The 56,131-nt window shown below is 69.1% G+C and carries 50 protein-coding genes and 4 tRNA genes (1 of these 54 cut by a window edge); 23 read left to right on the forward strand and 31 right to left on the reverse strand.

The features are described from left to right. The coding region (locus JMV16_RS21165; RefSeq protein WP_201496310.1) for a hypothetical protein at window positions 1-1,170 on the forward strand (1,170 nt) is incomplete at its 5' end. Between the two features lie 136 nt (window positions 1,171-1,306). Here JMV16_RS21165 and JMV16_RS21170 read toward each other — a convergent pair. The 3 genes from JMV16_RS21170 to JMV16_RS21180 all read right to left on the reverse strand — a co-directional run bounded on the left by JMV16_RS21170 (window position 1,307) and on the right by JMV16_RS21180 (window position 3,148). Beyond that, a tRNA-Leu gene (locus JMV16_RS21170) sits at window positions 1,307-1,397 on the reverse strand. Between the two features lie 54 nt (window positions 1,398-1,451). Continuing rightward, the gene (locus JMV16_RS21175; RefSeq protein ID WP_201496311.1) at window positions 1,452-2,726 is read right to left on the reverse strand and encodes an acyl-CoA dehydrogenase family protein; all 1,275 of its coding nucleotides are present in this window, start codon (window positions 2,724-2,726) and stop codon (window positions 1,452-1,454) included. A 59-nt stretch (window positions 2,727-2,785) separates the two neighbouring features. Next, entirely contained in the window at window positions 2,786-3,148 is a 363-nt protein-coding gene (locus tag JMV16_RS21180; protein WP_201496312.1) for a PspC domain-containing protein, read from the reverse strand. 208 nt (window positions 3,149-3,356) lie between these two features. On the opposite strand from JMV16_RS21180, the gene JMV16_RS21185 reads away from it, so the two are divergent. The 10 genes from JMV16_RS21185 (at window position 3,357) to JMV16_RS21230 (ending at window position 11,158) form a co-directional block, all read left to right on the forward strand. Then, window positions 3,357-4,694, forward strand: coding sequence for an NAD(P)H-dependent oxidoreductase (locus tag JMV16_RS21185; protein WP_201496313.1), 1,338 nt, complete (start codon window positions 3,357-3,359; stop codon window positions 4,692-4,694). Window positions 4,695-4,940: 246 nt separating this feature from the next. Further along, complete coding sequence (locus tag JMV16_RS21190; RefSeq protein ID WP_201496314.1) at window positions 4,941-5,654, forward strand: helix-turn-helix domain-containing protein; 714 nt, start codon at window positions 4,941-4,943, stop codon at window positions 5,652-5,654. A 102-nt stretch (window positions 5,655-5,756) separates the two neighbouring features. After that, window positions 5,757-6,485, forward strand: a complete 729-nt coding sequence (locus tag JMV16_RS21195) for a multiprotein-bridging factor 1 family protein (RefSeq protein ID WP_201496315.1) — start codon at window positions 5,757-5,759, stop codon at window positions 6,483-6,485. 360 nt (window positions 6,486-6,845) lie between these two features. After that, window positions 6,846-7,382, forward strand: a complete 537-nt coding sequence (locus JMV16_RS21200; RefSeq protein WP_201496316.1) for a hypothetical protein — start codon at window positions 6,846-6,848, stop codon at window positions 7,380-7,382. Further along, complete coding sequence (locus tag JMV16_RS21205; RefSeq protein WP_201496317.1) at window positions 7,379-8,911, forward strand: replication endonuclease; 1,533 nt, start codon at window positions 7,379-7,381, stop codon at window positions 8,909-8,911. Before JMV16_RS21200 ends, JMV16_RS21205 begins: the two co-directional genes overlap by 4 nt. A gap of 125 nt (window positions 8,912-9,036) precedes the next feature. Next, window positions 9,037-9,243: a hypothetical protein gene (locus JMV16_RS21210; protein WP_201496318.1), complete on the forward strand. Its 207-nt coding sequence runs from the start codon at window positions 9,037-9,039 to the stop codon at window positions 9,241-9,243. Beyond that, entirely contained in the window at window positions 9,237-9,695 is a 459-nt protein-coding gene (locus JMV16_RS21215) for a hypothetical protein (RefSeq protein ID WP_201496319.1), read from the forward strand. Before JMV16_RS21210 ends, JMV16_RS21215 begins: the two co-directional genes overlap by 7 nt. Next, window positions 9,692-9,928 carry a hypothetical protein gene (locus JMV16_RS21220; protein WP_201496320.1) on the forward strand — a complete coding sequence of 79 codons (237 nt, stop codon included), beginning with the start codon at window positions 9,692-9,694 and terminating at the stop codon, window positions 9,926-9,928. The genes JMV16_RS21215 and JMV16_RS21220 overlap by 4 nt, the downstream gene beginning before the upstream one ends. Further along, on the forward strand, window positions 9,925-10,179 hold the full coding sequence (locus JMV16_RS21225) for a DUF4224 domain-containing protein (protein WP_201496321.1): 255 nt from the start codon (window positions 9,925-9,927) through the stop codon (window positions 10,177-10,179). The genes JMV16_RS21220 and JMV16_RS21225 overlap by 4 nt, the downstream gene beginning before the upstream one ends. 1 nt (window position 10,180) lies before the next feature. Continuing rightward, complete coding sequence (locus tag JMV16_RS21230) at window positions 10,181-11,158, forward strand: tyrosine-type recombinase/integrase (protein WP_236580642.1); 978 nt, start codon at window positions 10,181-10,183, stop codon at window positions 11,156-11,158. A gap of 251 nt (window positions 11,159-11,409) precedes the next feature. On the opposite strand, the gene JMV16_RS21235 is transcribed toward JMV16_RS21230, so the two are convergent. From JMV16_RS21235 to JMV16_RS21275, 9 genes are all read right to left on the reverse strand, one after another. Further along, a tRNA-Cys gene (locus JMV16_RS21235) sits at window positions 11,410-11,483 on the reverse strand. A gap of 70 nt (window positions 11,484-11,553) precedes the next feature. Beyond that, window positions 11,554-11,629, reverse strand: a tRNA-Gly gene (locus tag JMV16_RS21240). A gap of 114 nt (window positions 11,630-11,743) precedes the next feature. Further along, a complete protein-coding gene (gene lon, locus JMV16_RS21245; RefSeq protein WP_201496322.1) occupies window positions 11,744-14,176 on the reverse strand; it encodes an endopeptidase La in 2,433 nt (810 codons plus the stop codon). Between the two features lie 93 nt (window positions 14,177-14,269). Further along, a complete protein-coding gene (gene clpX, locus JMV16_RS21250; RefSeq protein WP_201496323.1) occupies window positions 14,270-15,541 on the reverse strand; it encodes an ATP-dependent Clp protease ATP-binding subunit ClpX in 1,272 nt (423 codons plus the stop codon). Between the two features lie 145 nt (window positions 15,542-15,686). After that, window positions 15,687-16,304 (reverse strand): ATP-dependent Clp endopeptidase proteolytic subunit ClpP, encoded by a 618-nt coding sequence (clpP, locus tag JMV16_RS21255; protein ID WP_310737113.1) that lies wholly within the window; start codon window positions 16,302-16,304, stop codon window positions 15,687-15,689. Window positions 16,305-16,321: 17 nt separating this feature from the next. Beyond that, the gene (tig, locus tag JMV16_RS21260; protein ID WP_201496324.1) at window positions 16,322-17,632 is read right to left on the reverse strand and encodes a trigger factor; all 1,311 of its coding nucleotides are present in this window, start codon (window positions 17,630-17,632) and stop codon (window positions 16,322-16,324) included. A gap of 33 nt (window positions 17,633-17,665) precedes the next feature. Beyond that, a tRNA-Leu gene (locus tag JMV16_RS21265) sits at window positions 17,666-17,752 on the reverse strand. A 101-nt stretch (window positions 17,753-17,853) separates the two neighbouring features. Next, window positions 17,854-21,027, reverse strand: coding sequence for an efflux RND transporter permease subunit (locus JMV16_RS21270; protein ID WP_201496325.1), 3,174 nt, complete (start codon window positions 21,025-21,027; stop codon window positions 17,854-17,856). A 13-nt stretch (window positions 21,028-21,040) separates the two neighbouring features. Then, complete coding sequence (locus tag JMV16_RS21275; RefSeq protein WP_201496326.1) at window positions 21,041-22,192, reverse strand: efflux RND transporter periplasmic adaptor subunit; 1,152 nt, start codon at window positions 22,190-22,192, stop codon at window positions 21,041-21,043. A 147-nt stretch (window positions 22,193-22,339) separates the two neighbouring features. Here JMV16_RS21275 and hpnC point away from each other — a divergent pair, with 147 nt between their 5' ends. The 3 genes from hpnC to hpnE are packed head-to-tail and all read left to right on the forward strand — an operon-like array spanning window position 22,340 to window position 25,346. Beyond that, on the forward strand, window positions 22,340-23,173 hold the full coding sequence (gene hpnC, locus JMV16_RS21280) for a squalene synthase HpnC (protein ID WP_201496327.1): 834 nt from the start codon (window positions 22,340-22,342) through the stop codon (window positions 23,171-23,173). Next, the gene (hpnD, locus tag JMV16_RS21285) at window positions 23,170-24,018 is read left to right on the forward strand and encodes a presqualene diphosphate synthase HpnD (protein WP_201496328.1); all 849 of its coding nucleotides are present in this window, start codon (window positions 23,170-23,172) and stop codon (window positions 24,016-24,018) included. The genes hpnC and hpnD overlap by 4 nt, the downstream gene beginning before the upstream one ends. Further along, window positions 23,982-25,346, forward strand: a complete 1,365-nt coding sequence (gene hpnE, locus JMV16_RS21290) for a hydroxysqualene dehydroxylase HpnE (RefSeq protein WP_236580643.1) — start codon at window positions 23,982-23,984, stop codon at window positions 25,344-25,346. Before hpnD ends, hpnE begins: the two co-directional genes overlap by 37 nt. Here the strand turns inward: hpnE and JMV16_RS21295 are convergent. Continuing rightward, the gene (locus tag JMV16_RS21295) at window positions 25,306-26,313 is read right to left on the reverse strand and encodes a TIGR03790 family protein (RefSeq protein WP_201496329.1); all 1,008 of its coding nucleotides are present in this window, start codon (window positions 26,311-26,313) and stop codon (window positions 25,306-25,308) included. The two genes, hpnE and JMV16_RS21295, sit on opposite strands and share 41 nt — an antisense overlap. A 168-nt stretch (window positions 26,314-26,481) precedes the next feature. Here JMV16_RS21295 and JMV16_RS21300 point away from each other — a divergent pair, with 168 nt between their 5' ends. Further along, complete coding sequence (locus JMV16_RS21300) at window positions 26,482-27,243, forward strand: IclR family transcriptional regulator (protein ID WP_201496330.1); 762 nt, start codon at window positions 26,482-26,484, stop codon at window positions 27,241-27,243. A gap of 33 nt (window positions 27,244-27,276) precedes the next feature. Here JMV16_RS21300 and pbpG read toward each other — a convergent pair whose 3' ends face one another. The 6 genes from pbpG to JMV16_RS21330 form a co-directional block, all read right to left on the reverse strand. After that, a complete protein-coding gene (gene pbpG / locus JMV16_RS21305) occupies window positions 27,277-28,317 on the reverse strand; it encodes a D-alanyl-D-alanine endopeptidase (protein ID WP_411565062.1) in 1,041 nt (346 codons plus the stop codon). Window positions 28,318-28,456: 139 nt separating this feature from the next. Then, on the reverse strand, window positions 28,457-29,998 hold the full coding sequence (locus JMV16_RS21310; RefSeq protein WP_201496331.1) for a 2-isopropylmalate synthase: 1,542 nt from the start codon (window positions 29,996-29,998) through the stop codon (window positions 28,457-28,459). Between the two features lie 194 nt (window positions 29,999-30,192). After that, window positions 30,193-31,044, reverse strand: coding sequence for a CDP-diacylglycerol--serine O-phosphatidyltransferase (gene pssA, locus JMV16_RS21315; RefSeq protein ID WP_201496332.1), 852 nt, complete (start codon window positions 31,042-31,044; stop codon window positions 30,193-30,195). 79 nt (window positions 31,045-31,123) lie between these two features. After that, window positions 31,124-32,140, reverse strand: coding sequence for a ketol-acid reductoisomerase (gene ilvC, locus JMV16_RS21320; RefSeq protein ID WP_201496333.1), 1,017 nt, complete (start codon window positions 32,138-32,140; stop codon window positions 31,124-31,126). Between the two features lie 75 nt (window positions 32,141-32,215). Beyond that, window positions 32,216-32,707, reverse strand: coding sequence for an acetolactate synthase small subunit (ilvN, locus tag JMV16_RS21325; RefSeq protein ID WP_201496334.1), 492 nt, complete (start codon window positions 32,705-32,707; stop codon window positions 32,216-32,218). Between the two features lie 167 nt (window positions 32,708-32,874). Then, the gene (locus JMV16_RS21330) at window positions 32,875-34,671 is read right to left on the reverse strand and encodes an acetolactate synthase 3 catalytic subunit (protein WP_201496335.1); all 1,797 of its coding nucleotides are present in this window, start codon (window positions 34,669-34,671) and stop codon (window positions 32,875-32,877) included. A gap of 266 nt (window positions 34,672-34,937) precedes the next feature. Here JMV16_RS21330 and JMV16_RS21335 point away from each other — a divergent pair, with 266 nt between their 5' ends. Genes JMV16_RS21335 through JMV16_RS21355 form a run of 5 tightly spaced genes read left to right on the forward strand, consistent with a single transcriptional unit; the run spans window position 34,938 to window position 37,776 of the window. Continuing rightward, window positions 34,938-35,504, forward strand: coding sequence for an RNA polymerase sigma factor (locus JMV16_RS21335; RefSeq protein WP_201496336.1), 567 nt, complete (start codon window positions 34,938-34,940; stop codon window positions 35,502-35,504). Further along, window positions 35,501-35,947: a DUF3619 family protein gene (locus JMV16_RS21340; RefSeq protein ID WP_201496337.1), complete on the forward strand. Its 447-nt coding sequence runs from the start codon at window positions 35,501-35,503 to the stop codon at window positions 35,945-35,947. Before JMV16_RS21335 ends, JMV16_RS21340 begins: the two co-directional genes overlap by 4 nt. After that, a complete protein-coding gene (locus JMV16_RS21345) occupies window positions 35,944-36,666 on the forward strand; it encodes a DUF3106 domain-containing protein (protein ID WP_236580644.1) in 723 nt (240 codons plus the stop codon). The genes JMV16_RS21340 and JMV16_RS21345 overlap by 4 nt, the downstream gene beginning before the upstream one ends. A gap of 20 nt (window positions 36,667-36,686) precedes the next feature. After that, the gene (locus JMV16_RS21350) at window positions 36,687-37,181 is read left to right on the forward strand and encodes an RDD family protein (protein WP_255511432.1); all 495 of its coding nucleotides are present in this window, start codon (window positions 36,687-36,689) and stop codon (window positions 37,179-37,181) included. Between the two features lies 1 nt (window position 37,182). Further along, entirely contained in the window at window positions 37,183-37,776 is a 594-nt protein-coding gene (locus tag JMV16_RS21355; protein WP_201496339.1) for a TIGR00730 family Rossman fold protein, read from the forward strand. 21 nt (window positions 37,777-37,797) lie between these two features. Here JMV16_RS21355 and glnK read toward each other — a convergent pair whose 3' ends face one another. Next, on the reverse strand, window positions 37,798-38,136 hold the full coding sequence (glnK, locus tag JMV16_RS21360; protein WP_201496340.1) for a P-II family nitrogen regulator: 339 nt from the start codon (window positions 38,134-38,136) through the stop codon (window positions 37,798-37,800). 38 nt (window positions 38,137-38,174) lie between these two features. Then, on the reverse strand, window positions 38,175-39,860 hold the full coding sequence (locus JMV16_RS21365; protein ID WP_201496341.1) for an NAD+ synthase: 1,686 nt from the start codon (window positions 39,858-39,860) through the stop codon (window positions 38,175-38,177). A 21-nt stretch (window positions 39,861-39,881) separates the two neighbouring features. On the opposite strand from JMV16_RS21365, the gene JMV16_RS21370 reads away from it, so the two are divergent. Then, window positions 39,882-41,048, forward strand: a complete 1,167-nt coding sequence (locus JMV16_RS21370) for a GNAT family N-acetyltransferase (RefSeq protein WP_201496342.1) — start codon at window positions 39,882-39,884, stop codon at window positions 41,046-41,048. Window positions 41,049-41,066: 18 nt separating this feature from the next. Here JMV16_RS21370 and ppa read toward each other — a convergent pair whose 3' ends face one another. Next, complete coding sequence (gene ppa / locus JMV16_RS21375; RefSeq protein WP_201496343.1) at window positions 41,067-41,606, reverse strand: inorganic diphosphatase; 540 nt, start codon at window positions 41,604-41,606, stop codon at window positions 41,067-41,069. A gap of 217 nt (window positions 41,607-41,823) precedes the next feature. Between ppa and JMV16_RS21380 the strand changes: the two genes are divergently transcribed. Continuing rightward, on the forward strand, window positions 41,824-44,016 hold the full coding sequence (locus JMV16_RS21380; RefSeq protein WP_201496344.1) for a sodium-translocating pyrophosphatase: 2,193 nt from the start codon (window positions 41,824-41,826) through the stop codon (window positions 44,014-44,016). 103 nt (window positions 44,017-44,119) lie between these two features. On the opposite strand, the gene JMV16_RS21385 is transcribed toward JMV16_RS21380, so the two are convergent. The 7 genes from JMV16_RS21385 to JMV16_RS21415 all read right to left on the reverse strand — a co-directional run bounded on the left by JMV16_RS21385 (window position 44,120) and on the right by JMV16_RS21415 (window position 50,634). After that, entirely contained in the window at window positions 44,120-44,323 is a 204-nt protein-coding gene (locus tag JMV16_RS21385) for a hypothetical protein (protein ID WP_201496345.1), read from the reverse strand. 92 nt (window positions 44,324-44,415) lie between these two features. Further along, window positions 44,416-44,934 (reverse strand): hypothetical protein, encoded by a 519-nt coding sequence (locus JMV16_RS21390; protein ID WP_201496346.1) that lies wholly within the window; start codon window positions 44,932-44,934, stop codon window positions 44,416-44,418. After that, the gene (locus JMV16_RS21395) at window positions 44,915-45,454 is read right to left on the reverse strand and encodes a hypothetical protein (protein WP_201496347.1); all 540 of its coding nucleotides are present in this window, start codon (window positions 45,452-45,454) and stop codon (window positions 44,915-44,917) included. The genes JMV16_RS21390 and JMV16_RS21395 overlap by 20 nt, the downstream gene beginning before the upstream one ends. A 111-nt stretch (window positions 45,455-45,565) precedes the next feature. Then, the gene (locus JMV16_RS21400) at window positions 45,566-46,252 is read right to left on the reverse strand and encodes a hypothetical protein (protein WP_201496348.1); all 687 of its coding nucleotides are present in this window, start codon (window positions 46,250-46,252) and stop codon (window positions 45,566-45,568) included. 134 nt (window positions 46,253-46,386) lie between these two features. Further along, on the reverse strand, window positions 46,387-47,991 hold the full coding sequence (locus tag JMV16_RS21405; protein ID WP_236580646.1) for a sensor domain-containing diguanylate cyclase: 1,605 nt from the start codon (window positions 47,989-47,991) through the stop codon (window positions 46,387-46,389). A gap of 4 nt (window positions 47,992-47,995) precedes the next feature. Beyond that, complete coding sequence (locus JMV16_RS21410) at window positions 47,996-50,242, reverse strand: putative bifunctional diguanylate cyclase/phosphodiesterase (RefSeq protein ID WP_201496349.1); 2,247 nt, start codon at window positions 50,240-50,242, stop codon at window positions 47,996-47,998. Then, window positions 50,239-50,634: an Hpt domain-containing protein gene (locus JMV16_RS21415; RefSeq protein WP_201496350.1), complete on the reverse strand. Its 396-nt coding sequence runs from the start codon at window positions 50,632-50,634 to the stop codon at window positions 50,239-50,241. Before JMV16_RS21415 ends, JMV16_RS21410 begins: the two co-directional genes overlap by 4 nt. A 252-nt stretch (window positions 50,635-50,886) precedes the next feature. Between JMV16_RS21415 and JMV16_RS21420 the strand changes: the two genes are divergently transcribed. Next, window positions 50,887-52,407 (forward strand): sensor histidine kinase, encoded by a 1,521-nt coding sequence (locus tag JMV16_RS21420; protein ID WP_201496351.1) that lies wholly within the window; start codon window positions 50,887-50,889, stop codon window positions 52,405-52,407. A 16-nt stretch (window positions 52,408-52,423) separates the two neighbouring features. Here JMV16_RS21420 and JMV16_RS21425 read toward each other — a convergent pair whose 3' ends face one another. Both JMV16_RS21425 and JMV16_RS21430 read right to left on the reverse strand, forming a co-directional pair. Next, window positions 52,424-53,026 (reverse strand): response regulator, encoded by a 603-nt coding sequence (locus JMV16_RS21425; RefSeq protein ID WP_201496352.1) that lies wholly within the window; start codon window positions 53,024-53,026, stop codon window positions 52,424-52,426. Continuing rightward, window positions 53,023-56,131 carry the 3' portion of a PAS domain S-box protein gene (locus JMV16_RS21430; protein ID WP_201496353.1) on the reverse strand. Its footprint extends 224 nt past the window's final position, so the window shows 3,109 of its 3,333 coding nt (coding positions 225-3,333); its start codon lies beyond the right edge, outside the window — the gene reads right to left on this strand; the stop codon is at window positions 53,023-53,025. The genes JMV16_RS21425 and JMV16_RS21430 overlap by 4 nt, the downstream gene beginning before the upstream one ends.

The raw sequence follows: 56,131 nt of genomic DNA on the forward strand, positions 1-56,131 counted from the left end.
GGCACGGGTGGCACGACCGGCACCGGCTCTGGCGGCACCGACGGTGGCACCCAGTCCTCCGGCGGCGGCTCGGGCACTGGCTCGGGTACCGGCGGCACGACGGGTACCGGCACGGGTGGCACGACCGGCACCGGCTCTGGCGGCACCGACGGTGGCACCCAGTCCTCCGGCGGCGGCTCGGGCACTGGCTCGGGTACCGGCGGCACGACGGGTACCGGCACGGGTGGCACGACCGACACCGGCAATGGCGGCACCGATGGTGGCACCCAGTCCTCCGGCGGCGGCTCGGGCACTGGCTCGGGCACCGGCGGCACGACTGGCACCGGAACGGGTGGCTCGACCGGTGGCGGCTCTGGCGGCACCGACAGTGGCACCCAGTCCTCCGGCGGTGGCTCGGGCACTGGCTCGGGTACCGGCGGCACGACGGGTACCGGCACGGGTGGCACGAGCAGCGGCTCCGGCACAGGTGGCAACATCGGCAGCAACGGCACGGGCAGCACCGGCGGTGTCGATGCTGGCGGCGGTTCGACCACGGCACGGGCCGCAGGACTGCAAGGCGGCTCCGGCGCCGAGGGCAGCGGCTCCGCGGCAAGCGGTTCTGGCTCCAGTTCCGGCAACCTTACCGGCGGCACGGGCACTGGCAACGTGGCCGGCGGCTCAAGCTCTGGCACAGGCGCCGGCACCACTTCCGGCGCCAGTGGCGGTGCGGGCAGCAGCGCCGGCGCAGCGGGCGCCACGGTGTTCGCGATGGCGGGTGCCGAGGCGGCGGCGGCCGGCGGTGGTGGCTCGGGCAGTGCGTCCAGCAGCAGCGACGGCGCCAGTCAGGGCACCCAGCCGGGTGGCGATGGCCTGCGCGTGGAACTGATCCGCACGCCGGGGCGCGATTTGACGGGCCTGGTCTCGGTGACAGTGCCTGCCCAGCGCGACGCCTTCCTGATCCCGGTGCCTCAGGAGCTTTATGCCAACCTGAGCCCCGAGATCCGGCAGAAGGCCGAACTGACGGGCGAGCGTGGCGGCAAGTTGCCGAAGTGGCTGAGCTTCAACGCCGAGAAGATGACGGTGTCCGGCAATGCGGTGCCCGCCAACGGGCTGCCGCGCCGCCTGGCGCTGCGTATCAATGGTGTGCGCGTCGTGATCCTGGTGACGCAGGAGGCAACCAAGAAGGACTGACCTGGCACGCTAGCCCGCCCGGCCGGCCGCCTGCCCTGGCGGCGGCCCTCGGCCCGCAGCCCCGTCACAGGGGCTGGCGGGCCGAATCTTTTCTCGCAGCCGATGAGCAAACCGTATGGCGGCCGCAGCCCTGCCCTGGTGCCCGGAACCGGGTTCGAACCGGTATGCCCCAGTGAAGGGGCGGCGGATTTTAAGTCCGCTGCGTCTGCCTGTTTCGCCATCCGGGCGCAGTGGTGGCGGCGGCGATTATCGGCGCCGCATCTGCCAGACCGCGCCCGTCCTCATTCACCCACAGCCGGCAGCCAGCGCCTCAGATGCATCGCATTCGCCGCGCCGCGCGCCCGGGCGCTGGCCAGTTCGTGGCGGGCGATGCCGCGCAGATGCACTTCGTCGGGGCCATCGAGCAGGCGGAGTGCGCGGCCCCAGGTCCACATGCGGGCCAAGGGCGTATCGGGCGACAGGCCCATGGCACCGAAGACCTGGATGGCGCGGTCGACCACGCGCGATTGCAACTGTGCGGCAACGAGCTTGATGGCCGAGGCGTCGATGCGCGCCGCGGCCGCGCCCTCGCGGTCTAGCTTCCAGGCCGCACGCAGCACCAGCAGCCGCGCCTGGTCGATCTCGAGCCGCGAATGCGCGATCCAGTCCTGCACATTGGCGAAGTCGCCCACGCGGCCGCCGAAGGCGCGGCGCTCGAGCGCGCGCTCGCACATCAGTTCGAGCGCCAGCTCGCACTGGCCAATGCTGCGCATGGCATGGTGTACGCGGCCCGGCCCCAGCCGCGCCTGCGCCATCGCAAAGCCCGCGCCCGCATCGCCCAGCAGGTGGTCGGCCGGCACCTGGACATCGCGCAACACCAGCTCGCAATGGCCTTCGAGCGCGTGGTGGTCGAGCACCGGGATGTTGCGTTCAACGGTGAGCCCCGGCGCATTCATGGGCACCATCACGATGGAGTGGCGGCGGTGGGCATCGCCCGCGCCCGCCGCGTTGCCGCCGCCGCTGTCGCCTATCACCAGCGCGACGCGGCACAGCGGGTGGGCGGCGCCGGTGATGAACCACTTGCGGCCATTGATGCGCCAGCCGTCGCCGCTGCGCTCGATGCGCGTGCGCAGCTGGGTGGGGTCGGAGGAGGCGACATCAGGCTCGCTCATCGCGAAGCAGGAGCGGATCTCGCCGCGCAGCAGCGGATCGAGCCACCGCTCGCGCTGGGCTGGCGTGGCAAACAGCTGCAGCAACTCGATGTTGCCGCTGTCGGGTGCGCTGCAGTTGAAGGCCTCGGCCGACCAGGGCACGCGGCCCATCACCTCGGCCAGCGGCGCGTAGTCCAGGTGGTCGAGCCGGGTGCCGGGCTGGTCGGCACGCAGGCTGGGCAGGAAGAGGTTCCACAGCCCCAGGGCCCGGGCGCTGTCCTTCAGCGGCTGCAGCACGTCGAGCGGGTAGACGCCGGCATCGGCCCAGCGATGCCAGTCGGCCATCGACGGCAGGACGAGGTCGTCCATGAAGCGCTGCAGGCGGGCCTGCAGCGCGGTGCAAAGCGGCGAGGGGGCGAAGTCCATGGGGCTCGCATCGTCGCAGATTGCGCCCCGTGCACATGTCGCGCGGGGGACGACCAGGCTCAGTTCGCCGGGCCGGCCAACGGCAGCCGCGCAGGGCCTTCATCGGGCACGAAGATCCACAGCAGCAGATAGGCCAACAAACCCGTGCCGCCGCAGAACACCAGCAGCACCAGCAGCAGGCGGCAGAGCCAAGATTCGACGCCGGTGGCGCGCGCCAGGCCGCCGCAGACGCCGCCCAGCCAACGGTCATCACGGCTGCGGCGCAGAGCGTTGAAAAAGCTCCTGGCGCCGAAAGTGCCGCTGGCACAGCTTGATGCGCCGCCGTCGATCAGGCGGGCCTTGGCTCGCGCAAATTCCTCGTCACCGAGCAGGCCGCGGGCGTGCAGTTCACCGAGCTTGCCGAGTTCTTCGCTGAGGGACATGAGGGATTCCTTGGGAATGGGCTGCGACGACATGAATATGGCATCGCCAGGCCGAGATACCAGCCCCGCGCGACCGGCCGCAGCGGGGCGCGACAGGCCGACGCAGCACCGGCATGGGCGCCGGCGGATGGGGGCCGCCTCCTCGCAAGGCCCTAGGCCGGCGCCGGCGTGACAGCGCCAGAATGCGCGCTCCACGGCGAGGTGCCCCATGAGCCTGCATCAGAAACTGCGCCAGCGTGCGGCCGAAGGCCGCCCCATCCGCGTCGGCCTCATCGGTGCCGGCAAGTTCGGTTCCATGTACCTGGCCCAGGTGCCGCGCACGCCGGGCGTACACCTGGTGGGCATCGCCGATCTGTCGCCCGAGGCCGCCCGCCGCAACCTGGCCCGTGTCGGCTGGGATCCGGCCCGCGTGCAGGCTGCCAGCCTGGACGCGGCGCTGCGCGATGGCAACACCCACGTCGGCGACGACTGGCAGGCCCTGGTGCGCCACCCGGGCATCGACGTCATCGTCGAATCCACCGGCGCGCCCATCGCCGCGGTGGACCACATCCTCGATGCCTTTGCCAACGGCAAGCACGTCGTCAACGTCACCGTCGAGGCCGATGCCTTCTGCGGCCCGTTGCTGGCCCAGCGCGCGGCGGCTGCCGGCGTGATCTACACGCTGGCCTTCGGCGACCAGCCGGCGCTGATCTGCGACCTGGTGGACTGGGCGCGCACCTGCGGCTTCCCGGTGGTGGCCGCCGGCCGCGGCCACAAGTGGCTGCCGCACTTCAGCGAGTCGACGCCGGAAACGGTGTGGGGCCATTACGGCCTCACGCCCGAGCAGGCGCAGCGCGGCGGCCTCAACCCCAAGATGTTCAACAGCTTCCTCGACGGCAGCAAGCCGTCCATCGAGAGCACGGCGGTGGCCAATGCCACCGGGCTGGACGTGCCGAGCACCGGCCTGCTCTACCCGCCAGCCAGCATTGCCGACATCCCCTTTGTCACGCGGCCGAAGAGCGAGGGCGGCGTGCTCGAGAAGAAGGGCATGGTCGAGGTGATCTCCTCGCTGGAGACTGACGGCCGCGTCATCCCCTACGACATCCGCATGGGCGTGTGGGTGACGGTGGAGGGCGAGACCGACTACGTGCGCCACTGCTTCGAGGAATACAAGGCCCACACCGACCCCAGCGGCCGCTATTTCACGCTCTACAAGCGCTGGCACCTGATAGGGCTGGAGGTTGGCTACTCGGTGGCCAGCGTGGCGCTGCGCGGCGAGGCCACCGGCGTGGCGACCTGCTGGAACGCCGACGTCGTGGCCACCGCCAAGCGCGACCTGGCACCGGGCGAGATGCTCGACGGTGAAGGCGGCTACACGGTGTGGGGCAAGCTGCAACCGGCACGCGCCTCGCTGGCCCTGGGCGGCCTGCCGCTGGGCCTGGCGCACGGCATCAAGGTCTTGCGTCCGGTAGCCAGGGGCCAGTGCCTGAGCTGGGCCGACGTGGCAGCGGACGAGACGACGCGGGCCTACAGGCTGCGGCGCGAGATGGAATCAAGCTTCGGCTGACGCCAGCGCACGAACCCCGCAAACGGCAACGCCCCGCGGCAGCGGGGCGTTGTACTGCCGGGTGAGGCAGAAAATCCTGGAGGCGCGACCGGGAGTCGAACCCGGCTAGACGGATTTGCAATGTCGGCAGAAGGCAGCGGCCAGCCACCACTTGCGGGCGGTGCGTTCTACAGAAGCACGCGAACAAGCCGGAGTGCCGTCAGAGGGAAGGCGACTGCGTCAAAGCACGGATGTAGAGCGTCGCCCGTGTATGCTGACGACAACCGCCGGGGCCGTGAAGTGAGCGAGAACGATCAACCGCAGAAGGTAAGAAGCGAAGAGCGCGAGCCTAATGCAGACGCTGCATTCGGCCGACGCATCCGAGAGACGCGGGAAGCGCGCAACCTAAGCCAACAGGCCGTCAGCACGCGGTCAAAGTGGGTTGATACCGATGGCAAAGGAATCTCGCGAACTGCCCTGATCGGCTACGAGGGTGGAAGCTCAAGGCCAGGCGCGCGGGAACTGCGGCTGTTGTGCGAAACGCTCAACGCGACCCCAAACTACTTGCTGTTTGGAACGGAGACACCCTTTCAGACCAAGCATGTAGCGCTTGAAGGTTTCAGGTCCGGCGCTCGGCAGGACATTCGCCAGGCTGTCGAGTTGGCGTGCGTCTTGACCGCGCTGAAAGACCACGAGCGGGACGCGCTTACGAGCCTTGCTCTGTCTCTCGCCGGAAGACAGCTTGGCGACCTGCGACTTAGCGGGCTGCGCATGGTGGCTGCGATGTTGGTTCCCGACCTTGAGGCGGGCATTCGGAAGTTTGCCGACGTGGAGCCGGGCGAGCCGCTGACGCTTGAGGCGGCGGCTGATGCGCTTTCGCGGCAAGGGACATCAAACATCGGGCATCGCCTCGTTCTAGACGAGGACGGACAGCCGGCCGGCGGCGAGTGGCTGTATCCGGACCCCAAGCCGGACGCATGAGCTAGTCGAGATTCAAGACATCTTTTTGTTCAGAAAGTTGCACACAAACCAGTGAAGGCCGTATAGTTGCGCCGTCGAGATACGCAACTGTTTGGAGTTCACATGTTCGACTTCAGCGCACTACCACTCACGCCCGACAACGCGCGAGCAGCCCGGAACTACCTCGGATTCAGCCAGGCGAAGGCGGCCGAAGAGTCGGGACTTCCGTCCCACAAGATCAAGCGCTTCGAGGCCGGGAATTACATCCCCGACGAGGCCTTTTTGAACGACCTCCGTGGCTTCTTCGAGGCCCGCGGCTACCAGTTCCAGGACACTCAGAAGCCCGGCGCCAAGGCCAAGGGAAGCGGCCAGGTGTTCCCGGCCGGCGTCGTCGGTGAAACCGCGGAAAATCAAGGTGTACCGCGGGTTTCCAGCCCGCAGCGGGCATCCTTCCATCACATGCGCATCGCCATCACCGACGAAGCGGCGATGGGCCGCATCCTCGACCTGATCGACGAGAACGAAGAGAAGGCCCAAGAGCTGCTGTCGCAGCCGGTGGAGAGCGGCCTTTTCGGCGGCCTCACCGACACCTGCCAGGGGCGCCACGGTGAAGCGCTGGCGCTGCTGGCCGAGAACGGCCGGCTCTTCGGGATGCTGTTCGGCCGCAAGGTCGGGGGCGACCCGCGCCCCGGGCTGCTCGACGGCAGCGAGCGGCCGGCCACGCATGCCGACCTGATGCACAAGCGGCAGGCTGACGCAAGCCGCTTCGCGCTGGCCGGCGCCGCGGACGCCAAGGCACGCAAGAAGAGCCGCAAGACCCCCGAGACGCTCTTCGCCGCCATCTTCGGCTGACCATCGGCCGGCATAGCGCCGGCCCTCCCCTACCCCACTCGAAATGCGGCCGCGAGCCGCAGGAGGCGGAGCCATGTCCACGCAAAGCACATCGCGGGCTGCAGCGCCAGCGAGCCCGGCCCGGGAGGCCTTGAGCTTCGGCGAGACGCGCGAAATGCGGGCAACCATCGCGCGCTTGAGCGGCCACCATCGGCGGGCATCGAGCGCCGGCCAGGCAGGCCGAGCCAGGGCCACGGCCGTAGGGATCAGGCTGGCGCGCGAGCTGATCGCCATCGGCGGCCGGGGGCCTGCGTGAGCCCCGCCAAGGGCCGCGGAACGGCCGCCAGCGGCCGGCGCCGGGGCGACTACTACCCGGACACCATGAGCCGCCCCGCGCGGCGCCTGGCCGAGATGCGAGGCATCGCCGACTACTGGCGCACCCGCACCGGGCCGCCGACCGGGTACGCCCTCGACAGCCAGTCCATGCACACCCTCGCCGACAGGGCCTGCCGCGACCTCGCAGCGGGCCTGATTGGCGCCGGCGTCGCCGGGCCGGAGTTGACCGGCGGTGAACCGGGCAACACCAGCGCTCGAACCATCGAAACCACGGTTGCACCTGGGCAACTGGGGCGGTTGAACTGCCCGCCTGCCCCTAGGGAGCCTAGGCCTAGGGAAGCGGCGGCCGTGCAACCGGCCACCGCCACCGCGCACGGCGCCGAAGGGATGGGGCCGCAGGCGCGCGCCCAGCCGGAGGAGCCGGACACGCCAGAGCGAGGCGCTTGGACGTGTGGCGCCTGCGGCTATCGCGGCTTCTGGTCAGGCGGCCCGCATTGCTTGAGCATTGCCGATGCTGACGCCAGCGACGAGCGCGGATGTATCAAGGGCGCCCGCGCTGACCGACAGGGGCGCCAGCAATGACGGCCGCCGACCTGGCCGCGCTGGCGAAGGCCTTCGACCTGTCCGAAGCCGACATCGAAGACGCGGCCGAGAAGATCGCCGGCCAGGTGCAGCAACTGGCGGAGCTTTGGCAAGCCAACGGCCAGCCCGAGGCCGACGCGCTGCGTGGGCTGCGGCGGGTCGCGCGGCGGCATCACGTGGCGCTGCCGCAGAAAGACGCCCTCGGCCAGCTGCTCAACCGCATGACGGCCCCGGCATGGTGGCGCGGCGCCTTGCGCAAGCGCTTTCGCATCGTCGAGCAGCAGGAGATAGCCCGGGGCGCCGTCCATCGCCAGGCCGCGCCCTATGTGTCGGCCAAGGCCCTGCGCCGGCACCAGCGCAACGCGAAGCGCCTGGCCGAGCTGCTGGCCTCGCTCGAAGCGGTCAACCTCGACACCGGCGAGGCCTTGCCGCTTGATGAGCTGATCGCCACCAGCCAGGCCAACCCGGCAATGCGTCGAATGGCGATGATGGCCCGCATCCGGGGCATTGAGACGCACGCCACCGCCAAGGGTGACGCGGCGCTCTTCGTCACGCTGACGGCCCCGAGCCGCATGCACCCACGGCATGAGGCCGGCCACCCGAACGCCAGGCACGACGGCACCACGCCGCGCCAGGCTCAGGCCTACCTGAATGGCGTCTGGAGGGCCGCCATGCGCAGCGCCGCCCGCCAGGGGTTGACCGCCTACGGCCTGCGCACGGTAGAGCCTCACCACGACGCATGCCCGCACTGGCACATGTTGATGTTCACGCGCGCAGGCCACGCGGCGAAGTTGATCCAAACCATTCGTACGTACGGGCTGGCCGACAGTCCAACCGAGCCGGGCGCAGCGGAGCACCGGGTAACCGTCGAGTTCATCGACCAGGCGAAAGGCAGCGCGGCGGCCTACGTGGCGAAGTACGTCGCCAAGAGCATCGACGGCCACGGCGTCGGCGACGACACCGAGAGCGACGACGACGGCGCCACCGCATCGGCCCGCATCGTGGCTTGGTCGCGGCTGTGGGGCATCCGGCAATTCCAGTTCTTCGGCCTGCCGCCCATCACGCCCACGCGCGAGCTGTACCGGCACAGCGGCCAGGGCCTCGCCTGCCAGGCCCTCGACGCTGCGCACCAGGCCTGCAAGGCCAAGGACTACGCGGGATACCTGCACACGCTTGAGGCGCACGCGCTGCGGCTGGGGGTGGACTACGAAGAGCGCCCGAGCAGCCGCTACGCGGGCGAGCTGGCGCACGCGGTGCATGGGCTGTTGGCCAGCGGCGCCGACCTGCAGGCGCCGCGCGCCATCGTCACGCGCAGCGAGCGCTGGTGCATCCAGGCGCGGCCGGCGCAGGCGCTGGCGGCCGGGGTTGCCTCACCTTGGACCCGATTCAATAACTGCGCGCCCCTCGACAAATCAACGACTTGCGAGCGCTCGACAAATGCAGTCCGGGCGGACCACGGCCGCGCCACGAATGAAGGCCGACGACGACGGCCACCGACCACGGCCGGCCCGCTTTTCGCGGCCGTTTGACAACCTCCTGACCCACGAAGGACACCATGCAAACCCCCTCGATTCGACGGGGCCAGGCCGAAGGCTTGCCCCTCACTCACGCAGCGTTCATCGCCGCATCGAAGCCCCGGCAACCTGCGCCGATGGTGCAAGTCCGGAAGCACCACCGCGAAGGCCCCTGCGTGCTCTGCGGCCAGGTGCGCGAGCTGCGGGCCGGCGGCGACGGCCAATGGTTCAAGGTGGACACCGACATAGGCCCGCTGTGGGCCGAAGGCCGAAACGTGCGCCTGTGCTCCGGCGATGGGCGCTGCACCTGCCGGCCGGCAGCGCCAGGCGAGCGCGCGCCATGCTGAACCGCATCCCGCGGCAGGTTCCGCCCCTGTCGACGATGCTCGACGACATCGGCCGGCCGAGCCCGCGCGAGTTGGCCCGCGCCTTCGACGTGAACGAGCGCACCGTGCGGCGATGGCTGGCCGATGACGTGGCACCAATGCCGGTTCTGATCGCCCTCTTCTGGCTCACGCGGTGGGGGCGAAGCCAGATCAACGCCGACGCGCATAACGACGCGGTACTGCACGCCAGCATTGCCAGGTGCCAGCGCGACGAGATAGCGGGGCTCGAGCGCCGCTTGCGTCACCTGGGCCGGCTGGCCGACTTCGGCGCGGCGAATGACCCGGCGCCAGGCGTGCCGATGCTCGCCCAGGTTCTGCCGCCAGGCGAGACAGCCGCAGCCCAGCCGGCGCGGCCCACGCGGGACGATGCCCAGTCGCTGCCCGCGCCAACCATGCCGAGGGTCGGACGATGAAAAGACACATCAGCAGGCGGCCAGCCGGCCACAAGACGCACCCTCGCCTGAGGCGTGACGGTCGATTCCGCATCGTTTGGCTTGAAGGCAAGGCGGGCACCGAAGATCTGATGCTTCGGCAGTTCGTGGCCTATGTGCGCGGCATCGAACGAGCACAGAAGCGCAGCTTGTGGGGTAAGCGCTTGAGGATCAAGAAGCGCTTCGGCACGCGCTGGAGCAAGGGAAGGCCATGACGACAGAAACCTTCCTGAGCGCCGCGGAGCTGGTGGAGCTGACCGGCTTCAAGTCTCGCCACTGCCAAGCCCGTTGGCTTGATCGCCACCGCTGGCGCTACGTGCTCAACCGCCGCAATGAGCCGCGCGTGGCGCGCGAGCACTTCGCCGAACGCATGGGCTACGGTGCCCGCGCCGCCAGCCACGCCGACGCCATCAACCAGGCGGCCGCGATGGCGCTGCCGAACTTCGCCGCGCTGGACCGCCGCTGACATGGGCCGCACACGAACCGCGTTCAAGGGCCTGCCCCGCGGGCTGCATATGAAGGGCGCCCACTACTACCACGTCACCAGCACGGCGCCGCGCAAGTGGACGGCCCTCGGCACCGACCGCGCCCGCGCGCTCTTGGAGTGGGCACGGATAGAAGGCGCGGTGCCTGATCCGAACGTGCGAACCTTTGACGTGATTGCGCAGCGCTACGAACGCGAGGTGATCCCCGGCAAGGCGGCCCGCACGCACAAGGACAACATGCGCGAGCTTGACCGGCTGCGCGCCGTCTTCGGCGCGGTGCTGATCGACGCCATCAAGCCGCATCACGTGCGCGAGTATCTGGACCGTCGCGGCCAGGCCGCCAAGACCCGGGCGAACCGCGAAAAGGCTTTGCTGAGCCATGTCTTCAACAAGGCCCGCGAGTGGGGCTATACCGACGCGCCGAACCCTTGCCAAGGGGTGAAGGGCTTCACCGAGAAGGGCCGGGACCGCTACGTCACAGACGAGGAATTCGCGGCCGTGTGGGAGAAGGCAGACCAGACCCTTCGCGATGCGATGGATGTGGCGCTGCTGACCGGCCAGCGGCCGGCCGACGTGCTCAAGATCGAGCGCGCCCACATCCGCGACGGCGCGCTCTTGATCGTCCAGAACAAGACGAAGGCAAAGCGGGCGATTGAAGTCGTCGGCGAACTGGCCGCCCTGATCGAGCGCATCAACGCCAGGCCGCGCGAGCGGCTGAGCGCCTTCCTGATCCAAGACGACAACGGGCGGCCGTTGTCACCTGGGGCGATGCAGGCTCGATTCGACAAGGCCCGCAAGGCGGCCGGCGTGCATTTCCAGTTCCGCGACATCCGCGCCAAGACGGCCAGCGACCTCCCCGACCTCGGGCACTCACAGCGGCTGCTGGGCCACCAGCACCGGGACATGACCGAGCACTATGTTCGCCAGCGCATAGGGCAGCGGGTGAAGCCGCTGCGCTGAGCGGTGCGCGGTGTTGGGGTATGGGGCGAAGCCCCATGTCTAGCCCTTGTCGGTCAGACCAGCCAGCGGCAGCGATGGAAGGGCGCTGCAAGGCTGGCGCGCGGGCGATCTGTTGGAGGGCTGACCGAGCGGCCCGCGCCATGTCCAGCAAAGAGGCTTCGACCCGCCAAACCGGCCGATTTTGTAGATCGACGCTCGATTTGTAGAAGGTGGACCAGCGGCCGTTACGGGCGATCTACCTATGAAAATCTTGGAGGCGCGACCGGGAGTCGAACCCGGCTAGACGGATTTGCAATCCGTTGCATAACCGCTTTGCTATCGCGCCGTGCGGAACAGGAAAACCTGAGCACTCTAACAAGAAAGGGAAGCCTGGGCTTCCCTTCTTGGACATGTTCTGGAGCGGGAAACGAGACTCGAACTCGCGACCTCAACCTTGGCAAGGTTGCGCTCTACCAACTGAGCTATTCCCGCATTGTCTCGACCAACTTGCCAGTGAAGTTGGTGTCTTCACTGCGTCGAGCCTTGCATTATAGGCTGGAAATTTGCAGCCGCGCAAGCCCTTCGGCCTGCACAGCTGCATCTTTTTCAATGCGGCAAGGCGTCACCTGTGGTGGCCGGGGCCACGACCTCGGTCTTGGTGGCTGCCTCGGCAGCGGCGGCCACCGGCTCTTCGTCGGGCAGCGCCTGCGGCACCCTCTCGAGCGCGATCTCCAGCACCTGGTCGATCCACTTCACCGGCACGATCTCGAGGTTGCTCTTGGCGTTCTCGGGGATGTCGGCCAGATCCTTGACGTTCTCTTCCGGGATCAGGACGATCTTGACGCCACCCCGGTGGGCCGCAAGAAGCTTCTCCTTCAAGCCGCCTATGGCCGTGACCTCGCCGCGCAGCGTGATCTCGCCGGTCATCGCCACGTCGGCGCGCACCGGGATGCCGCACAGCGCCGAGACCAGGGCCGTCGTCATCGCCGCGCCGGCGCTGGGGCCGTCCTTGGGCGTGGCGCCGTCGGGCACATGGATGTGGATGTCGCGCTTCTCGAAGATCTCGTCCTTGAGCCCGAGACGCCGTGCGCGCGAGCGCACGACCGAGCGCGCGGCCTCGACCGATTCCTTCATCACATCGCCCAGCGAGCCGGTGCGGATGATGTTGCCCTTGCCCGGCATCACCGCGGCCTCGATGGTGAGCAGGTCGCCGCCGACCTCGGTCCAGGCCAGGCCCACGACCTGGCCGACCTGGTTCTTCTTCTCGGCGCGGCCGTAGTCGTACTTGCGCACACCCAGGAAGTCGTTGAGGTTCTCTTCGTTGACGACAACCTTGCCGTCGTACTTCTTGAGCTGGTGGCCCTTAACGACCTTGCGGCAGATCTTGGAGATCTCGCGCTCCAGGCTGCGCACGCCGGCTTCGCGCGTGTAGTAGCGGATGATGCCGCGCACCGCACTTTCGGTGAGCTCCATTTCCTCGGGCTTGACGCCGTTGTTCTTGGCCTGCTTGGGCGCCAGGTAGCGCTGCGCGATGTTGAGCTTCTCGTCCTCGGTGTAGCCGGCCAGGCGAATGACTTCCATCCGGTCGAGCAGCGCCGGCGGTATGTTCATGCTGTTGCTGGTGGCGACGAACATCACGTCGCTGAGATCGAAGTCGACCTCGACGTAGTGGTCGCTGAAGGTGTGGTTCTGCTCGGGATCGAGCACTTCGAGCAGCGCGCTCGATGGGTCGCCGCGGAAGTCCATGCCCAGCTTGTCGATCTCGTCGAGCAGGAACAGCGGGTTGCGCACGCCCACCTTGGACAGGCTCTGCAGCACCTTGCCCGGCATGCTGCCGATGTAGGTGCGGCGGTGGCCGCGAATCTCGGCCTCGTCGCGCATGCCGCCCAGGGCCATGCGCACGAACTTGCGCCCGGTGGCACGCGCCACGCTCTGGCCCAGGCTGGTCTTGCCGACGCCCGGGGGGCCCACCAGGCACAGGATGGGCGCCTTGACCTTGTCCACGCGCTGCTGCACCGCAAGGTATTCGAGGATGCGGTCCTTGACTTTCTCAAGGCCGAAATGGTCTTCGTTGAGCACGGTCTCGGCGTTCGCCAGGTCGTGCTTGATCTTGGTCTTCTTCGCCCACGGCAGGTTGACCAGCGTGTCGATGAAGTTGCGCACCACGGTGGCCTCGGCCGACATGGGCGACATCAGCTTGAGCTTCTTGAGCTCGCTCTCGGCCTTCTTGCGCGCTTCCTTGCTCATGCGCGCGGCCTTGATCTTCTTCTCGAGTTCTTCGAGGTCGGCGCCCTCTTCGCCGTCGCCGAGTTCCTTCTGGATCGCCTTGACCTGCTCGTTGAGGTAGTACTCGCGCTGGCTCTTCTCCATCTGGCGCTTGACGCGGCCGCGGATGCGCTTCTCGACCTGCAGGATATCGACCTCGTGCTCCAGCAGTTCGAGCAGCTTCTCGAGCCGCTTGGGCACGCTGAAGAGATCGAGCACGGCCTGCTTGGCCTCGAGCTTGAGCGGCAGGTGGGCGGCGATGGTGTCGGCCAGGCGGCCCGGATCGTCGATCCCAGCGATGCTGGTCAGGATCTCGGGCGGGATCTTCTTGTTGAGCTTGACGTACTGGTCGAACTGCTGCGTCACCGCGCGGCGCAAGGCCTCGATCTCGGGCGAGGCATCGGCCACGGCCTCGACCGGCAGCACGTCGCCGACGAAGTAGTCGCTGGTCTCGCTGATGCGCGTGGTGGTGGCGCGCTGCACGCCCTCGACCAGCACCTTCACGGTGCCGTCGGGCAGCTTGAGCATCTGCAGGATGGAGCTGACGCAGCCGATGGAGAACATGTCGTCGGGCTTGGGTTCGTCCTTGCCCGCTGCCTTCTGCGCCACCAGCATGATCTGGCGGCCCTGCTCCATGGCTGCCTCAAGCGCCTTGATCGACTTGGGCCGTCCCACGAACAGGGGGATGACCATGTGCGGGAACACGACGACATCGCGCAGCGGCAGCAGCGGCAGCGAGATGGGGTCGGGCGGCAGGGTGGGATGTCCGGACATTGAGACCTCTCTTTCTCAGGCCCACTTGGGGCCCGAGATCGGGAATGCAAGAAGCGAGGGGCTGGCTCTGCCGCCGGGCACGCGGGCCCGGGGCTAGGCGCTGGCTTTCTGCTCGCGGTAGACCAGCAGCGGCTTGCTGCCGTCTTCGATGTTGTGCTCGTCGATCACCACCTTGGCCACACCATCGAAGGTGGGCAGGTCGAACATGGTGTCGATGAGCGACTGCTCCAGGATGGACCGCAAGCCGCGCGCACCCGTCTTGCGGGCCAGCGCCTTGCGCCCGATGGCGGTCAGCGCGGTGGGACGAATCTCGAGTTCGACGCCGTCCATTGAGAACAGCTTCTGGTATTGCTTGACGAGCGCGTTCTTGGGCTCGGTGAGGATCTGCACCATCGCATCGATGGTCAGCTCGCCCAGCGTGGCCACCACCGGCAGTCGGCCCACCAGTTCGGGGATGAGGCCGAACTTGATCAGGTCTTCGGGCTCGGCCTCGCGGAAGATGTCGGCGGCACGCTTCTCGGTCTTGCTGTGTACGCTGGCGGCAAAGCCTATGCCCGACTTTTCAGTGCGGTTCTGGATCACCTTTTCCAGGCCGTCGAAAGCACCGCCGCAGATGAACAGGATGTTGGTGGTGTCGATCTGCAGGAAATCCTGGTTCGGGTGCTTGCGCCCGCCCTGGGGCGGGACGCTGGCCATCGTGCCCTCGACCAGCTTGAGCAGCGCCTGCTGCACGCCCTCGCCCGAGACATCGCGCGTGATGCTGGGGTTGTCGGCCTTGCGGCTGATCTTGTCGATCTCGTCGATGTAGACGATCCCGCGCTGGGCGCGTTCAACGTCGTAGTTGCAGTTCTGCAGCAGCTTCTGGATGATGTTCTCGACGTCCTCGCCCACATAACCGGCTTCGGTCAGCGTGGTGGCATCGGCAATCACGAAGGGAACATTGAGCAGCCGGGCCAGAGTCTGGGCCAGCAGGGTCTTGCCGCTGCCGGTGGGGCCGATGAGCAGGATGTTGCTCTTGCTCAGTTCGACCTCTTCCTTGGACGCGTTGGCGCCCATGTGCTTGAGCCGCTTGTAGTGGTTGTAGACCGCCACCGCCAGCGTGCGCTTGGCGACTTCCTGGCCGATCACGTATTGATCAAGGCTGCCCTTGATCTCGGCCGGCACCGGCAGGTCGGACTTGGCGGCCTTGGCGGAGGGGCTCTCGGCCGGCACCTCGTCTCGGATGATGTCGTTGCAGAGTTCGATGCACTCGTCGCAGATGAATACCGACGGCCCGGCAATGAGCTTCTTCACCTCGTGCTGGCTCTTGCCGCAGAACGAGCAGTAGAGAACTTTTTCGCCGGAGGCGCCCTTCTTGTCAGCCATGGATGCGGTGCGTGGGTGCGCGAGCGAGGTTGTGGGCAGGATGCAACGTCATCATAGACCAAGTGCCGGCGGGGCTGCCGGCGCGAAAAACAGCATGTCACCAAGCCGCGCAGAGGGGGAACCCCGGTGCCGCGCGGCGACGGCTTCAGCCGCGCTTGTCGAGCACCTGGTCGATCAGGCCGTAGTCCTTGGCCTCGGCGGGAGACATCCACATGTCGCGCTCCATGTCGGCGGCGATCTTCTCCACCGTCTGGCCGGTGCGTTCGGCGTAGATGCGGTTGAGCTGCTCGCGCGTCTTGATGATCTCGCGCGCCTGGATCTCGATGTCGCTGGCCTGGCCCTGGGCGCCGCCGCTGGGCTGGTGGATCATCACGCGCGAATTGGGCAGCGCCGAGCGCTTGCCCTTGGCGCCGGCCATCAGCAGGAAACTGCCCATGCTGGCGGCCATGCCCATGCATAGCGTGCTCACGTCGGGCTTGATGAAATTCATCGTGTCGTAGATCGACAGCCCCGCGCTGACGCTGCCGCCCGGGCTGTTGATGTAGAGGAAGATGTCCTTGTCGGGGTTCTCGCTCTCGAGGAAGAGCATCTGCGCCACCACCAGGTTGGCAGTGCCGTCGTTGACCGGCCCGACGAGGAAGATGATGCGCTCGCGCAGCAGCCGGCTGTAGATGTCGTAGGCGCGTTCGCCCCGGCCCGATTGCTCGATGACGATGGGCACCATGCCCAGCCCCACCGTCTCTTGCGTCTCGCGTGCGCTCATCCGCATCTCCCTGGCCTTCAGGCCGCAGTCATCAGTTCATCGAACGGTAGCACCTTGTCCACGACCTTCGCCCGCGCCAGGACGAAATCGGTGACGTTGCTCTCGATCACCACCGCCTCGACCTCGGCCATGCGCTGGCGGTCGCCCAGGTACCAGCGCATCACGTCGGCCGGCTTCTCGTAGCTCTGGCTCAACTCCTCGATGTGCTTCTGCAACTGCTCGGGCTTGGCCTGCAGGCTGTTCTGGCGCACCAGTTCGGCAACGACCAGGCCCAGGCGCACGCGACGCTCGGCCTGGGGCGCGAAGATCTCGGCCGGGATGGGCGCGGTCTCGGCGTCCTTGACGCCGCGCTGCTTGAGGTCGGCACGGGCACCCTCGATCAGGCGCTCGGTCTCGGTCGTGACCAGGGCCTTGGGCAGGTCGAGCTCGGCGCTGCGCGCCAGCGCGTCCATCACCGCGGCCTTGTTGCGCGCCATGACGCGGAACTTGACCTCGCGCTCGAGGTTCTTGCGCACGTCGGCGCGCAGGCCGTCGAGCGTGGCGTCCTTGATGCCCAGGGTCTTGGCGAAGCCTTCGTCGACGGTGGGCAGGTTCTGGGCTTCGATCTTTTTCACCGTGACCAGAAAGTCGGCCTCCTTGCCGGCGACTTCGGGGCCCTGGTAGTCGGCCGGAAACTGCAGCGGGAAGGTCTTGCTTTCGCCCACCTTCATGCCGCGCACGGCCTGGTCGAACTGCTCGAGCATCTGGCCTTCGCCGATGATGAACTGGAAGGCCTCGGCCTTGCCGCCGGCGAAGGGCTCGCCGTCGATCTTGCCTTCGAAGTCGATGGTCACACGGTCGGTCTCGACGGCGCCCTGGTCGGCGGCGCGCAGGCCGAAGCTGCGGCGCTGCTTGCGCAGGATCTCGATGGTGCGGTCGATGGCGGCGTCGGTGACCTCGGTGCTGACGCGCTCGATCTCGGCCGCGGCCAAGTCGCCCAGCTTGACCTCGGGGTAGACCTCGAAGGTGGCGTCGAAGGCCAGCTGGCCCTCGGGCGCGGCCTCCTTCTGCGTGATCTTGGGCGCACCGGCCACGCGCAGCTTGGCTTCATTGGTGGCTTCGTTGAAGGCCTGGCCGACGCGGTCGTTGACGACTTCGTACTGCACCGAATAGCCGTAGCGCTGCGACACCACCGACAGCGGCACCTTGCCGGGACGGAAGCCGTCGGCCTTGACCGTGCGGGCCAGGCGCTTGAGGCGCGATTCGACCTCGCCTTGGATGGTGTCGGCAGCCAGCGTCAGCGTGATGCGGCGCTCGAGCTTCTCTAGGGTTTCAACTTGGACGGCCATGTGGATGTCTCTTGTGGGCGATGAATGCAGGGCTGGTGCGCGGGGCGGGACTCGAACCCGCACGCCCGTGAAGGCGTCAGGACCTAAACCTGGTGCGTCTACCAATTTCGCCACCCGCGCAGGTGGGCCCCGGCCAGGGCGAACCGAGAATTTTAACCCGGCCTCGCCGCAGTCCCGCCCGCGGGGCCTGCGGCAGGCGTCACGCCGGGTTCACACAAGCGTCATGCCGGCATCGGTGCTTCGCGCCGCACGCGGAACCAGGCCGCGTACATGGCGGGCAGCGCCAGCAAGGTGAGCGCCGTCGCCACCACCAGGCCGCCCATGATGGCCACCGCCATCGGGCCCCAGAACACGCTGCGCGACAACGGGATCATGGCCAGCACCGCCGCCGCCGCCGTCAGCACGATGGGGCGGAAGCGCCGCACGGCGGCCTCGACGATGGCGTCCCAGGTCGGCACGCCGCGCGAGCGGTCCTGCTCGATCTGGTCGATCAGGATCACCGAGTTGCGCATGATCATGCCCATCAGCGCGATCACGCCCAGCAGCGCAACGAAGCCGAAGGGCCGGCCCAGCAGCAGCAGCGCGCCGGCCACGCCGGCAATGCCCAGCGGCCCGGTGAGGAAGACCAGCATGGCGCGGCTGAAGCTCTGCAACTGCAGCATCAGCAGCGTGAAGATGATGAACAGCATCACCGGCACGCCGGCGGCGATGGAGCCCTGGCCCTTGCTGCTTTGCTCCACCGCGCCGGCCACCTGGATCTCGTAGCCGGGCGGCATCTTCGCCATCAGCTGCTGCAGCTGCGGCCAGACCTGGGCCGTCACCGTGGCGCCCTGCAGGCCTTCGACGACGTCGCCCTGCACCGTGGCAGCGTAGTAGCGCCCCTCGCGCCACAGCACGCCGGGCTCCCAGGCGAAGCCGATCTTGGCGATCTGCGTCAGCGGCACGGCGCGGCCGCTGGCGGTGGGCAGGTAGGCGCTGCCGAGGTCGGTGATGGCGCGGCGCTCGTTCTCGGGCTGGCGCAGCACGATGTCGATCAGGCGGTCGCCCTCGCGGTACTGGCCCACCGTGGTGCCGCTGAGGATGGTGCGCGCGGCCTGGGCGATGGACTGGCTGGTGACGCCCAGGGCGCGCGCCTTGGCCTGGTCAATCTCCAGGCGCAGCACCTTGATGGCCTCGTTCCAGTTGTCGTTGACGCCGCGCATGTTCGGGTTGGCGCGCAGCACCGCCTTGGCCTCGTCGGCCCACAGGCGCACCATGTCGGCGTCGGGACCGACGACGCGGAACTGCACCGGATACGGCACGGGCGGCCCGTTGGGCAGCAGCTTGATGCGACTGCGCACCTCGGGGAATTCGCTGGCCATCAGCTGCGGCAGGCGCACGCGCAGCGCCTCGCGTTCCTTCAAATCCTTGGGCAGCACGATGGCCTGGCTGACATTGCTCTGCGGGAAGACCTGGTCCAGCGGCAGGTAGAAGCGCGGCACGCCGCTGCCTATCCAGGTGCTCACGCTGGCCACGCCGGCCTCCTGCGCCATGCGCGCCTCGAAGCGTCGCGCCACCTCCTCGCTCTGCTGCAGCGTGGCGCCCTCGGGCAGCCAGAGGTCGACCAGGATCTCGGGCCGGCTCGAATCGGGAAAGAACTGCTGCTGCACGCGGCCCATGCCCACGATGCCCAGCGCAAAGGTCGCCAGCGTCAGGCCAATGGTGATCCAGCGGTGCTGCACGCACCAGTTCACGGCACGCCGGAAGCGCGTGTAGAAGGGGGTATCGAAGAGCTCGTGCGGGCCCTCGCCCGCGGCCCCGCCGTCCTCGCTGCGGGCATGGGTATGCAGCAGGCGCGCGCCCAGGTAGGGCACGAAGTAGACCGAGGCCAGCCAGGAGATGACCAGCGCCGCCGAGGTGACGGCGAAAATCGCGAAGGTGTATTCGCCCGTCATGCTCTTGGCCAGGCCTATGGGCAGGAAGCCGGCGGCGGTGATCAGCGTGCCGGTGAGCATGGGCATGGCCGTCACCTCGTAGGCGAAGGTGGCGGCGCGCATCTTGTCGTAGCCTTCTTCGAGCTTGCGCACCATCATCTCGACGGCAATGATGGCGTCGTCGACGAGCAGGCCGAGCGCGATGATGAGGCTGCCCAGGCTGATCTTGTGCAGGCCTACGCCCCAGTAGAACATCGTCACGAAGGTGATCGCCAGCACCAGCGGAATGGTGATGCCCACCACCAGGCCCGGCCAGACGTCGATGCGAAATCCAGGGAAGCCCTTCTTGGTGTGCAGGCCCAGGCTGAGAAAGCTCACCGCCAGCACGATGAGCACAGCCTCGACGAGCACACGCACGAACTCGCCCACCGAGCGGCTCACCGACGCCGGCTGGTCCTGCACCTGCACGATGGCAACGCCCGCCGGCAAGTCGGCCTGAGCGCGCGCCGTGGCCTCGCGCAGCGCGTGGCCAAGGGCGATGATGTCGCCGCCCTTGGCCATGGATACGCCCAGCGCGATGACCTCCTGGCCCTGGTGGCGCACCTTTACCGCCGGAGGGTCGCTGTAGTCGCGCCGGATCTCGGCGATGTCGGCCAGCCTCAGCGTCGCGGCGGCCCCGGTGGCCGCGTTGACGCCGCGAATCGGCAGGCGACGCAACTCGTCCACGCTGTTGAACTGCCCGCCCACGCGCACCTGCAGGTTCTCGCTGCCGGCATTGAGCACGCCAGCGCCTTCGACCGCGTTCTGCGCGGCGATCTGGCCCAGCACCTGGTTCATGTCCAGGCCCAGCTGGGCCAGGCGCTTCTGCGAGATCTCGATGAAGATCTTCTCGGGCTGGGCGCCAAAGATTTCAACCTTGGCCACGTCGGGCACGCGCAGCAGTTGCTGGCGCAGCGCCTCGGCCTGCACGCGCAACTCCTCGCGCGTGAAACCGTCGGCCTGGAGGGCGTAGATGGTGCCGTAGACATCACCGAAATCGTCATTGAAGACCGGCCCTATGACCCCCGCCGGGAGCGTGCTGCGCATGTCGGCTATGCGCTTGCGCACCTGGTACCAGCTGTTGGCAACTTCCTTGGGCGGCGATGAGTCGTGCAGCTCGAGGATGGTGAGCGATTCGCCCGGCTTGGTGTAGGAGCGGATCTTGTCGGCGTGCGGCACCTCCTGCAGCGTGCGCTCGATCTTGTCGGTCACCTGCTCGGCCATCTGGTGGGCGCTGGCACCGGGCCAGAAGGCCTGCACCACCATGGCGCGGAAGGTGAAGGGCGGGTCCTCATCCTGACCGAGCTGGAAATAGGCGGCCACGCCCAGCACCATCAGCACCACCAGCAGGTAGCGCGTGAGGGCCGGGTGTTCGAGCGCCCAGCGCGAGATGTTGAAGCCCGGGCTGCCCGTGGCAGCTGGCGCGGCGGTGTCGGCTTGCATGCGGCCCCCGGCTTCAGCGGTTGGTGGACGGCAGGGCCGCCGATGCGGCAGCCGGGAAGACTGCCGAGGCCGCACCCTGCGGCGCGGCCGGTGCCTGGTACAGCCTGACCTTCTGCCCCGGCGTGAGCGTGTGTACGCCGGCCGTCACGACTGTCTGCCCCGGCGTCAGGCCGGCGCTGATGATGATGCTGTTGCCATCGGCACCGCCCACTTCCACTGGCTGCAACTGCACGGTGAGGGCGGCGCGGTCGAGCAGCCAGACGGCGCTGCGCCCCTGCTGCTGCATCACGGCCGCGAGCGGCAGGCGCACAACGCCGTCGCGCCGCGGCAGTTCGACCACCGCGGTCACCGTCTGGCCCAGGTCCAGCGCGGCACGGCCGATGTCGGCCTTGACCTGGAAGGTGCGCGTCACCGGGTCGGCCGCCGCCGCCACCTCGCGCACCGTGGCCGCCACGGCGGCGCCGGCGCCCCAGGGACGCACCTTGATGGCGCCGGTGCGGCCCAGCAGCGCGCGCATCGCCTCGACGCCGCCCTCGGGCACCGCGAACACTGCGTCGCGCGGGCCGTCGTGGGCCAGGCGCAGCACCGGCGTGCCCGCCGCGAGCACGGCGCCGGGTTCAGCCTCGACCGCGGTGACCACACCGGCCGCGGTGGCCGCCAGCACCGCATAGGCGGCCTGGTTGCCCTGCACGCCGGCCTGCGCCCGCGCCTGCTCAAGCTGGGCCGCCTGCGCTTCGAGCGCGGACGCGCGCCGTTCGAGCTCGGCGGCGCTGATGAAGCCCTGGTCGCGCAGGTCATTGAAGCGGCGGAAATCGGCTTTCGCCAGGTCATGGGCCGACTGCGCCGCGCGCACGCCGGCCTGGGCCGATTCCTGGCCCAGCCGCAGATCGGTGGCGTCCAGCCGCGCCAGTTCCTGACCGGCACGCACACGTTGGCCCACCTCGGCGGCGCGGCTCAACATCTTGCCGCCGACGCGAAACCCCAGGCGAGATTCGGTGCGGGCACGGATCTCGGCGGCGTACTCGTGGACACCGCCCGCGCTTTCGCTGCCCAGCGTCATCGTGCGCACCGAGCGCACGGGTTCGCTGGGTGCCGGCGGCGGGTTGCAGGCCGCCAGGGCGATGGCGGCCATGAGCGGGATGGGGAGTCGGAGCAAAGGTTTCATGGGGCGACCTCGCGCAGGGGCGTACAACGGAGGGTTGTTAATGACTGACTGGTCAGTAATATATTGAGGCACCGCAGGCCTGTCAATCGACAACGGCGCAACAGCCGCACACCGCCGGCACGGCCGATATGGTGAGAATCAACGGTTGTGAGCATCGATCATTACGAGAACTTTCCGGTGGCCAGCCTGCTGTGCCCACCGGCCATACGTCCCGCCGTGCTGGCCATCTACCGCTTTGCGCGCACCGGCGACGACCTCGCCGACGAGGGAACGGCCAGCGTCTCGCGCCGGCTCGAGGATCTTTCGGCCTACCGCGGTGAGCTGCAGGCCGCCGTGCGCGGCCATTCCAGCGGCCTGCGCTGGCGTGCGGTGTTCGAGCCGCTGGCGGTGCAGATACGCCAGCGCCGCCTGCCGCCGGCGCTGCTGCACGACTTGCTCGACGCCTTCGAGCAGGACGTGAACAACCCCACCTATCCCGACCGCGCCGCCCTGCTGGATTACTGCCGCCGCTCGGCCAACCCCATAGGCCGCCTGATGCTGCATCTGCACGGCGTACACGATGCGCACTCGTTGGAGCAGTCCGACGCCGTCTGCACCGCGCTGCAGCTGATCAACTTCTGGCAGGACCTGAGCGTGGACGGCCCGCGGGGCCGCCACTACGTGCCGACGGCCGACCTCGGCAACCACGGCGTGGCGCTGGAGGAACTCGCCACCCGCTGCGACAACGCGCGCACGCGCCGCCTGGTGGCCGATCTCTGCGGCTGGGCCGGCGGCCTGATGCGGCAGGGCGCACCGCTGGCGCTGCGCCTGCCCGGCGGCGTGGGCTGGGAGCTGCGCCTGGTGGTGCAGGGCGGCTTGCGCATCCTGGACAAGATCACCGGCATCAACCATGCAGCCGTCACCCGGCGCCCGGTGATCAGAGCCTACGACGCGCCCCTGCTGCTGTGGCGCGCCGCCCGGATGGGCCGCCGGGCGCGATGACGCCCGAACAGTACGTGCAGGACAAGGCCGCTGCCAGCGGCTCTTCGTTCTACTACGCCTTCATGTTCCTGCCGCCGCCGCGGCGCGCGGCCATCACCGCCTTCTACGCCTTCTGCCGCGAGGTCGACGATGTCGTCGACGAGATCGCCGACCCTGCGGTGGCGGCAGCCAAGCTGCAATGGTGGCGCCAGGAGGTGAAGGAAGCCTGGGCCGGCCGGCCCAGCCACCCGGTGACCCAGGCCCTGCTGCCGCTGGCACCAGCCTTCGGCATAGAAGCCGCCCACTTGCAGGCGGTGATCGAAGGCTGCCAGGTCGACCTCGACCAGACCCGCTTTCTCGACTACGCCGGTCTGCAGCGCTACTGCCACCTGGTGGCCGGCATCGTGGGCGAGGTGGCGGCCAATATCTTCGGCCGCAGCCAGGATGCCACGCTGCAATACGCCCACCGCCTGGGGTTGGCGATGCAGCTCACCAACATCATCCGCGACGTCGGCGACGACGCCCGCCGCGGCCGCATCTACCTGCCGATGGCCGAGCTGCAGCGCTTCGACGTCAAGGCGCATGAACTGCTCAAGCGAGAAGCGCCCTGGGGCTACAGCGAGCGCTTCACGGCGCTGATGCGCTTCCAGGCCGAGCGCGCCCACGCCGCCTACGACGAGGCGCTGGCCCTGCTGCCCGACACCGACCGCCAGGCCCAGAAGCCGGGCCTGATGATGGCCAACATCTACCGCACCCTGCTGCGCGAGATCGAGGCGCAAGGCTTTCGCGTGCTGCACCAGCGCACCTCGCTGACCCCGCTGCGCAAGCTGTGGATCGCGACCCGCACGCACCTCAAGGGCCGCTGAGGCTGGCCATCGTCGGCGGCGGCTGGGCCGGGCTGGCGGCCGCGGTCGAGGCGGTGGACGCCGGCCATGCGGTGACGCTGATCGAGCTCTCGGCCCAATGGGGCGGGCGCGCTCGCGGCGTCGAGATCGAGGGCCTGGCACTGGACAACGGCCAGCACATCCTGATCGGCGCCTACCGCCACACCCTGGCGCTGATGGCGCGCGTCGGCGCCGATCCCGACGCCCTCGCCCGCCGTCCGCTGGAACTGCTCTACCCCGATGGCCGCGGCCTGCGCATGCCGGCGGCGCCGGCCTGGCTGGGTTTCGGCCTCGCGGTGCTGCGCTGCCGCGGCTGGACCCTGGCCGAGCGCGTGGCCTTGCTGCGCGCCGCCACTGGCTGGGCCCTGGCCGGCTTTGCCTGCGATCCGGCCTGGACCGTGGCCCGCCTCTGCCACGCGCTGCCGCCGCCGGTGCGCGAGTTGCTGATCGACCCGCTGTGCGTGGCCGCCCTCAACACCCCGGCCGCGGAGGCCAGCGCCAGCGTGCTGCTGCGCGTGTTGCGCGACGCCCTCTTCGGCGGCGCCGGCGCCGCCGACCTGCTGCTGCCGCGGCGCTCGCTGGCCGCGCTGCTGCCCGAGCCGGCGGCATGCTGGCTACAAAAGGCCGGCGCGCGGTTGCAGACAGGGCGGCGCGTGCAGGCACTGGCGCGCGAAGGTGCCGGCTGGCGCGTCGACGGCGAAGCCTTCGATGCCGTCGTCCTGGCCTGCAGCGCGGCCGAGTCCGCAAGGCTGGTGGAGCCGCTGACGCCAACCTGGGCCGCCCAGGCGCAGGCGCTGCGCTACGAGCCCATCGTCACCGTCTATATGCGCTGCCCCGGCGCGCGCCTGCCATCACCGATGACCGCGTTGCTGCAGGGGCCGCGGGCGCCGGCGCAATTCGCCTTCGACCACGGTGCGCTCGGCGGTGCGGCCGGCGTCTTTGCCTTCGTCGTCAGCGGCGCGCGGCCGTGGGTCGAGGCCGGCCTGGCAGCCACGGGCGCCGCCGTGCTGGAGCAGGCGGCCACGTCCTTTGCGCCCGGCACCTGGCCGCAGCCGCCCACCGTGCTGCGCGTGCTGGCCGAGAAACGCGCCACCTTCCGCTGCACGCCGGGGCTGGACCGCCCTGCCGCCACCATCGCCCCCGGCCTGGTGGCGGCCGGTGACTACATCGCCGGCCCCTATCCGGCCACGCTGGAAGGCGCGGTGCGCTCCGGCGAGCAGGCCGTCGCGGCGCTCAGGAGCACGTTGACTCACGCGATCCACGACGCGCTCACTGACGAGCGAACGGCGCCGCCAGCGGCTCGCCGATGAACAGGCTTTGTTGCGGCCAGGCCACGCTCTTCCAGTAGGCCTCGAGGGCGGTGGCGCCCTGCAGGTAGTGCAGCAGCAACACCTGGGGATGGGGAAACTTCTGCAGATGGTTGCAGGGCTCGCTGACGCTGCCGTGGCTGGCGGTGGCGCCCGAGGCGATCCAGTCCAGCGCCGTGCCCTGGCCGTGGCTGTCGGCCAGGCTTCCGCCAAAGGAGGTGAGGTGGTCGCCCAGGCCGCCGGCCACCCAGTCGGGCGGCGGCTCCAGCGGTGCTCGCACGCTGCCGGTGAGGGCCAGCAGCACATGCGAGGCCTGGTACAGCTCGGCCTCGGGCTCGACGCGCACTGCCACGCCCACGTCGCGCAGCAGGCTGGGCTGCGGATAGAGCGCCATGCGCACGCGCCGCGCCGCATCGCTGCTGCTCAGCAGCATCGCGCTCACCGGCGGCCGGCCGCGGCGCACCAGGGCGCCATCGGCGGCCACGCCGCGTTCTATCAGCTCGCGCGCCTGGGCCACGCCGGCGGCGGCCAGCAGCATGGACGGCCGCAGGCCGTGGTCGGCAAAGGGCCGCGCCGTGGCCGCGTTGAAGTAGGGCGATGGACGCGAGCGCGCACAGGAGTTGCGGCACAGCTCGGCGTCGAAACCCAGCGCCAGTGCGCCGGTGATGGAATTGCACTCCACCGCATGGGGTGCCACCCAGGACAGCGCCAGGGCCTGGGTGCGGCGGCCGAAATGCGCCGCGATGGCGCGCTGCAGCGGCTCGAACTCGGCCCGTGTCAGGGTGGCGCGGGTCGGCAGCGCAACGCGCAGCACCTGCTCCGGCGCCAGGCCGCGCGCCGCGGCGTAGAAGGCACCGACCTCGACCGAATAGGGGTCGTTGCTGTTGATGACGAGGCCGATGTCGGCCGCGCGCAGGCGCCCGGCAATGCGCGGCACCGTGATGGCCGCCGGCAGCGCGGTGCGGGGCATCAGGCGGTGTGGCGCCGAGGCTGCCGGCGCCGGCAGTTCGGCACCGGCACAGGCGCCAAGCGTGGCAAGGGCGGCGCCCGCCAGCAGGGCGCACAGGCCAACCTTCCGGCATGCAGTTTTCGATTCCGTCATGCGATATCAGGGTAAGCTTGCACCCAGACTCCGACCATGACCCCGAAAGACCACCCCACCATCCAGGTTCTCGAGCGCAGCTTCGCGCTGCTCGACATGCTGGCCTCGCAGCAGGATCCGATGTCGCTCAAGGACATTGCCGAGCGCACTGGCCTGCACCCGTCCACGGCCCACCGCATCCTCAACGATCTGACGCTGGGCCGCTTCGTCGACCGTCCCCAGGCTGGCAGCTACCGCCTCGGCATGCGCCTGCTGGAACTGGGCAACCTGGTGAAGGCCAGGCTCGACGTGCGCGACGCGGCGCTGGGCCCGATGCGCGACCTCCACAAGGTGACGCACCAGCCAGTGAATCTGTCGATGCGCCAGGGCGACGAGATCGTCTACATCGAGCGCGCCTACAGCGAGCGCTCGGGCATGCAGGTGGTGCGCACGGTGGGCGGCCGTGCGCCGCTGCACCTCACCTCGGTCGGCAAGCTCTTCCTGGCCCATGACGATTCGGCGCGCGTGCGCGCCTACGCGGCGCGCACCGGCCTCACCGGCCACACGCGCAACAGCATCACCGAACTGCCACGGCTCGAGCGTGAACTGGCCGGCGTGCGCGCCAGCGGCATCGCACGCGATGACGAGGAACTGGAACTGGGCGTGCGATGCATGGCCGCCGGCATCTTCGACGACCAGGGCACGCTGCTGGCAGGTTTGTCGGTTTCGGCACCGGCCGACCGGCTGGAGGAAAGCTGGCTCGAGCGCGTCAAGACGACCGCGGCGCAGATCTCGTCGGCGCTGGGCCACAAGGCCTGAATCAGGCGAAGGCGGCAGCCCTGGCGACTGGCTTCAGCGCGGTTGGGCCTGCAGCGGCTCGGCGGCGTGCGCCGAGGGAATGAAGGACGCCGTCGCCAGCCATTTGCGGATGCGCTCGGCGTCTCCGATGCGCGAATATTTGCCGGCCGAATCGAGCAGCACCATGATGAGCTGGCGCCCGGCAAGATGGGCCTGCATCACCAGGCAGCGCCCGGCGGCGGCGATGTAGCCGGTCTTCTGCAGGCCGATGTCCCATTCGGGGTTGCGCACCAGGCCATTGGTGCTGCGGAATTGCACCGTGCGCCGGCCCACCGGCACGGCGGCCTCGGGCGAGGTCGAGAACTCGCGGATGACGGGGTGTGCCGAGGCGGCCTTGACCAGGCGCGTCAAATCCTGGGCGCTGGACTGGTTGTCGCTGGAAAGGCCGGTGGGCTCGACATAGCGCGTGTCGTTCATGCCCAGCGCGCCGGCCTTGGCATTCATCTCGGCCACGAAGCGCTCGATGCCGCCGGGATAGGTGCGGCCCAGCAGATGGGCCGCGCGGTTCTCCGAGGCCATCAGCGCCAGGTGCAGCATCTCGCCGCGCGTGAGGCTGGTGCCCACGTTCAGGCGCGAGCGGCTGCCGGCGGTGGCAACGACATCGTCCTGGGTCACGGTCAGAACCTCGTCCAGCGGCAGCTGGGCCTCGGTGACGACCAGGGCCGTCATCAGCTTGGTGATCGAGGCAATGGGCAGCACCGCGTTCGGGTTCTTGCTGAACAACACCTCGTCGGTGTCCTGGTCGATGACCAGCGCGACACTGGACTTGAGCGCCAGTTCATCCTCGGCCAGGCGCAAACCGGCCATCTGGCCAAACGAGGGGCGAGCAGGCTCGGCGCGCTCCGCCACCTTGCGCGCCGGCGCCTTGCGGGTGGGGCGCTTGGCAGCCTTGCCGCCCTTGGCGGGTTTGGCCGCCTTGGCCGTCTTGGCCGGCTGGGTGGCAGCCTCGGCTGCGTGCAGTGGCGCGAGCGAGAGCACAAGGGCCAGGAATGCGGCGCCGAGGCCGGAGAACAACAGCGGAATTCGAATTTTCACCACAGACCTCACGTTCGCGCAGGGTGCAGTGTAGGCGACCGAAAAAAGGCACACAAGATCAATCGTTTGCGCGAACTTCCTCAAGCTGCGGCTGCAGTGCGATGGCGCCCCGCGGACGGGGCGCCTGGAGCCCGCCGCGTCAACCTTGCGCGGCGACGCGATCCGCGTTGCTGTGCAGCTTGTTCAGCGCCGACAGATAGGCCTTGGCCGAGGCCACCACGATGTCGGGATCGGCACCGACCCCGTTGACGACGCGGCCGCCGAGTTGTAGCCGCACCGTGACCTCGCCCTGCGATTCTGTGCTGCCCGAGGTGATCGCATTGACCGAGTAAAGCATCATTTCGGCGCCACTCTTCACGCGCGACTCGATGGCCTTGAGGCTGGCGTCGACCGGGCCGTTGCCATCGCTGTCGGCGTGCTGCTCGACACCGCCGGCGGCGAAGGCCACGCGCGCATGCGGCCGCTCGCCCATCGCCGAATGCTGGGACAGCGCGAGCAGCCGGTAGTGCTCCTGGTCATGCGTGACGCTGTCGTCACCGACGAGGGCGATGATGTCCTCGTCGAAGATCTCGCTCTTGCGGTCGGCCAGATCCTTGAAGCGGGCGAAGGCGGCGTTGATGTCCGATTCCGACTCGAGCGCCACGCCCAGGTCCTGCAGGCGCTGCTTGAAGGCATTGCGGCCCGAGAGCTTGCCCAGCACGATCTTGTTGGCGCTCCAGCCCACGTCTTCGGCGCGCATGATCTCGTAGGTGTCGCGCGCCTTGAGCACGCCGTCCTGGTGGATGCCGCTGGCGTGGGCAAAGGCGTTGGCGCCCACCACGGCCTTATTGGGCTGCACCACGAAGCCGGTGGTCTGGCTCACCATGCGCGAGGCGGGCACGATCTGGCTCGCGTCGACGCCGACCTCAAGGCCGAAGTAGTCGCGCCGCGTGCGCACCGCCATCACCACCTCTTCGAGCGAGCAGTTGCCGGCGCGCTCGCCGAGGCCGTTGATGGTGCATTCGACTTGGCGTGCGCCGCCGATCATCACGCCGGCCAGCGAATTGGCCACCGCCATGCCGAGGTCGTTGTGGCAATGCACCGACCACACGGCCTTGTCAGCGTTGGGGATGCGCCGGCGCAGATCGAGGATGAACTGGCCGTAGAGCTCGGGGATGGCATAGCCCACGGTGTCGGGGATGTTGATGGTGGTGGCGCCCTCGGCAATCACGGCCTCGATCACGCGGCACAAGAAATCAGGGTCGGAGCGGTAGCCGTCTTCGGGCGAGAACTCGATGTCGCCGCACAGATTGCGCGCGAAGCGCACCGCCAGCCGCGCCTGCTCGAAGACCTGGTCGCGCGTCATGCGCAGCTTCTTCTCCATGTGCAGTTCGCTGGTGGCGATGAAGGTGTGGATGCGAGCGCGCGCCGCCCCCTTCAGCGCCTCGGCGGCACGGCCGATGTCGCGGTCATTGGCGCGCGCCAACGAGCACACGGTGGATTCGCGGATGGCGTCGGCAATGGCGCGCACGGCCTCGAAATCGCCATTGCTCGATGCCGCGAAGCCGGCCTCGATGACGTCCACGCGCAGCCGCTCGAGCTGGCGCGCGATGCGCAGCTTCTCGTCGCGCGTCATCGAGGCGCCGGGCGATTGCTCGCCGTCGCGCAAGGTGGTGTCGAAGATGATGAGCTTGTCGGTCATGGTCGTGCTTTCGAGAGTGGGGGGTCGCAAGCAGCTCGGAAATGAACAACGGCCCGCTGCTTTGCGCTGGCGGGCCGTTGATCGGAAAAAATAGGGACGAAATCGATCAGCGCACCCGCGGTGTGGCTAGGAGCGCTAGCGCTGCAAAGGGGCGGAATGTCGAATTCATGACGGGCAATATAGCATGCGTCCCGTCAGGGATGCAGGCCCTTCTCGTCGGGTTCGTCGGTCGAGATCGCGATCATGCTCGCCGGCCGGCCCTTCCACTTTCGCCAGCCGTAGACGAGGTAGCCCGACAGGCCATAGGCGCAGAAGATGGCGAACAGCACGCGCGGCGGGTCGAGCGCGACGATGGCGATGCCCAGGGCGATGGCCACGATCACGATGAAGGGCACGGTACGGCGGCCGCCGAAGACCTTGAAGCTGTAGAAGGGCGCATTGGTCACCATCGACAGGCCGGCGAACAGCGTCACGCCGAAGGCGATCCATGTCAGCCAGTCGATGCGCGAGGCGTTGCGGTAGCCCGCATCGTCCATCACCCACACCAGGCCCATCACGATGGCCGCGGCGGCCGGGCTTGGCAAGCCCTGGAAGAAGCGCTTGTCGATGACGCCGATGTTGACGTTGAAGCGCGCCAGCCGCAGCGCCGCACCCGCGATGTAGACGAAGGCCGGAATCCAGCCCGCCTTGCCCATGTCCTTGAAGGCCCAGATGTACATGATCAGCGCCGGCGCGGCGCCGAAGCTGACCATGTCGCAAAGGCTGTCCATCTGTTCGCCGAAGGCGCTTTGCGCATTGGTCATGCGCGCGACGCGGCCGTCCAGACTGTCGAGCACGGCGGCGACGAAGATGGAAACACAGGCCAGCTCGAAGCGGCCGTTGATGGCCATCACGATGCCGTAGAAGCCGGAGAACAGCGCCGCCAGCGTGATGGCATTGGGCAGCACATAGATGCCGCGGCGGCGTGGCGGCAGCGGCGCCGCCGGGTGGACATCGTCATCGCCGTGCTCGGCGTGATCGGCGGGATTCGTCGGGTCTTCGCTCATGGCCGCGAGGATAGCGCGCCACAAGACCAGCCTGCAGGCGCCGCGCCTTCCGGCGCGGGCCTGGGGCAAAGAGCCGCGCTCAGTTGCGGCTGCGGTCGACCAGCTTGTTGGCCTTGATCCAGGGCATCATCGCGCGCAGCTTGTCGCCGACGACTTCGATGGAATGCTCCGAGGTCAGGCGGCGGCGGCTCAGCAGCGTGGGCGCGCCGGCGCGGTTCTCGAGGATGAAGCTCTTGGCGTACTCGCCGGTCTGGATGTCCTTGAGGGCCTGCTTCATGGCCTTCTTGGTCTCTTCGGTGACGATCTTGGGGCCGGTGACGTACTCGCCGTATTCGGCGTTGTTGCTGATCGAGTAGTTCATGTTCGCGATGCCGCCCTCGTAGATGAGGTCGACGATCAGCTTCAGCTCGTGCAGGCACTCGAAATAGGCCATCTCGGGCGCGTAGCCGGCTTCCACCAGCGTCTCGTAACCGGCCTTGATCAGTTCCACCGTGCCACCGCACAGCACGGCCTGCTCACCGAACAAATCCGTCTCGGTCTCTTCGCGGAAGTTCGTCTCGATGATGCCGGCCTTGCCGCCTCCATTGGCCGCCGCATACGACAGCGCCAGGTCGCGCGCACGACCGCTCTTGTCGGCATGCACGGCGATCAGGTGGGGCACGCCGCCGCCCTGGGTGTAGGTGTTGCGCACGGTGTGGCCGGGGGCCTTGGGCGCCACCATCCAGACATCGAGGTCGTCGCGCGGCACGACCTGGCCGTAATGCACGTTGAAGCCGTGCGCGAAGGCCAGCGACGCGCCCTGGCGGATGTTGGGCTCGACATCGTTCTTGTAGACGGCGCCGATCTGCTCGTCGGGCAGCAGGATCATCACGACATCGGCCTGCTTCACCGCGTCGGCCACCTCGGCCACGCGCAGGCCGGCCTTCTCGACCTTGGACCAGCTGGCACCGCCCTTGCGCAGGCCGACGGTGACGCGCACGCCGCTGTCGTTGAGGTTTTGCGCATGGGCATGGCCCTGCGAGCCGTAGCCGATGATGGTGACGTTCTTGCCCTTGATGAGGCTGAGGTCGGCGTCCTTGTCGTAATAGACCTTCATGGTTCTCTCCAGAAAAAAGGGATTGTCTCGGTTATCGGGCGCCCGCCGCCAAGGCGGCCGGGCCGGGGGTGGGCGTCAGACCCTCAGGATGCGCTCGCCACGGCCTATGCCGCTGGCGCCGGTTCGCACGGTTTCCAGGATGGCGGCGCGGTCGATGGCGACCAGGAAAGCGTCGAGCTTGGAAGAGTCGCCGGTGAGCTCTATCGTGTAGCTCTTCTCGGTCACGTCGATGATGCGGCCACGGAAGATGTCGGCCATGCGCGTCATCTCCTCGCGCTCCTTGCCCACCGCGCGCACCTTGATCAGCATCAGCTCGCGCTCGGTGAAGCTGCCCTCGGTGAGGTCGACCACCTTGACGACCTCGATGAGGCGGTTCAGGTGCTTGGTGATCTGCTCGATCACCTCGTCGCTGCCGGTGGTGACGATGGTCATGCGCGAGAGGCTGGCGTCCTCGGTGGGCGCCACCGTCAGGCTCTCGATGTTGTAGCCGCGGGCGGAAAACAGCGCCACCACGCGCGACAGGGCGCCGGCCTCGTTCTCGAGCAGCACGGCAATGATGTGTTTCATGCTTGGATGTCCTTTGCGTGAGCTTTGCCGCCGGCAGCGGTAACCGCCGTCACTGGGCCACGTCGGGGATGGAAGTGGATTGAAAACGCTCCGGGCTTGCGGGCCACCTCTTGCGCGGCGCCGGCCCCGGCGCGGTAACACCGGGGCCGCGACGCGGATTCAGTGGCTCACAGTTCCTCGGAGCCCAGCAGCATCTCGCTGATGCCCTTGCCCGCCTGGACCATGGGCCAGACGTTCTCGGTGGGATCGGTGCGCACGTCGAGAAAGACCGTGCGGTCCTTCAGGCGGATGGCCTCGCGCAGCGCCGGCTCGACATCGGCCGGGTTCTCGACCTTGATGCCGACGTGGCCGTAGGCCTCGGCCAGCTTGACGAAGTCGGGCAGCGCGTCCATGTAGCTGTGCGAATAGCGGCCGCCATAGTCGAGCTGCTGCCACTGGCGCACCATGCCCAGATAGCGGTTGTTGAGCGAGACGATCTTGACCGGGGTCTTGTACTGCATGCAGGTGGAAAGCTCCTGGATGCACATCTGGATCGAGCCCTCGCCGGTGATGCAGAAGACGTCGGAATCCGGCTTGGCCAGCTTGATACCCATCGCATAGGGCAGGCCCACGCCCATGGTGCCCAGGCCGCCGGAATTGATCCAGCGCCGCGGCTCCTCGAAGCGGTAGAACTGCGCCGCCCACATCTGGTGCTGGCCGACATCGCTGGTGATGTAGGTGTCGCGCTCGCGCGTCAGCTGCCACAGCTTCTCGACCACCATCTGCGGCTTGATGACCTCGGTGCTGTGCTTGTACGCCAGGCACTCGCGCTTGCGCCATTCGCCAATCTGGTTCCACCAGGCCGAGAGCGCACCGGCATCGGGATGGACCTGCGCTTCCTTGATCTGCGCCGCCAGTTCGATCAGCACTTCCTTCACGTCCCCGACGATGGGCACGTCGACGCGCACGCGCTTGGAAATTGACGAGGGGTCGATGTCGATGTGGATGATCTTGCGTTCGACCGAGGCGAAGTGCTTGGGATTGCCGATCACGCGGTCATCGAAGCGCGCGCCCACGGCCAGCAGCACGTCGCAGTGCTGCATGGTCATGTTGGCTTCGTAGGTGCCGTGCATGCCCAGCATGCCGAGGAACTTGGGGTCGCTGTGCGGGATGGCGCCCAGGCCCATCAACGTGTTGGTGCAGGGGAAGCCCAGCAGGTCGGTGAGCCGGCGCAGTTCGGCCGAGGCATTGCCCAGGATGACGCCGCCGCCGGTGTAGATGTAGGGCCGCTTGGCCTGCAGCAGCAACTGCACGGCCTTGCGGATCTGCCCGCCATGGCCCTTGCGCACCGGGTTGTAGGAGCGCATCTCCACCGTCTCGGGGTAGTGGAAGGGCGCGGTCTTGAGCGACACGTCTTTCGGGATGTCCACCACCACCGGGCCGGGGCGTCCGGTGCGCGCGATGTGGAAGGCCTTCTTCATCGTCAGCGCGAGATCGCGCACGTCCTTGACGAGGAAGTTGTGCTTGACCACGGGCCGCGTGATGCCGACCGTGTCGCACTCCTGGAAGGCGTCCAGGCCGATGGCCGGCGTCGGCACCTGGCCGGTGACGATGACCATCGGGATCGAGTCCATGTAGGCGGTCGCGATGCCGGTGACGGCATTCGTGACCCCGGGGCCGGAGGTGACCAGGGCCACGCCGACATCGCCGGTGGCACGCGCATAGCCGTCGGCGGCATGGACAGCGGCCTGTTCATGGCGCACCAGCACATGCTCGATCGTGTTCTGCTTGTACAGCGCGTCGTAGATGTACAGCACCGACCCGCCGGGATAGCCCCAGAGGTAGCGCACGCCCTCGGCCTGCAGGCAGCGCACGAGGATCTCGGAGCCGTTGAGCTCGGGATGGGCGGGAGAAGAAGGGGAGGAGGAAGAAGAAGGCGCTTGTGCCAAGGCGGCACGCCTGACTTCCGCGGCAGACATATCCATTTCGAACCTTTGCGATTTTCTCTGACGAAAAACCATTGGTGCCCCTCCTCTCGCCCTCGTGAGACGGAATCGGAGCCTGCGCGGTCAAAATTCCGCCGTCGGGGTCTGACGGCCGGGCTTAGGACCCAAAGTAGCGGTTGTGCGGAGCAGCATTATGCACCGCGTTCAGGCCGCCGGCGCCCGCGGGGTGCGCCGTTCGGGTGCGCCCTGCGGGGGCGATGCCATAATTCCGCGCGCCCGCTTCGGGCCCTTGCCACAAGTCCGCGTTGGCCACCGACAAAGAACTGTCAGACTTCCTCAAGAGCATCGAGAAGCGTGCCTTCAAGCGCGCCGTCTACGCCGTGCGCAGCGAGGATGCGGCACTGGACATCGTGCAGGACGCGATGATCCGCCTGGCCGAGAAGTACGCCGACCGCCCCGCCGCCGAGTTGCCGCTGGTCTTCCAGCGCATCCTGTCCAATGCCACGATGGACTGGTTCCGGCGTGAAAAAGTCCGCGGCGCGGTGATGCAAAACCTGTCGGACTTCGAATCGCCGGACGACGATGGCGACTTCGACCTGCTGGAAACCCTGCACACGCTCGAGGACACACTGGGCACCGAGAGCGCGTCCGACGCCGTGTCGAGGGCACAAATCCTGCAACTGATCGATGCCGAGGTCGGTGCGCTGCCGGCGCGTCAACGGGAAGCCTTCCTCCTGCGTTACTGGGAAGAGTTCGATGTGTCCGAGACCGCGGTGGTCATGGGTTGCTCGGAGGGCAGTGTCAAGACACACTGCTCGCGAGCCGTTCATGCGTTGGCAAAGGCGCTTCGAGCCAAGGGAATCTCGCCATGAACATCAAGAACTCGATCACCGACGTCCACGCCCTCGAGGCCCGGCTCGCGGCCCAGTTCGCGAGCCGCCTGTCCACCGGCATAGAGACGCTGCCGCACGACGTGACCGAGCGGCTGCGCTTTGCCCGCGAACAGGCGCTCGCTCGCGCACGCGAAGCACGCTTGCAGTCCGCTCCGGCCCCCGCCAGCCCCACGGTGGTGGCCGTCTCGCCGCGCGGCGTCGCCGTGTTCGGGGGTTTCGTTCCCTGGTGGCAGCGCGCCGCCTCGGTGCTGCCCCTGGTCGTGCTCGTGGCCGGCTTCCTGATGATCGAGGAATGGTCGGTCCGCGAGCAGGTGCTCGCCGCCGCCGACATCGATGCGCGTCTGCTGGCCGACGACCTGCCCCCGGCCGCCTACTCCGACCCCGGTTTCGCAGAATTCCTGATCGCGGGCCAGGCGCCGTGACGAGGGCGGGAACCCTGCGCCTGCTTGCCCGGGCCCTGCCCGCGCTGCTGGCGGCCGTCGTCACGGTGGCCATGGCTGCCGACCCCGCCGGCGGCCCCGCCTGGACCGCCCTGACACCGGCCCAGAAGCAGGTGCTGGCGCCGCTGCAGCAAGACTGGGCCGGCATTGACGCGCAGCGCAAGAGCAAGTGGCTTGAGGTGGCCGCGCGCTTTCCCTCCATGCCCGCGGCCGAGCGCGAGCGCGTGCAACAGCGCATGTCCGAGTGGGCGCGCATGAGCCCGAACCAGCGCGCGCAGGCCCGGCTGCAGTTTCAAGAGGCGCAGCAGATTCCGGCTTATGAGCGCCAGGCCAAGTGGGAGGCCTACCAGGCGCTCTCGCCCGATGAGCGCAAGAGCCTGGCCGCGCGCACCAAGCCGGCCGTCTCGGCACCCACCACCCAGCCGGCGGCCTTGGTCACGAACAGCAAGCGCAATGTGGCACCCATGGCCACCGGCGCCCAAGTCAAGCCGGTTTCTCCAACGGTGGTGCAGGCCAAGCCCGGCGCCACCACCACCAGCATGACGGCACGCGCTGACCCGCCGCCCCACCATCAGCCGGGAATGCCCAAGATCGCTGCCACGCCGGGCTTTGTCGACCGCGCCACGCTGCTGCCCAAGCGTGGGCCGCAAGGTGCCGCGGTGCGCACGCCGCCCCCGAGCGCGCCCGCCAGCCGGCCGTGAGCGCAGTTCCCAGGGCCCTGGTGACGCCAGGGCTGCGGCGCCGACTCGCCTGCTTCGCCTACGAGGGCGTGCTGCTGTTCGGCGTCGTGATGGCGGCCGGGCTGGTCTACAGCCCGCTGATGCAGCAACGCCACGCGCTTCAGGGCAAGCAGGGATTGCAGCTCTTCGTATTTGCGGTGCTCGGCCTCTACTTCGTCTGGTTCTGGACCCGCGGCGGCCAGACGCTGGCGATGCAGACCTGGCAGATTCGGCTGGTGACGCGCACGGGTGCCCCGGTGAGCCGCTGGCGCGCCGCCTGCCGCTACCTGCTGGCATGGATGTGGTTCTTGCCCGCACTGGCGACGCTGCACTTCACCGGCCTGGGCGCCGGCTGGCCGGCCTTCGCCGTCATCTTCGTCGGCGTACTGGCCTATGCCGGCCTGACACGGCTGCATCCGGACCGTCAATATTGGCACGATGCGGTCTGCCGCACACGGCTGATCCAATGGACACCGCCACCTCGCAGCAAATCCTGACATGGCCACCGAACCCCTGAGCATCTGCGTCTATTGCGGCTCGCGCCACGGCGCCGACCCCGCCTACACCGAGGCCGCACGCGCCCTCGGCGCGGCCATAGGCACACGCGGGTGGCAACTGGTCTATGGCGGGGGCAAGGTCGGCCTGATGGGCGAGGTGGCCGACGCGGTGCTGGCCCACGGCGGCCGCGTCATCGGCGTGATCCCGGAATCGCTCAAGAAGCTGGAGGTCGGCCATCTGGGCCTGCACGAACTGCACGTCGTGCCTTCGATGCATGTACGCAAGCAAATGATGGCCGAGCGGGCCGACGCCTTCGTCGCCCTGCCCGGCGGCATCGGCACGCTGGAAGAGCTTTACGAGGTCTGGACCTGGCGTCAGCTCGGCTACCATGCCAGCCCCGTGGGCCTGCTCAATATCGCCGGCTACTACGACGACATGCTGCGCTTCATGCGCCACACCGTCGACCAGGGCTTTCTGTCGCAGGCCCAGCACGATGCGCTGCTGGTGGGCACCGAGCCCGAGAGCCTGCTGCTCGAACTGGCGCGGCGCCTGGCGCCAGGGCGGCCCAAGGCTGCCGACTACACAAAAGTCTGAGGTCGCGCGTCAGAAGCGAGCTCAGACCGCCGCTTCGTCGGTCTCGCCGGTGCGGATGCGCACCACCTGCTCGACGCTGGTGACAAAAATCTTGCCGTCACCGATCTTGCCGGTCTTGGCCGCCTTGACGATGGCCTCGATGCAGCGGTCGACGTCGTCGTCCTTGACGACGACCTCGATCTTCACCTTGGGCAGGAAGTCGACCACGTACTCGGCGCCCCGGTAGAGCTCGGTGTGGCCCTTCTGGCGGCCGAAGCCCTTGACCTCGGTGACGGTAAGGCCCGAGACACCCACATCGCCCAGCGATTCACGGACCTCTTCGAGCTTGAAGGGCTTGATGACGGCGGTGATCTGCTTCATGGCGGGCTCCGGATGTGGGAAGGATGTTTGGCGTGGATTTAAGCACGGAACCTGGACGTGATGGGATAGCGCCAGTCGCGCCCGAAGGCGCGGTGCGTGATGCGTATGCCCACCGGCGCCTGGCGCCGCTTGTACTCGTTGAACTTGATCAGGCGCGTGACGCGCTCGACGTCGGCGCGCGCATAGCCGGCGGCGACGATGGTCTCTATGCCCTGGTCTTCTTCCATGTAGAGCGCCAGGATGGCGTCGAGCACCTCATAGGGGGGCAGGCTGTCCTGGTCGGTCTGGTCGGGGCGCAGTTCAGCCGAGGGCGGCCGCGTGATGATGCGCTCGGGAATCACCGGCCCCAGGCTGCCATCGGCGCGCCGTGCGGGCTGGCGGTTCTTCCATTCGGCCAGGCGGTAGACCAGGGTCTTGGCCACGTCCTTGATGACGGCGAAGCCGCCCGCCATGTCACCGTAGAGCGTGCAGTAGCCGGTGGCCATCTCGCTCTTGTTGCCGGTGGTCAGCACGATGGCGCCGGTCTTGTTGGACAACGCCATCAGCAACGTGCCGCGGATGCGCGCCTGCAGGTTCTCTTCGGTCGTGTCTTCGGCCAGGCCGGCAAACTGCGGCGCCAGGCCGGCGCGGAAGGCCTGGAACATGGGTTCGATGGCGATTTCGTCGTAGCGCACGCCCAGGCGCGAGGCCATCTCACGCGCATCGATCCAGGAGATGTCGGCCGTGTAGGGCGAGGGCATCATCACCGCACGCACGCGGTCGGCACCCAGCGCGTCCACCGCCAGTGCCAGCACCAGGGCCGAGTCGATGCCGCCCGACAGGCCGATGAGGGCGCCCGGGAAGCCGTTCTTGCCGAGATAGTCGCGCACGCCCAGCACCAGCGCTGCCCAGGCCTGGGCCTCGGGCTCCGGCACCGGGTGGATGACGCCGCGCGGCACGCGGTCGGCCCCGATATCGATCATCAGCAGCGCGTCCTCGAAGGCCGGTGCGCGTGCGCAGATCGCGCCCACGGCATCGAGCGCAAACGAGGCACCGTCGAAGACGACCTCGTCCTGGCCGCCCACCAGATGGGCGTAGAGCAGCGGCCGGCCGCAGGCGCGCGCCCGCTCGGCCATGCGCTGCTCGCGCTCGCCGGCCTTGTCGAGGTGGAAGGGCGAGGCGTTGAGCACGCACAGCAACTCGGCGCCAGCAGCGCAGGCGGCGCGCGCCGGCTCATCGAACCAGGCGTCCTCGCAGATCAGCAGGCCGACCCGCAGCCCCCCAACCTCGAACACCAGCGGCGCCATGCCCGCATCACGGCCGGAGACGAAGTAGCGCCGTTCGTCGAAGACCTGGTAGTTGGGCAGCTCGCGCTTGCAGTAGGTGCCGACGACGACGCCGCCGGCCAGCACCGAGGCCGCATTGAAGCGCCGCTGCACGGCCAGCGACTTGGACCTAAGATCGCCGCGCCCATCGATGGCCTGAGGGTGGCCGACAACCAGGTGCAGGCCCTCGCAATCGGCCAGGCTGGCTGCCAGGGCCTGCAACTCGGCCTCGCAGGCCTGCATGAAGGCCGGGCGCAGCAGCAGGTCTTCGGGCGGGTAGCCGGTGAGCACCAGCTCGGGCGCCACCACCAGCCGGGCGCCGGCCGCGTGGGCGCGCCGGGCCGCATCAGCGAGCAGGCGGGCGTTGCCGGGCAGATCGCCCACTGTCGGATTCAGCTGCGCCAGCGCCACTTTCAACATGCAAGACCCTGAATGACGCCGATGGAATTCACTGCGAACGATTATGTCATCGGCCTTCACGACGACCCGCTGGCGCTGGACGCCGCGGCCTGGAACGCCTTGCTGGCCACGCAGCCCTCGCCCACGCCCTTCATGCGCCACGAATACCTGGCGGCTCTGCACGCCTCGGCCAGTGCCGTGCCGGGCACAGGCTGGTCGCCGCGCTTCCTGACGCTGCACCAGGGCGGCCGGCTGCAGGCGGCCTGCGCACTCTATGCCAAGAGCCACTCCTACGGCGAATACGTCTTCGACTGGGCCTGGGCCGACGCCTACCGCCGCCACGGCCTGCGCTACTACCCCAAGCTGCTGGGCGCCGTGCCCTTCACGCCGGTGTCGGGCACGCGCCTGCTGGCTCAGGACGAAGCCTGGCGCACTCTTCTCGTCGAGGCCCTGGGCCAACTGGCGCGCGAGTCGAAGCTGTCGTCGGCCCACCTGCTCTTTGTCGACGACGCCGACCGCGCGGCGCTGGGGCGCGCCGGCTGGATGCTGCGCGAGGGCGTTCAATTCCACTGGACCCATGACGCGGCCCAGCCGGTGGCCGATTTTCCCGCCCTGTTGGCCCGCATGCAGCGCGACAAGCGCAAGAAGATCCAGCAGGAGCGCCGCCGCGTCGCCGAGCAGGGCGTGAAGTTCAGCGTGTACGAGGGCGCGGCCATCACGGCGCCGCTGTGGGACTTTTTCTACCGCTGCTACACCCTCACTTACCAGGCGCACCAGAGCACGCCCTATCTGACGCGCGACTTCTTCGCGCGCATGGCGGCTGCCATGCCCGAGCATTGGCTGATGTTCGTGGCGCGGCGCGCCGGTGAGCCGGTGGCGACCTCGCTGGTCGCCATCGACCGCGAGCGCGGCGCGGCCTGGGGTCGCTACTGGGGCTGCGTCGAGCCCATCCCCTGCCTGCACTTCGAGGCCTGCTACTACCAGCCGCTGGCCTGGTGCCTGGCGAATGGCATGACGCGCTTCGAAGGCGGTGCCCAGGGCGAGCACAAGATGGCGCGCGGCCTGCTGCCGGTGGCCACGGCCTCGGCGCATTGGCTGCGCGACGAGCGCTTTGCCGGCGCCGTGGCCGATTTCCTGGCCAGCGAGAGCCAGGGCCTGGCGCAATACACGGACGAGTTGCGCGAGCGCAACCCGTTCAAGGCGGCCTGAGCAAGCCGCCCTTGAGTGTCAGCCGGCGTGGGCGGCCTTGAAGTTGGCCATGCCGGTGGTGACTTCCTGCTTGGCGGCCTCGGGGCCTTCCCAGCCCAGCACCTTGACCCACTTGCCAACTTCGAGATCCTTGTAGTGCTCGAAGAAGTGCTGGATGGTCTTCAGGCGCAGCGGGTTGAGGTCTTCCGGCTTTTTCCACTGCGTGTAGATCGACAGGATCTTGTCGATGGGCACGGCAATCAGCTTGTTGTCGCCGCCGGCCTCGTCGTCCATGCGCAGCATGCCCAGCGGGCGGCAGGTGACGACCACGCCCGGAATCAGCGGCACCGGCGTGATGACGAGCACGTCGACCGGGTCGCCGTCGTCGGCCAGGGTATTGGGGATGTAGCCGTAATTGCACGGGTAGTGCATGGCCGTGCTCATGAAGCGGTCGACGAAGAGCGCGCCGGTTTCGTGGTCGACCTCGTACTTGATCGGGTCGGCATTCATCGGAATCTCGATGATGACGTTGAATTCGTCCGGAGCCTTTTCGCCCGGGGTCACGTTGTGCAGGCTCATGGTGGTGCTTCGCTTGTACGGCCGTCGTGGCCTTGATGGGGCAGATTCTAGAGGTCGAACTTGCCCTGCCCTGACGCAGCGCAAACTTCCGCTGGCAAACCCGACGCGGAAGCGCCGACGCCATCCGTTAGCATCCGCCGCGCGGCAAATGCCCCCTGGCGAGGCCTGGATACGGGCGCGCCATCAGAAATCCGAAACGAGGAAGGAGATTCACCCTATGAGCACCTCCATGGCGCTGTACTTGGCGCTGGCGTGCGGCCTGGCCGCCGTCGTCTACGGCTTCGTCCAGCGAAGTTGGATCCTGAGCCAGGACGCGGGCAGCGCCCGCATGCAGGAGATTTCCAACGCCATCCAGCAGGGCGCCGCCGCCTATCTGGCGCGGCAGTACCGCACCATCGCCATCGTCGGCGTCGTGCTGGCGGTGCTGATCCTTGTCTTCCTGGGCACCAAGACGGCCGTCGGTTTCGTGCTTGGCGCGCTGCTGTCGGGCGCCTGTGGCTTCATCGGCATGAACGTCTCGGTGCGCGCCAACGTGCGCACCGCCCAGGCGGCCACCAAGGGCATTGGCCCGGCACTGGATGTCGCCTTCAAGGGCGGTGCCATCACCGGCATGCTGGTGGTGGGCCTGGGACTGCTGGGCGTGGGCGGCTTCTTCCTCGCCATCACCGGCGGCGTCAACGTCGATCCCGAGACGCTCAAGCCGCTGCTGGGCCTGGCCTTCGGCTCGTCGCTGATCTCCATCTTCGCGCGCCTGGGCGGCGGCATCTTCACCAAGGGCGCCGACGTCGGCGCTGACCTGGTGGGCAAGGTCGAGGCCGGCATCCCCGAGGACGATCCGCGCAACCCGGCGGTGATCGCCGACAACGTGGGCGACAACGTCGGCGACTGCGCCGGTATGGCGGCCGACCTGTTCGAGACCTATGCCGTGACGCTGATCGCGGCCATGGCCCTGGGCGCGCTGATGGTCAAGAACGCCGCGGTCGCTGCGGTGGTCTACCCCATGGTACTGGGTGGCGTCTCCATCATCGCCTCCATCATCGGCTGCGGCTTCGTCAAGGCCACGCCGGGCATGAAGAACGTGATGCCCGCCCTGTACAAGGGCCTGATCGTCGCTGGCGTGCTGTCCTTCATCGCCTTCATCGCCGTCACCAAGGTGGTGATGCCCGATGACGCGCTCGGCGCCGGCACGCAGATGCGCCTGATCGGCGCCTGCCTGGTGGGCCTGCTGCTCACCGCCGCCATGGTCTGGATCACCGAGTTCTACACCGGCACCCAGTACAGCCCGGTGCAGCACATCGCGCAGGCCTCGACCACCGGCCACGGCACCAACATCATCGCCGGCCTGGGCGTGAGCATGAAGTCCACCGCCTACCCGGTGATCTTCATCTGTGCCGCCATCTACGCCGCCTTCGCACTGGCCGGCCTCTACGGCATCGCCATCGCCGCCACTTCGATGCTGAGCATGGCCGGCATCGTGGTCGCGCTCGACGCCTACGGCCCCATCACCGACAACGCCGGCGGCATCGCCGAGATGGCCGAATTGCCCAGCAGCGTGCGCGACATCACCGACCCGCTGGACGCCGTGGGCAACACCACCAAGGCCGTCACCAAGGGCTATGCCATCGGCTCCGCCGGCCTCGCCGCGCTGGTGCTGTTCGCCGACTACACCCACGCGCTGGAAGCGCGCGGCATGGCGCTCAGCTTCGACCTCAGCGACCACAAGGTGATCGTGGGCCTCTTCATTGGCGGCCTCATCCCCTACCTCTTCGGCGCGATGGCGATGGAGGCCGTGGGCCGCGCCGCCGGCGCCGTGGTGGTGGAAGTGCGCAAGCAGTTCGCCGACGGCCAGATCATGGCCAACAAGCGCAAGCCCGACTACAGCGCCGCGGTCGACATGCTCACCACGGCGGCGATCAAGGAAATGATCGTGCCCTCGCTGCTGCCTGTGGTGGCCCCCATCGTGGTGGGCATGCTGCTCGGCCCGGCCGCGCTGGGCGGCCTGCTGATGGGCACCATCGTCACCGGCCTCTTCGTCGGCATCAGCATGTGTACCGGCGGCGGCGCCTGGGACAACGCCAAGAAACTGATCGAGGAAGGCTTCACCGACAGCAACGGCGTGCTGCACAAGAAGGGCGGCGACGCACACAAGAGCGCCGTCACCGGCGACACCGTGGGCGACCCCTACAAGGACACCGCCGGCCCGGCCGTCAACCCGCTGATCAAGATCATCAACATCGTAGCCCTGCTGATCGTGCCGCTGCTCCCGATGACGGCTGCCACCAAGGCGACCGAGCACCCGGCAGCGGCAGGGCCTGCCGCTGCCACGCCCGCGGCGACCCCGGCGGCGCCGGCCGCGACGGCGGCGCCGGCCACCACTGCCGATGCGGCTTCGGCCGCTGCCTCGCGCTGAGGCGCGTCAGCCAGAACCGGCCCCAGACAAAAGGCCGGTCGCCGCGAACCACGCGGCGACCGGCCTTTTTATTTTTTCCCCGCCCCAAGCGGGGTGCTGCGGCCTAGACGGCGGCGATCTGCCGGCGCTGGGCGCTCGGCGGCAACACGATGGTGGGCACCACCATTTGCGTGTGCGAGCCCTCGACACGCTCGGCCGCAGGATCGAGATCCCGCGCGTTGGCTTCGCTCAAGGGGTAGCGGGTGACGTAGCGGCGTTGGCTCACCGGATCGGTGACGCGCCAGCGGTAGAGGTCGACGATTTGCATGCCGAGAGTGTGGCGCGACGCCGCGCTGCCGGGGCCCCGCGAGGTGTGAAGCTCTCCACACCTGGGCGTAGATTCTTTGCGTGGGCCAGCCGCTACGGCGCGCTGGCCGGCCGGGCGGGCGCCGCGGTGGCCGTCAGCGCGTCGACCCGGCGGCGCTCCTCCTCGGCCCGGCGGCGCCACTCGCGGCGCGACTCGTTGGCGAGGTCGACGCGGGCGCGCAGCTGAAAGATGTATTCGCGCAGCTTGGCAAAATTGGACAGCAGGATGTTCCAGTTGCGCTGGTCGAAGCCGAACAGCACATTGGTGTCCCGGATGACCGGGCGTTCGCCGCAGCGCGCCCAGAAGGCGTCGTCGCGCTCCTTGTCGGGCACGCGCTCGCAATCCGGCGTGCTCTTGGGCTCCATGCGCGACAGATCGCGCGGCACCTCGTACTCCCACGGCAGCAGCACGGGCTCGACAGGCATCTGGATGTCCGGCAGTTCGGGATAGGTGGTCGTCTGCACCAGTTTCACCGTGGCCACCGGCTCGGGGGCGCTCAGGCGGTTGGTAGCACAGCCGGCCAGGCAGGTGGCCACCACCAGCAGCGCGAAGTCAGGGCTGGCGCGGCGCATTGGCGGCTCCTTCGGTGGCGGGCACGCGCGCCGCATCGGCCTTGGGAGCGGGCTTGCTGGGCACCCATTCGCCGTTGCGGCACAGGCCTTCGGTCTGGAAGAAGTTCTCGATCTCGCACTTTGCCGAGCGGTTGACGGCGCGCACCACGCGCTCGGCGCCACGCGAGTGCGTGAGGCGGTCGAGCTGCTCGACGCGCTCGCGGTCGTTGAGCTTGCGCTCAAGGTCGCGCTGGCGGCGTGCCGACTCGGAGTCGCTGGCGCGCAGCATGCTCGCCTCCTGGCGTGCGCGTGCGGCTTCTTCGATCTTGCGCCGCAGCTCTTGCTCAAGCGAGGCGTTCGAGGCCTGGACGCGGTCGAGATCGCCGCGCAGGCCGGTGACCTTGGCATTGAGATCGAGGATCAACTGGTCGCGTTCCTGGACCAGGCGATCCTTCTCGGCCAGGAAGGAGGTGAACTTGACCACCGCCCCCATCACAGCGACAACGACGGCCCCCGCCAGGGCCAGTCTGAGCCAGAGCATGAGCGACCTCCCCTAGTGCGCCGAAAGAAGCGCCGAATCTACTCGGGTTGGAAGGTCGGGGCGGCCACATCCCTAGCTTGTGGCCGGCCCGTGGGCCGCGGCCCGGGCCGCTCAGGTGTGCAACTCGCGCAGCGCTAGGGGGCCAGAACGCTCGCTGCTGCGGTTGGCCGGCGCCACGGCATGGGCCGAGCGCGCGCCCAGCTCAGGCTGCATCTGCACCGGCGCGTCGATGGGGGCGGCCGCTCCAAGCGCGGCATAGGCCGCGGCCAGGGCTTCGGCTTCGCTCGTGGATTCGGGCTCTTCCTTGGGCTGCTCGGGCGCCGTGTCGAGCACGGCAGCGGTGCGATAGGCGTCGCCCTCGGCCTGGGGGTCCTGGTGCTCGCGGTCGAGCACGGCCACGGCCATCTTGGAACGCAGATTGGCCAGCCCCACCGGCGACCAGTTGGTAACCAGGCCTTCGAGCTGCTCAAGTGCGCGCTGCAGCACATCCAGCGGCAGCTTGTGCAGGGCGCGCAGGCCCTTCTTCACCAGGGCCTGCTCGACGAAGACCAGGTGGCGCAGGGTCTGGCGGCTCTCCGGCATCTCGTCGAGCAACTGCTTCAGTTGCTTGAGGATTAGGGTCAGTTCCTCGCGCTGGCGGCGGTCACTGGCTTCGGCGCGCATGACCTTGGCCGGCTTGGCCGGAGTCGCCACGACGGCCTCGAGCACGATGTGGACGCCGCCGGCGTCGCGGCGCAGTGCCAGGTCGCGCTTGAAGATCAGGGCCGCAGCCTGGCGCAGGGGGTCGAAGATACGCATGAGGGCGGGCATGGTCGGTCGTGGCAGCGGTTCGCGGCCCGGAATTCCGGACCTTGAGCCTACTATCGTCGCCAAGCATGACGCGTTGAAGACCTGGATGTTTCCAAAGGCGACAAGAAGTCGCGGCTCCGATCTCAGGCTATGCAGGTGCGGTTCTTGCCTGTGCGCTTGGCTTCGTAGAGGGCTTCGTCGGCGCGTTCGAGCGTGGTTTCGAGCGCCTCGCCCACCTGCCAGGCGGTGACGCCGGCAGAGAATGTCACAAAGACCTCGCGGCCGTCGTACATAAACAACGCTTCGCTGAGGCTGCGCTGCAGCCGCGTGAGGGTCTGCTGCGCCTCGGCCACCGCGGTGGCAGGCAGCAGCACGACGAACTCTTCGCCGCCGAAGCGCGCCAGGTGGTCCACCGGGCGCAGGCGTTCGCGCACCGCCGCGGCCAGGGTCTTGAGGGCCTGGTCGCCCGCGGTGTGGCCCAGGCTGTCGTTGAGGCGCTTGAAGTTGTCAATGTCGATCAGCGCCACCGACAACTCGGCGCCATCGCTGCGCAGGGCGCGCGCACTCTCGGCCTCGAATTGCTGTGTCAGGCCGCGCCGGTTGGCCACCTGGGTGAGCGCATCGGTGGAGACCTCGTCGGACAGGCGCAGCAGTTCGGCCTCGAGCTGGCGCACACGGTCTTCGAGCTCGCCGGCGCGGCCACGGTCGGCCTGCAGGCGCTCTTGCGACTGCGCCACCGCCTGCTGCACGGCACGGCTGTCGGCCAGCATGGCCTTGACGACGCCGGCCAGGCTTTCAAGCGTGTCGGCAGACTCGATGGCCTCGGCATGACGCTCGGTGGCCAGCGTGAAGCGGCCCGTGGTTTCGCCGAGTTCGCCCACCTCGACCAGCATGTCGTGAATGAGTTGCTTGAGTGCGTCGCGTGCGGCCTGGCGCTCGCCGCGCACGGTCTGCTGGTGCCCGCGCGTCTCGGCCAACAAGCTGGCGGCGGCACGCACGCTGCGCACGCTCAGGTCGTCGGCAAGTCGGGCCTGCAGATTGCGGCACTGGCCCTGGGCCCAGCTTTCATCTTCCGACAACTCGACGAGGCCGGCACCGAGTTCGCGGCAAAGTGCGGCCAGTTCCTCGACCAGGTGGTGGCGGTGGGCAAACAGCCGACGCGCACGCGTACACAACGCATCCAGCTCGGCCAGGCGGCCGGCGGTGATGCCCTCGCCAGCCAGGGCGTCAGCGAGCCGGCCCAATTGATGGGCCAGTTCGCTGGCGCGGGGCTCGTCGCCTGCCAGGCCGGCGCGCACCGTCTGCTCGAGATGGGCCAGGGCCGGTGTCCAACTGCCATGACCTGCTGGCGGCGCGACCGGCGCCTCGATCGGCGGGTCTTCGACGCCAGTCTGGGCCGGATCGGCGGGCTGGTCGCTTTCCCAGGCTGAAAGCAGCGACTGCAGGCGCTGCAGCAGGCGCTGCGCATCGCTGCGGCTGCTGTCGAGCACGCGGCGCAGACTGTCCTTGCGCCGCGCCATGGTCCATTGGCGGCCGCCGCGATCAAGATGGCGCACGAGGCGCTCGACCAGGGCGGCCCAGGCCGCACCCTGGGCCTTGGCCTCGTTGACCGGCGGCGGCTGGCCCAGTTCCTCGGCATAGGCGCGGGCGTAGTTCTCGGGCGTGGGCTCGAGCTTGGACTGGGCCAGGCGGCGCAGCGCACCCTTGGCCGTGCTGGTCGGCGGCACCTGGCTGCGGGGGGGTTCCACGGCGCTAGTGATAGGGCCGACGGCCGGTGGCACGCAGCCCGTCGTCAGGGAATTCGCCCTCGCGCGAGGCGCCCATCCACGGCGTGGCGCTGGGCAGCACGGTCTGCTCGTGCCAGCGTTGCAGTTCCCCGGCCGGCAGCGCACGGCTGAACAGGAAGCCCTGCATGAAGCGGCAATCGGCCTTGCGCAGCTCGTCTTCCTGGCGCAGCGTCTCCACGCCCTCGGCGACGACGCGCAGACCCAGCGAGCGCCCGAGCGCGATGATGGCCTGCACCACGGCCAGGTTCTGCGCCGAGGTACCGATGTCCTTGACGAAGCCCTTGTCGATCTTCAGCTCGGAGATGGGCAGTTGCGTCAGGTAGGCCAGCGATGAATAGCCGGTGCCGAAGTCGTCGATGGCGATCTCGACGCCGATCTGGTAGAGCCGGTGCAGCGAGGGGATCACGGCCTCGATGTCGCGCATCAGGCTGCCCTCGATGATCTCGAGCTGGATGGCACGCGGCGGCACATCGGCGTTGGCGCAGTATTGGTGAATGCACTCGACGAGGTCGCTGCGCTCGAACATGCGCGCCGGCAGGTTGACGGCGATGGCATCGTCGAATCCGAAGGCCTGCTTCCAGGCGTGCGCCTGGCGCGCCGCCTCGCCCAGCGCCCAGTAGGACATCGGGACGATGAGGCCGGTCTCCTCGGCGACCTTGATGAACTGGCCCGGCATCACCAGTTCATTGCCGCGCTGCCAGCGCATCAGTGCCTCGACTCCCATCATGCGCGACGAACGCACGTCGATCTTGGGCTGGTAGTGCAGCACCAGTTCGTTGCGCTCGATGGCGCGGTGCAGGGCAGTCTCGAGTTCGAGCGCGTCGCGCGCACGGCCGCTCAGGAGTTGCGGGCTGTAAATGGCGGTGGAGTCCTTGCCCTGCTCCTTGGCCGCGTACATGGCGACATCGGCATTGCGCAGCAGATCGACCACCGAATTGCCATCGCGCGGAAACACGGCCACGCCGACGCTGGCAGTGACGAAGCGCTCCTGGCCGCTGATGACGATGGGCTCGCGCAGCGCCTCGAGGATGCGATCGGCCACGCGCTTGGCGTCGCGGTCGCTCGCGACTTCGGGCAGCAAGGCCACGAACTCGTCGCCGCCCAGGCGGCCGACGGTCTCGAGCGCGCGGTGCGAACGCGCGCCGGCAGCTTCGAGCATGCCGTCCATGACCTGGTCGCTGTGGCGCACGCAGGCGCGCAGGCGGCGGCCGACCTCGTGCAGCAGTTCGTCGCCGGCCCAGTGGCCCAGGGTGTCGTTGATGATCTTGAAGCGGTCAAGGTCGATCAGCAGCAGCGCAAAGTGATGCTGCAGCCGGCGCGCCTGCTCGAGCGCACGCTCGGCGCGCCACAGCAGCTGGCGGCGGTTGGGCAGGCCCGTGAGTTCGTCGAAATTCGCCAGGCGGTGGATGCGGTCTTCGGCCTGGCGGCGATCGGTCACGTCCTGCACGATGCCGGAGTAGCCGATGCTGTGACCATGCTCGCTGAACTCGGGTTCGGCCTCGACATGAACGATGCGCTGGCGCCCGTCGAGCAAGACCACGGGCACGTCGGCAGCCAGCACCGAGGCATGGCGCAGCGCCCGGTGCATCTCCTTGGACAGCGCCCGCCGCCCTTCCTGCGGCACCATGCGCATGAGGGCGCGCAGGGCCAGGGGCTCGCTGGGGCCGAAGCCGAACACGCGCAGCGCCTCGGGCGACATCAGCACGCCGTGCCGACTGCGCCGCCAATCGAAGCTGCCCATGCGCGCCAGATCCTGCGCGCGTGCCAGCTTGGCGCGGTTTCGCTCCAGTTCCAGCCGCGTGCGCGAGGCGCGCAGCAGGTAGCGCAAGCGGCCGGCGAGCAGGCCCCACTGCGTGGCCTTGACGAAGAAATCGGTGGCGCCCACCTGGTAGGCGCGTGTGATGGAGGCGTCGTCATCCAGGCCGGTGAGCATCAGCACCGGCGTGTTCTCCCAGCCGGGACGGCGCCGCAGCTCGGCGCAGGTGTCGAAGCCGTCCAGCCCGGGCATCATGGCGTCGAGCACGACGAGGTCGGGCGTCCAGTCACGCAGCATCTGCAGTGCGCGCTCGCCGCTGTCGGCCTCGAAAATCCTGAAGCCGCGCTCGCGCAGGGCCTGCGCGGTGAGCATCAGGTTCACCGGATCGTCATCGACGAGCAGGACTTCGGGTTGCGCCGGCAGGCCTTCGTCGGCGGCAGCTTGGTCTTGCGTCATTGCGGTTGACGCTCCTGCAGCATGGCATCCACCGACCGCAGCGCGGCCTGCCCTTCGCCGAGCAGGCGCTCGACATCGGCCCGCAATGTCGACACATCGCCACCACGCAGCCGCGCCTCGATGGCGGCGCAGCTCGAGGCCAGGGACAGGGCGCCGACGCTCGCCGACGAGGATTTCAAGGTATGGGCGATGGACGCCACGGCCGTGGCATCACCGCGCGCCGCCTCGGCCTGGGCCAGCAGGCGCCGCAGCGACGCATCGTAGGTGGCCAGCACGCGGGCGACCACGCCGTGCTGGCCGCTGGGGTCGAGCTCGCGCAGGCGGGCGAGGGCCTCGGGGTCCAGGGGCAGGACCGGCGCGGCGGCCGGGGCGGGTCGGAAGTCGGTGCTCATGGCAGGCCGTACACAGGCCGCAGCGAATCAGGAATAACCCGGATGTTAAGCGCGCTGCAGCCCTTGGGCCGATTGCGCCAGACGGCGGCGGTATTCGTTGGCATCTTGACGATCCCCCTTGGGGTGCGACTGCTGGGGACTGGCCGGGCCCGCAGCAGCAGGACTGCACCCTGCCCGGACCATGATGGGGTTTCGGCGCCCGGGCTCCGAACTTGAGCTTGCATGGGGGTGTCGCTCCGTACAATCCCGCTCATGCTAGCCCCGCACCCGGGCGCCGAAGACTGCCGCGGCGCGATGACGCCGCGCCTGGGCGCGCTGCTTACCGCCCTGCCCCCCGCCCTTGGTGGCTGCAGCGCCTCCACCAGCGGCGCTGCGTGGTTGTTTGCCTCGCTGGCGCTGTTGCTGGCCAGCGCCGGCGCCTATCTCGCCGGCACGCTGGGCGAGCGCCGCCGCGGCGAGCGTGCCCTGCGTGCGGCGCGCGCCGAACTGCGCCTGGAACGCCAGCTCGAAGCGGGCTGGACCTGGCGCACCGATGGCGGCCACCGCCTCGTCGCATGGCAGGGACCGGGCGCTTCCACCGCAGCCGATTGCCCGCTCTTCGGCGCCGCCTTGCACGCCCGCCTGGCCCACCAACAGCCCTTCCACGCGCTGCGCGTGATCGCGCCGCGGCCACTGGAAGGCAGCGCCGGCTGGGAACTCAGCGGCGTGCCCTGCTTCGACGACCTCGGCCGCTTCGACGGCTGCACCGGCACCGCCCGCCCCACCGATGGCGACGACGCGCTGCGCGCCGCCGCCGCCGCGCTGGGCCCGACCCTGGCCGCCTGCGCCGCCACCGCGGTGGTGGCGCTGGACCGCGGCGAGGGCTGGCGCGTGCTGCATGCCAGCACGCGCGCCCTTGAACGCTGGCCAGCACTGCGCCCCGGCGAGCGCCTCGATGCGCTGCTGGCCGAGCTGCCGGCAACGCTGCGCGAAGCCTGCGCCCAGGCCGAAGCGGGCACGCCGCAGGCCTTGCAGGGTTGGCAGCTGCAGGGCTTCGGCCCGCTGGCCGATGGCAGCCGAGGCCTGGTGCTGGCCCAGCCGGCCAGCGCAGGCAGCAGCGCCGACGCCCAGGAGACCGAGAACTTCGGCTTCACTGTCTCGCACGACCTGCGCGCGCCCATCCGCGTCGTCGAGGGCTTCACGCGCATCGTGAAAGAGGACTACGGCCGCCTGCTCGACCGCGTCGGCAACGACCACCTTGACCGCGTGCTCGGCGCCGCCACGCGCATGAATCTGATGATCGACGCGCTGATGACGCTGGCGCGGCTGTCGTCGCAACCGCTGGCGCGCCAGCCGGTCAATCTGTCGCAGCTGGCCGGCTATGTGGTCGACGACCTGCGGCGCGCCGCGCCCGAGCGCGAGGCCGACATCGAAATCGAGCCCGATCTGGGCGCCGTCGGCGACCCCACCCTGCTGCGCCTGGTGCTCGAGAACCTGCTCGGCAACGCCTGGAAGTACAGCTCACGCTGCGCCCGCGCCCAGATCGCCTTCCAGCGCGTGATGCACGGCTCGCGGCCGGCCTTCGTGGTGCGCGACAACGGCGCCGGCTTCGACATGCGCTCGGCCGACCGCCTGTTCGGCCTTTTCCAGCGCCTGCACAGCGCGAGCGAGTTCCCGGGCACCGGCGTCGGCCTGGCCTCGGTGCGCCGCATCGTGCGCCGCCATGGCGGCGAGCTGTGGGCCGATGCCGAACCTGGCCGCGGCGCCAGCTTCTTCTTCACGCTGCCGGGCTGAGCCCGGGGCGGCGTGATCAGCCGCTGCGCGCCAGTTCCTCGACCGCAGCCAGCAACCGCTCGGCCTGGGCCGCCGGGCTCATCTTCTGGTCATCGGCCAGGCGCTGCAGGCGCTTCATCGCGTCGGCACGCACCAGCGAATGGCGGTGCATCAGCACGCCCACGGCCAGCGCCACGGCGTCCAGCGGCGCGGCGGCAGTGGACGACGGCGCAGCGGTCGCAGGCGGCGCGGCGCCCAGGCGCGCGAAGGCGGCCTCGACCGCCGGCACGATCTGGCCCACGTCGAGCGGCTTGACCAGGTAGGCCAGCGCGCCGAGCTCGCGCACCTTGGCGATGGTGGCCTCGTCGGAGAAGGCCGACAGGAACATGAAGGGGATGCGGTAGGCGTCGCGCAGCGTCTCGGCGACATCGAAGCCGCTCTTGCCTTCCATGCGGATGTCCAGCAGCGCCAGCTGCGGCCGGTGCTCGCGCGCCAGCAGGATGGCATCGTCACCGTTGTCAGCGTCGATGATTTCGTAGCCGGCCTGCGCCAGGCCGTGGGTCACGGTGGCGAGCACGAGGCGGTCGTCGTCGACGACGAGGATGCGACCTTTGACTGCCTGGGCTGCGTTCGCGCTCATGGCGCCGATTGTCGCTGATCGACCGCCGCGTCGATGCGCACGCTGGGCGGACGCAGCTCGATGATGGCGACGACATCGTCGCCCTCCTGCTGCAGCGAGAGCATGGCGCTGCGGCGTGGCAGCAGGGCCCGTACCAGGCCCAGGCCCGAGACGCCGCCGCGCATGCGCGAGAGGTCGAAATCGGGCGCCAGCCGGCCCTGGCCGGCGATCTCGATGCGCACGCCCTCGGCCAGTGCGCGCAGGCGGCAGCGCACGCCGCCGCCGACACCGTGCTTGATGGCGTTGGTGAAGAGCTCATTGACCGTCAGCGCCACCGGGATCGACTCCGCCTCGGGCAGGATGTGGGGCACCTCGCCGACGCATTCGACCGAGATCGGGCGCCCGAAGGTGCGCTGCACCGACTGCGCGATGGCGCGCAGCAGCCCGGCCACCGCCAGCGGCCCGCTGGCACCGACCTGCAGGCCGTAGACCTGGGCGATGGCCTGCACCTGGCCCACGGCCTCGGACAGCACCGCCGCCACCTCGGGGTGGCGGGCGGCGTTCTGCTGCAGCAGGCCGGCCACGCCCTGCAGGTTGTTCTTGATTCGATGGTGGACCTCGCGCACCAACACCTCGCGCTGGGCAATGGCGGCCTGCAGCCGTGCGCGCTCGGCGGCGCGCTGCTCGGTCACGTCGCTGGCCACCAGCAGCAACTGCTTGGCCGCGCCCTGGCCCTCGTGCAGCGCGGTGATGCGGCAGTCCCACACGCGCGGCGCCGTGGCCGGCGCGGCGCCGCCCTCTTCGCGCCACTCATGCTGGCGCACCGGGCTGCCGGCGTCGCCGCCGGCGGCATCGCTGAGCCAGGCGCGCAACTGAGCCGCCTGGGCGGGGGCGCAGCAATCCTCGGGCAGGGCACCGACCGCGCCCGCGATGCTTTGGCGGAAGAAGGCCGCGGCGGTCTGGTTGACCTGCTGCATGCGCAGCGTGCGTGCGTCGAAAAGGGCGATGGCCAGCGGCGCGGTCTCGATCACGCGCTGCAGCGAAGCCTGGGCCTGGGCAATGCTGACCTCGGCCTGGCGGCGGCGCTCGATGTCGAGCAGCGCGAAGGTCAGCTCGCGCCCGCCGAGCAGGCCGTGGCGAGGTGTGCCCGTGCTCTGGCTGGTGAGCACGGCATTGCCGACAACCCAGAACAAGCGACCGTCGCGCCCGCGCAGCCGGCATTCGAAGGTCTCGGCCTGGCCCTCGTTGAGGCGGTCGAGCCAGTCGACGCGGCGCAGCGGGTGCTCGGGCTCGGGGGTGGCGACGATGCTGATGGGCTCGCCGACGAAATCGGCCAGCTCGCCGGCGAACATGCGCCGCGCCGAGCGGTTCATCCACTCGATGCCGCGCTCGGACACGGTGACGATGCCCACCAGCACCGAGTTGAGGATGGCGCGCGTGCGCTCGGCCTGGCGCGCCATCGCCTCGCGGGCGCGCCGGCGCTCATCGATGTCGACGAAGGAGCAGATCACGCCGGCCTCGGGGTCGGCCGCGTTGACCGGCCGCACCGCCACCTGCACCCAGACCAGGCGGCCGTCGCGGCGCTTGAGCACGCGCTCGCCACTGAAGCGGCCATGCTCGCGCAGCGCGTGGGCGATGCGGGACTCGAAGGCCACGCATTCGCGTGCGTTCTCGTACAGCTCGGCGGCGTCCAGCGTGTTGAGCTCGCTCGGCGCCCAGCCGGCCAGCGTGGCCATGGCCTGGTTGGCGCGCTCGATGCGCGCGCCGCGCTGGTAGACGATGCCGACCTCGGACAGGCTGAACATCAGCTCGCGGTCGCGCAGCAGTTGCTCCAGTTCGGCCTGCTGGGTCTTGAGCCGCGTGATGTCGGTGAGCACGGCCACCGCCTCGACCTGGCCGGTCTGCGGCTCGGCGCGCCGCACGGAAAGCGAATACCAGTGCAGCGAACCTCCGGCCTGTGCCAGCGGCAGCTCGGCCTCGAAGGGCCGCCCCTGGGCCAAGGCCTGGGTCACCTCGCCCAGGCCCTGGGCGGGGCCCATGCCGCGGCCGAAAATCTCTTCGAGCGAGGCGCCGGCGGCCGCACCCGGCTCGAAATCGAGCATGCGCTCGAAGCGCCGGTTGCAGCGCACCAGCACCGGACCGCGCAGGTAGGCGATGCCGGCCGTGGAGCTGTCGAGGATGGTGGTCAGCTCGCGCAGCAGCTGCTCGTTGCGGCGGCGCGCGCTCTCCTGGTCGGTGATGTCGAGCGTGACGACCGAGGTGGTGACGCGTCCGGCTGCCAGCGCCGCCGGCTCGACGCGCGTGAGCAGCCAGCGCGAGCCCAGCTCGGGATGGCGCACGGCATAGCGCACCTCGGCTCGCTCACCCTGGCGCAGCGCGCGCTGCAGACGCTCGAACTCGGGCAGCGACTCCGTCTCGACGAGTTCGCGGCCTATGCCCAGCAGCGCACCGGCGGCCGGCACGCGCTGGGTCTCGACGCGGACGTGCTCGCCGCTGCTGGGCGGCGCCAGCCAGCCGCGCGACGGGTCGTAGGTGGCCACGCCGATGCTGGCGGTGTCCATCAGCATGCCCATCTCGAGCTGGGCAAGGTCGCGCTCGTCCTCGGCGCTGCGGTCCTGCACCACGGCCATCACGCGGCGCCCGCCGCCGTCGCCCAGATGGCAGGCCAGGCGCGCCCACAGGCGGCGGCGCCGGCCTTCGCCCATGGGCAGCAGCACCTGGCGCTCGAGCGGGCGAGCGCCCGGCGCGAGCTGCGGCGACATCGCCCCGCCCTCCCAGGCGAGCAGGGCCTGCAGTTCGGGCGCGGCGTCGGAAAGCACCTCGGGCACGCGCTCGACCAGGGCCTCGAAGGCGGCGTTGGACCGCACGATGAGGCCGGTGGCGTCGTAGACCAGCATGCCGCCTCCGCTCAACTCGAACCACTGCGCCAGCTCGTCCTCGGCGCGCCGCACCTGGGCGCGCGCCGCGTGCTCGACGCTGGTGTCCTGCATCAGCGTCAGCCATTGGCGGTGGCCGCGAGGATCGGCCAGAGCCACCACATTGAGCGTCAGCCAGTGCTGGGAGCCGGCGGCGTCGACGAGGCGGCGGCGCAGGATCAGCGGCGGTGCGCCCGGCAGCAGCGCCCGC

The sequence above is a fragment of the Rubrivivax sp. A210 genome, from assembly GCF_904426505.1.
GTDB lineage: Bacteria > Pseudomonadota > Gammaproteobacteria > Burkholderiales > Burkholderiaceae_C > Rubrivivax.

Excerpts from the sequence above, each read along its gene's own strand:
- JMV16_RS21175 (WP_201496311.1), bottom strand. The coding sequence starts at position 2,726 with ATGGACTTCGCCCCCTCGCCGCTTTGCACCGCGCTGCAGGCCCGCCTG.
- JMV16_RS21180 (WP_201496312.1), bottom strand. The coding sequence starts at position 3,148 with ATGTCCCTCAGCGAAGAACTCGGCAAGCTCGGTGAACTGCACGCCCGC.
- JMV16_RS21185 (WP_201496313.1), top strand. The coding sequence starts at position 3,357 with ATGAGCCTGCATCAGAAACTGCGCCAGCGTGCGGCCGAAGGCCGCCCC.
- JMV16_RS21195 (WP_201496315.1), top strand. The coding sequence starts at position 5,757 with ATGTTCGACTTCAGCGCACTACCACTCACGCCCGACAACGCGCGAGCA.
- JMV16_RS21200 (WP_201496316.1), top strand. The coding sequence starts at position 6,846 with ATGAGCCGCCCCGCGCGGCGCCTGGCCGAGATGCGAGGCATCGCCGAC.
- JMV16_RS21205 (WP_201496317.1), top strand. The coding sequence starts at position 7,379 with ATGACGGCCGCCGACCTGGCCGCGCTGGCGAAGGCCTTCGACCTGTCC.
- JMV16_RS21215 (WP_201496319.1), top strand. The coding sequence starts at position 9,237 with ATGCTGAACCGCATCCCGCGGCAGGTTCCGCCCCTGTCGACGATGCTC.
- JMV16_RS21220 (WP_201496320.1), top strand. The coding sequence starts at position 9,692 with ATGAAAAGACACATCAGCAGGCGGCCAGCCGGCCACAAGACGCACCCT.
- JMV16_RS21225 (WP_201496321.1), top strand. The coding sequence starts at position 9,925 with ATGACGACAGAAACCTTCCTGAGCGCCGCGGAGCTGGTGGAGCTGACC.
- JMV16_RS21230 (WP_236580642.1), top strand. The coding sequence starts at position 10,181 with ATGGGCCGCACACGAACCGCGTTCAAGGGCCTGCCCCGCGGGCTGCAT.
- lon (WP_201496322.1), bottom strand. The coding sequence starts at position 14,176 with ATGTCCGGACATCCCACCCTGCCGCCCGACCCCATCTCGCTGCCGCTG.
- clpX (WP_201496323.1), bottom strand. The coding sequence starts at position 15,541 with ATGGCTGACAAGAAGGGCGCCTCCGGCGAAAAAGTTCTCTACTGCTCG.
- clpP (WP_310737113.1), bottom strand. The coding sequence starts at position 16,304 with ATGAGCGCACGCGAGACGCAAGAGACGGTGGGGCTGGGCATGGTGCCC.
- tig (WP_201496324.1), bottom strand. The coding sequence starts at position 17,632 with ATGGCCGTCCAAGTTGAAACCCTAGAGAAGCTCGAGCGCCGCATCACG.
- JMV16_RS21270 (WP_201496325.1), bottom strand. The coding sequence starts at position 21,027 with ATGCAAGCCGACACCGCCGCGCCAGCTGCCACGGGCAGCCCGGGCTTC.
- JMV16_RS21275 (WP_201496326.1), bottom strand. The coding sequence starts at position 22,192 with ATGAAACCTTTGCTCCGACTCCCCATCCCGCTCATGGCCGCCATCGCC.
- hpnD (WP_201496328.1), top strand. The coding sequence starts at position 23,170 with ATGACGCCCGAACAGTACGTGCAGGACAAGGCCGCTGCCAGCGGCTCT.
- JMV16_RS21295 (WP_201496329.1), bottom strand. The coding sequence starts at position 26,313 with ATGCCCCGCACCGCGCTGCCGGCGGCCATCACGGTGCCGCGCATTGCC.
- JMV16_RS21300 (WP_201496330.1), top strand. The coding sequence starts at position 26,482 with ATGACCCCGAAAGACCACCCCACCATCCAGGTTCTCGAGCGCAGCTTC.
- JMV16_RS21310 (WP_201496331.1), bottom strand. The coding sequence starts at position 29,998 with ATGACCGACAAGCTCATCATCTTCGACACCACCTTGCGCGACGGCGAG.
- pssA (WP_201496332.1), bottom strand. The coding sequence starts at position 31,044 with ATGAGCGAAGACCCGACGAATCCCGCCGATCACGCCGAGCACGGCGAT.
- ilvC (WP_201496333.1), bottom strand. The coding sequence starts at position 32,140 with ATGAAGGTCTATTACGACAAGGACGCCGACCTCAGCCTCATCAAGGGC.
- ilvN (WP_201496334.1), bottom strand. The coding sequence starts at position 32,707 with ATGAAACACATCATTGCCGTGCTGCTCGAGAACGAGGCCGGCGCCCTG.
- JMV16_RS21330 (WP_201496335.1), bottom strand. The coding sequence starts at position 34,671 with ATGGATATGTCTGCCGCGGAAGTCAGGCGTGCCGCCTTGGCACAAGCG.
- JMV16_RS21340 (WP_201496337.1), top strand. The coding sequence starts at position 35,501 with ATGAACATCAAGAACTCGATCACCGACGTCCACGCCCTCGAGGCCCGG.
- JMV16_RS21355 (WP_201496339.1), top strand. The coding sequence starts at position 37,183 with ATGGCCACCGAACCCCTGAGCATCTGCGTCTATTGCGGCTCGCGCCAC.
- glnK (WP_201496340.1), bottom strand. The coding sequence starts at position 38,136 with ATGAAGCAGATCACCGCCGTCATCAAGCCCTTCAAGCTCGAAGAGGTC.
- JMV16_RS21365 (WP_201496341.1), bottom strand. The coding sequence starts at position 39,860 with ATGTTGAAAGTGGCGCTGGCGCAGCTGAATCCGACAGTGGGCGATCTG.
- JMV16_RS21370 (WP_201496342.1), top strand. The coding sequence starts at position 39,882 with ATGGAATTCACTGCGAACGATTATGTCATCGGCCTTCACGACGACCCG.
- ppa (WP_201496343.1), bottom strand. The coding sequence starts at position 41,606 with ATGAGCCTGCACAACGTGACCCCGGGCGAAAAGGCTCCGGACGAATTC.
- JMV16_RS21380 (WP_201496344.1), top strand. The coding sequence starts at position 41,824 with ATGAGCACCTCCATGGCGCTGTACTTGGCGCTGGCGTGCGGCCTGGCC.
- JMV16_RS21385 (WP_201496345.1), bottom strand. The coding sequence starts at position 44,323 with ATGCAAATCGTCGACCTCTACCGCTGGCGCGTCACCGATCCGGTGAGC.
- JMV16_RS21390 (WP_201496346.1), bottom strand. The coding sequence starts at position 44,934 with ATGCGCCGCGCCAGCCCTGACTTCGCGCTGCTGGTGGTGGCCACCTGC.
- JMV16_RS21395 (WP_201496347.1), bottom strand. The coding sequence starts at position 45,454 with ATGCTCTGGCTCAGACTGGCCCTGGCGGGGGCCGTCGTTGTCGCTGTG.
- JMV16_RS21400 (WP_201496348.1), bottom strand. The coding sequence starts at position 46,252 with ATGCGTATCTTCGACCCCCTGCGCCAGGCTGCGGCCCTGATCTTCAAG.
- JMV16_RS21410 (WP_201496349.1), bottom strand. The coding sequence starts at position 50,242 with ATGACGCAAGACCAAGCTGCCGCCGACGAAGGCCTGCCGGCGCAACCC.
- JMV16_RS21415 (WP_201496350.1), bottom strand. The coding sequence starts at position 50,634 with ATGAGCACCGACTTCCGACCCGCCCCGGCCGCCGCGCCGGTCCTGCCC.
- JMV16_RS21420 (WP_201496351.1), top strand. The coding sequence starts at position 50,887 with ATGCTAGCCCCGCACCCGGGCGCCGAAGACTGCCGCGGCGCGATGACG.
- JMV16_RS21425 (WP_201496352.1), bottom strand. The coding sequence starts at position 53,026 with ATGAGCGCGAACGCAGCCCAGGCAGTCAAAGGTCGCATCCTCGTCGTC.